We start from the raw sequence: 55,652 nt of genomic DNA, 5'->3' as shown, positions 1-55,652 counted from the left end.
GAGTAACGAAAGGATATCGCCGATGGCGTCGGGTAGCATTCATGTGAAGGTCAGCGGTGCGCTGCAAGCCCACATCCAGCAGCAGATTGGCGACGATGGTCTCTATGAGAACGCCAGCGAATACATTCGCGCGTTGATCCGTCGCGATCTGCAAACCCGTGATGAGGCATGGGAAGCGCTCCAAAAGGAGCTTGCCCCCGCCATGCGGGCGGATGACAGCGAGTTTGTCGCGGTTTCCGCCGAGGACGTTATCCGCCGCAATAAGCGCCGCTGATCATGGTGGCGTATCGCTTTTATCCGCGCGCAGATACGGCGCAGGACAGGATTTGGCGCGACACGTCCGACACCTGGGGCGAAGCCCAGGCGGATACCTATATCCGTGGGCTTCATACGCATCTACAACGGCTTTGCGAAAATCGTCTCGTGTGGCGGCGCCTTCCACAAAAGTTAGCCGTGCCATCCGATATCAAGCAGAAAGCTTTTTTCAGCCGATATGAACACCACTGCGTGTTCTTTCGCGAATTGGAAAACGGTGATCTCGGTATCATGAGTATCCTTCATGAGAAAATGGATTTGCCCGTTCGACTGACGGAAGACCTGCACGCTCTGCTTTCAAAGGATGAGAGCAGCGATCAAAGTTAAGACCGCCGGGGATGGAGATGGCGAACGAGCCCCTTAGTGAGGCTAAACCGCTCCATACCCTTAACGCTCGCGGTAATATCCTGCTTGAGGTCGTGCGGGATCAATTCAAATTGTCCCCGGAGCGGATGTTCCGCGAAATCCAATGGCTTCGACACTCGGTCGAAGAGGCTTTCTCCGGGAAGGGCATCAGCTATGACGATCTGAAAACTGCCCTGGTGCCAGGCCGTAAGCGGAGGGAAATGGCGCTTGTGTTTGATATCCGCGCGCTCGATCGGGGATGGTATGGATTGCCTGTATTTCGACGGCTCATCCCGCTCTTCAGCAAGGACAGCAATCATTCCGTTCTGGCTGGCGACTACATAGGCGGGTACACTGTAGCCTCCGGTGCCGGCGTGCAACGGAGGACTTGCCGTCTTGCTCTCTGGTGGAGGCTTTCCGATTGAGGCCCATGGATGCCGAACGGGCTTTTCATGGTGCATCCCCATAGGCGCCATGCCACCCTATACGTGCAATGTCGTCAAGCGCCGAGCGTATCTGGGGCCAGGGAAACTCGGAGCTGTCTTCCCAGATATTGCCTTCGCGCAACACGGCGTCCAGCTTGGCCGCTACGCCGGCCAATGACGTCGCAGAGGTGGCGGCCATGGCCTCAAGCAGCTCTTCAGCTCGATCACCAGCGTCTCGCTCGGCCTGCGCCGTGGCCGAATAGCCAATTTCTTGGTCGGCCCTATCCCACTGCAACTTATGAGCCGCGAACTCTGCTTTAGCCTTCGCGTAAGCTTCTATCCCCTCTTGGGCTAGATGGAGCACATCGTGGATAGCCCCGAGGGAATATGCAGCGACGCGTTCGCCATCGGATAACTGGATTATTGCACAAGGAAAGCCGATGGTTTCTGCGAGTTGCTGTTCGAGGCCTTGCTGTTGACGGCAAAGGTTTTCCCTCAGACGGTGGGTATCCTGCCATCGATGCCAGAGCGTCATGACCGGGTCGGAGGATGCTTCTCCCACAGTTCTTTTGCCGGCGAAGGCATTGGAACCCCATGCTCCCATTGCGATAGCGGCACTCGCTAACAAGGCTCCAGATTTCCTGCGCGATATCGCCGGGATCAAGCGTGGGGAAGGCAACTTTTCCCGAATATCGCAATGCTCACGCAATTCAGTCTACAGAGATTGCCGCCTTCTGATTGAGCAGGGGCAGATTTTATGCGATTACCGTTTCTATTGGCATGTATCGTGCTGACCAGCGGACAATGTTTTTCAGGGGCGCAGTCAAGTCCCTTGCGGCAGGAACCACCTGCTCTTCCTATTCAATACCGATACGATCCCTGCACGGACGGTCGCGTGAGCGGTGGCCACCCGCGAAGCTGCGCAGAGATTAGGCGCGCGCTGCGGCACGATCGATGGGCTTCCTCGCCGGGCCATGAATATGATGGGCGAAGGAACCCTTCCGTAAACCCGTGCACCGATGGGCGCTTCAGCGATGGAAAGGCCCGAACCTGCCGCGAGTTACTGCAATGGCTGGACGAGCAATGAGGACGATTCTGTCTCTCTCGTCCTGGCCTTTGGTGTTCTTCTCCGGCCTGCTATGCACCTATTTCGCCTTCGCAAGCGAGCGGCCGATGTTTGCCTTTGCGCTTGTCTATGCCGGCGAGGTCCTGCTGCTCTTCCTGCTGGAGCGATATATTCCCTATGAGCGGCGCTGGCTGCTGTCCGACGGCGAAATGGCAAATGATATCGCCCATACGCTTCTGACCAAGGGGCTGGTGCAGCTCATGGCGCTATTGGGTGCCGTCTTTCCGATGTTTACGGCCATCGTCCTGTTACCGCTCACCGGCGCGCAGCTGGACATCTGGCCGACGACCCTGCCCATGCTGCTGCAGGTGGCGATGGGCGTTCTCATCGCGGAATTCGGTCTGTACTGGTCGCATAGGATTGCCCATGAGAGACTTTTCTTCTGGCGATTTCACGCCCTGCATCATAGCGTGACCCGCCTTTGGGTCATCAATACCGGCCGCTTTCATATCGCAGATTCGCTGTTCAAGGTCGCGCTCAGCCAGCTCCCGCTTTTTCTTCTCGGCGCTCCGCTGCCTGTATTCCTGTGGCTTGGCGCCGTCACGGCGTTCATGGGCATCCTCACCCATTGCAACGTCGATATGAGGACCGGCTTTTTCGACTACATCTTCAGTACCCCGCGCCTGCATCGGTGGCATCACTCCAAGGATATTCGCGAGGGTAATACGAACTACGGCGAGAATGTCGTGTTCCTCGATCTGCTGTTTGGCACCTATTTCAATCCTGACCGCCCATCTTCGACCGACATCGGCATTCGCGGCCAGATCGCGAAGAGCTTCCTGGGCCAGCTTGCGCAACCCTTCAGAAAGGACGGCATCCGCCAGATTCTCGGCCGCTCGACAAAAAGCGGCTGATGCCGCAATGCGCAATGCTGCCGTAATCCTGGCAACGTACCCCCTGCCTGTGATCTTCCTCCAGTTGCAAAAGGACGTTCTTGATGTCTGCCACTAGCATGAATCGGCTCCCTGTCGGTGTTGCCGCTCTGACGATACTGCTGATTCTCTCGGCCTGTGCCTCGCAAGTTATGAAAAGCTATATTGGTGCGCCGATCAGCAGTGTCATGGTCGACTACGGCCCGCCTGACAACGTCTATGATCTGCGTCCGGGCGAGCGCGCCTACCAGTGGCGCAAGCAGAAAACGCAGGTGGTGCCCGGCCAATCCAGCGGCGAAATCAAGGAGACGCGCCGCGGCAGCCGTTACCAGGTGACGGAGACGCCGGGCTACGTCGAGCGCACGGAATGCTTCTACACCTTCTATACCCGAGGCTCCGGGTCGGATTGGTACGTGACCAGCTTCCGGCAGCCTTCGCTCGAATGCGAATAGGCTGAACCTTCAATCCCTCCAGCGACAGGATTCTCGGACATGAAGCGAATTTCCATGATCACGGCTGCTATCGCGACCCTTTCCGTCGCGCTGGCCGCTCCGGCGCGAGCCGAGCAGAAAGTAGCAGAGGGTGCCGGCCTCATCCGGGTCGTCGGCGAAGGACAGGTGCTTCGCAGCCCTGACCTAGCTGTCGTGCGCTTGACGGTATTGCGCCAGGCGGCAGAGGCGAGCGAGGCGGTTGCGACGTCTACGGAGGCGACCCGCAACCTCATCGCCTCGCTCGTGTCCTCGGGTATCGCTAGGGACGACATGCAAAGCGCGGATTTTCAGATCTCGCCGCGCTTCGACTTCACGGCGAAGCCTGACGGGACTCCCCCATCTTCGGCCATTACCGGCTATGATGCCCGGAACACGCTGATGGTGCGCGTCCGCAAGGTGTCGGAGGTCGGCAATGTCCTCGATGTCGCCTTGAAAAGCGGCGTCAACGAGGGCGGCTCGGTGGAATTCATGGTCGATGATGTGGCTGGCGCCGTCGACGAGGCGCGCAAGATAGCCGTCACCGCGGCGGGGAAAAGCGCCCGCTCCGTCGCGCAGGCTTCGGGCTTGAGGCTCGGGCCGATCATAGCGATCGAAGACCAGCCCGCTGCGACCGTCTTTCCCTATGCTTCCACCGAGGCCAGGTTGCGTTCCGCGAGTACAAGTGGCGGCGTGCCGATCGAGACCGGCAAGAATGTCATCACCGCGCGTGTCGCCGTGTCCTATCTGGTCGCAAGATGAGTGGATCGGTCGTGAGAAAAATGGGCTTGCTTGCAACTGCCGTTTTCGTTGCGGTTCCGGCTGTTTCGAATGCCGAAACGATCTGCACTATCGCGGAGGATGTCGAAAGCGGCAAGACGCTTGTAAAGCAGGGTGATTGCGACCGCACTCTTTCTCCCGCCTCGACATTCAAGCTCGCGCTTAGCCTCATGGGCTACGATGCTCATATTCTCACGGATGAATCGACGCCCGTCTGGCCCTATGTCAAAGGCTATTCCGATTGGTCGGCGACATGGGAGGACAAGGCGACGCCGCGCCTCTGGATGGAGAAGTCCATCGTCTGGTATTCCCAGCGTCTCACGGAGGCACTGGGCGCTGCGAAATTCCAAGCCTATGTCCGGCAATTCAATTACGGCAATCGCGACGTCTCGGGCAATCCGGGCAAGCATGATGGCCTGACGCATGCCTGGCTCGGCTCGTCGCTGAAGATCTCGCCCGTCGAGCAGCTCGTCTTCCTGCGAAAGCTGGTCCGCCGGGAGCTTGATGTCAGCGAGCAAGCCTATGATATGACGGCGAAGATAGCTGACTATGGAGTGCAGCAGTCAGGCTGGCATATCTTCGGCAAGACCGGCGCGATGCCGGCATCGAAAGCCGGGGCACGCCGGGGTCGCAGCAGGATGTATGGCTGGTTCGTCGGCTGGGCAGTCAAGGGAGATCGCAGGATCGTTTTTGCGCGCCTCGCCGGCGAAGAGCGGAACATACCGGGCTCGGCCGGCCGGAGGACACGCGATGCTCTCTTCAAGGACCTGCTTTCCAAGCTCGATACGCTCTGATCCGTAAGAATGTCCCGGCCCATGCCGGAACGTCAATCCTGCTCCTCGTCGTCGATTTCGCCCCATCGCCACCGCCATGGGGCATCGCTTTTCCACCAGACTACGAAAATCAAAAGCGCTGTCGGGACACCGATCGCGGTTGCATAGGCGAAGGGATGACTGTCCGCATAGGGGGCGACGACGCTGACGGCTGCTGCCAGCACGAGCGCGTAGATCGCAACGGCGACCCAGCCCTGCCAGTGGCAAGGCAGACCGGCTCCGTAGCCATAGGCTTTGACGCGGAACCAGGGTACTTGTTTCCTCATTCGGCTGCGTCCTTTATCTGGTCAGGCGTCGGTCGGTCCTGTTGCTTTCTCAGCATTGTCCGGCAGCTTTCGATCAATGACAAGGCGACCGGCACGAAGACGAGCGTCAGTGCCGTTGAGGAGAGCAGGCCGCCGATCACGGCGTGGGCCATCGATGCGCGTTCCTCTCCGCCTTCACCAAGCCCGAGCGCCAGCGGTATCATGCCGATAATCATGGCCGAGGTGGTCATGACGATCGGGCGGAACCGGACCGTGCCAGCATCGATCAGGCTCTGCCGCATGCTGGTGCCTTCCCGGCGGCGCTTGTTGGCGTGATCCACGAGCAGGATGGCGTTCTTCGTCACCAGGCCCATCAGCATGATGAAGCCGATCACCGAGAAGATGTTGATCGTCGAGCCGGTCAAAAGAAGACCGGCCAGTACGCCGCTGATCGACAGGGGCAGGCTGGTCATGATGGCGACCGGCTGAACGAAGGAGCTGAATTGCGAGGCAAGGATGAGGTAGATGAAGACGATAGCCAGCACCAGAGCCTGCACCGCATAGCCGAAGCTCTCCATCATGTCGTCGGCCTCGCCGCCAATGGCGATACGATAGCCTGCCGGCAAATTCATGGAGCCGATTACCGTCTGGACATCGCGGACGACGACTCCAAGGGGCTGGCCGTTCAGATTGGCGGAAAGACGAACCTCGCGGTCGCCGTCGCGGCGGATGATCGTCTGTGGCGTCATGGTCTCGGTGACGTCCGCCACCTGCGCCAGCGGCACCGTCGCTGCGGGGCCGGTTCCGCCGGCTCGCTCTACAGGAATGGGGATTTGCTTGAGATCGTCGATCGTCTGGCGGCCCGCTTCCGGCAACCGGATTGCGACGTAGCGGGATTCGGCGCCGCCATAAGCCCAGCTCGTCAGCTTTTCCCCTGCGATCAGCGGGCGGAGATTGTTCTCGATCGTCGTGGTCGAAATTCCAAGATCGGCCGCCTCTACGGCGCGAAGCCGGATCATCAGCATGGGACGCTTCTTGTCCGCGGAGGATTCGAGGTCTATGAGCCCGCCGATCGTGCCGAGCCTGGCCTTCATGTCTTGCGACAGGCGCTCAAGGACGTTCAGATCGCCGCCCTGGATCGATATCTGGATCGTTTTAGATTCTGAGCCTGCGCCGTCCCCAGGCTGTCCGACCTCCACCTTGACCCCCGCGACAGGGCTCAACGCTTTGCGCAGCTTCGGCGCGATCGTGACTGAGCTCATCGTTCTCTTGTCCGACGGCACCATGGAGGCGGTAATTCTTGCCTCGTTGGTATTGGCGACGTCGCCGCTGTTGACGGTCGAATACAGGTCCTGGATATCCGGAAACTGCCGCAGGATAGCTTCGGCCTGCCTGATCTTGGTGGCGGTATATTCAACCGCCGCCCCCTCCGGCAGAGTGAGACTGACGGAGACCATGCCCTGATCCGATTTAGGCACGAATTCCGTACCGATGCTCGGGACGAGGCAGAGGCTTCCGGCAAACAGTGCCAGAACGCAGAACGAAGTGACGGCACGATGGGCAAGACACCAGCCGACCAGGCGGCCATAGCGCTGTGCGATCCTTTCGAAGCCATGGTCGAACCGGTCGAGCATTGCCTGAAAGCGCCTTGTTTTTCCCGAGGCCGGTCGATCCGCCCAGACGCTTGAAAGCATCGGGTCGAGCGTGAAGGAAACGAAAAGCGAAATCAGCACGGCGACAGAAACGGTGAGGCCGAACTGAAGGAAGAACCGGCCGATAATGCCGCCCATGAACGCAACGGGAAGGAAGACGGCGACGATGGAAAGCGTCGTGGCCAGCACGGCGAGACCGATCTCCGATGTGCCATCCAAGGCCGCAAGCCTGCGATCCTTGCCCATGGCCGCATGACGGCTGATGTTTTCACGCACCACGATCGCATCATCGATCAGGATGCCGATGCAGATCGACAGCGCCAGCATGGTCATGAGATTGAGGCTGAAGCCCATGACGGCCATGGCGGCAAAGGTGCCGATGACCGCGACCGGCAATGTGAGGGCGGTGATGACGGTCGAGCGCCACGAATTGAGAAACAACAGGACGATGACAATCGTCAGAGCGCCGCCCTCGATGATCGTTCTTTGCACGTCGCCGATCTGCCCGACGATTGTTCGCGAACTATCCTGCGATACGACGATGCCGATGTCCTTTAGAGCATCGTCTTTTCTGAGGCGTGCCAGTTCCCGCTCGATACCCTTTGCGACCTCGACGGTGTTTGCACCTTCCAGCTTGTTGATGTCGAGGCCGAGCGCAGGCTTGCCGTTGAACCAGGCGCGGCTTTTCGGATCGGCGCCCGCCTCCGTCACGTCGGCGACTTCCGAGAGCCGGATGGTGCGGCCGGCACTATCGCGGGCGACGACGATGTCGGCAAAGTCCCTGACCTTGCCCGGCTGTACGCTGACGGTGACGCTGCGCTCGCGCGTCGACGAAATGATGGAGCCGATGGCGCTGTCGCGTGTCGCCCGCTGTATGGCTTCGATCACGGTCGGGATCGAGATGCCGAAGGATTGGAGTTTGGCAGGATCGGGCTGAATTCGCACCTGATCCTCACTGGCGCCGACTAGCGTCACCTGGCCCACGCCCTGCACACGGCGCAGCCGCGGCACGATGGTCGTGTCGGCGATCTTCGTCATCCGGCTGAGCGATGTATCAGCGGAGAAGGCGGCGAGCGACATGATTGGTGCGTCCTGCGGATTGAAGCGCGTGACGATCGGCCGATCCGCGCCGTCTGGAAGCGTGTCCTGCAGTCGCGATATGCGGTCGCGCACCTCGTCAGCCGCTGCTCTCGATGGCGTCTCAAGTGTGAATTCCGCGATGACAAGCGAATTGCCCGTCGACGATCGCGACGTGACTTTCTTGACGCCGGCGATCGCGCCGATGCTTTCCTCAATGGGGCGGCTCACCTGTTGCTCGACGGCAAGCGCCGACGCGCCGTCGAAGTTGGTGGAAACGACCACGGTCGGCAAATCCATCGAGGGAAGCAGGTCCACGGGCAGTCGCGACCAGGCGGTAATGCCCAGCACGACAATGGCGACCATGACCATCGTGGCGAAGACGGGCTGCTGAATGGAAATACGAGCTAGAAGCATGTGTGACCCCCTCAGCGCTCCGCGATTTTCACCGAGGTGCCGTTGGAAACGTTCCTCAGCGGCACGGTTATGACGACATCGCCTTCGCTTAGCCCGTCGCGGATCTCGACGAGATCCTCTCCGACCTTGGAGGTGCCGAGAACGACCGGCTGCCACCGCACGGCGCCATTGACGATCGTTCGGACGAAGCTTTCTCCCGCATCCTTGGCGATCGCGCCGGCGGGAATGGCGAGAATATTCTCGCGCTTCTCGATCTGTAGGGAGCCGTGGCCGAACATGCCGCCGCGAAGATCGGGCACAGGGTGATCGAGCCTGAGATAGACCTGCAGCGAACGCGAATTGTCGAGCGTTGCCGGGCTGATTCTATCGAGCCGGGCCGATAGAGGCTTGTTCGACAATCCCTCGATCTCGACGGAGGCCGTCTGTCCGATGGAGAGCCCGGCGCTCTCCTGCGGCGGAATGAGGGCGACCAGATCCAGCTGCGCGATATCGACGATCTCGAATAGCTCGGTATTGATCGATACGGCTTGGCCCGGATTGACCTTTCGGGAATTGACGACGCCGTCGAAGGGTGCTGTCACGACCGCATCGTCCAGCGCGCGCCGCGCCTCTGCCTCCTCGGCCTGCAGCGCGCGCAATTCGGCTTTCTGCACGGCTACATCGGTTTCGGCCTCGGTCAGCTTCGCCTGCGCAACTCCGCCGGTGGCGGCGAGACTGCGCGTGCGCTCCAGATCCTTCTGCGCCCGCAAAAGCGTTGCCGCCTTGGCTTCGGTGGTTGCCACCAGCTTGTTCAGTGAAAGCGTCAGGGTTTCCGTGTTGAAGCGCGCGATGACATCGCCGGCGCGAACGCTTGTTCCCACATCGGCCTCGACGGCGGCCAGCGTACCGGACAATCTCGCCGTCAGCGTCACGCGTCGGGCAGGCTGAATGAAACCGTTGATGCGAATATCCTGCCTGTAGGTTTGCCGGCGAACTTTCGTCACCTCCATGGCGGCGACCTCAATCGTCTTGGCTGTGGGCGCCTGCTCTGTCTGAACGGTGTCACGGCCGGCGGACGTGATCAAAACGTTCGCAAGTCCCAGCGCAATCAGCGCCGGGACGATCGTTATTTTCGTGACACGGCTCGTCATGGCATCCATCACTATGCTGTTGTCTTGAGAGTGAGAGCGGCGAGAGGGCTGACTCGGGGTTTGATCAGCCATCTGTCGCCGCTCCCCGCCAGGCGCGTTCTTGCTTGAAAGGTGCGCCGACGTTTGCGAAATTCGTCCGGTCAGAAGCGATAGTTCAGGCCGGCCTTGATCACATGGTCATGAACATCGGTCTTTGACTTGCCGCCTGCGGAATACGTCGTCACGTCGTTGGTCGTGACGTAGTTGTATTCGATCTTGGCAGACAGCCCGCCGCCGAAGCCCTGTTCGACACCGGCGCCGAGCAGATAGCCCTGCTTCCAGCCGCTCGGGCCGGAGACGCCCTTTCCGCCTTCGAATTTGGTCATCGTCAGACCCGCCGTGCCGTAAACGAAAGTGCGGTCAAAGGTCAGGCCGGCCTTGGCCTTGGCCGCACCGCGGAAGCGTTCTTCCAGACGGCCGTTCGGCACGCGTACCTCGTTGTTGCCGAGGTAGGAACCTTCGAGCTCCGCACCGACGATGCCCGCGCCGACCTGAAAATTGTAACCGGCCTGGACACCCGCGGCGAAGCCCCTGCCGCTGGCAAACGGGTTCAGCTTCGGCGAGGCGATGCCCCCATGCGCGCCGAAATATGCGCCGCTCCATTGAAAGGCCGCCGGCCGTTCGTAGCTGTTGTCCGGAGCCTGATAGTTCGTGTAGTCGGCGGCGGATGCGGTGGTCGCGGCCGCAAAGGTCAGGGCCGCGAAGAGGATCGATTTTGCGCTGAGCGACATTGGTAAACTCCATACGAAACCCATGCACCATCCCTCGGCGCCCATAAGGTCTCTGTTTGCGTTGGAGAACCGGAAACCGGTTCCTGCTGCTCTCCGGTGCCGTCCGTCTTGGGAGCGGATCGGTCTCAGGAGATGGAGATCATTTTGCCTGCGAGAATTGCGGGTACATTGCAGAATTTGAAAACATTGAAAAATTATCGAGTATTTTTATACAGTTGGTCGTAATTTTTTAACTATTTTTTAAGGATGGGCATCGTTGCGCGACCGAGAGGGGTTCAGTTCGGGAAGCATAGCCGGAAACGGGCACCGCCCTGCGGATTGTCCGAGACAACCACATGGCCGCCATGCCGCTGCATGATCTCCTTTACCAGATTGAGCCCGAGGCCAGCCCCGTGCTCGTGCGGATGAAGGCGGTGGAAGGGCTCGAAAATCCGGTCCCGCTCCGTCGCGGGTATGCCTGGCCCTTCGTCCGTGATCTCGACGATGGCCCGTCGGTCGATCCTGATCGTGATATTTCCCTTGCCGCCGGCATGCTCGATCGCGTTCTGCACGATGTTGAAGATGACACGCTGCAGCGCACCGGCGTCTCCCTGTATGATCACGCGATCGAGGCTGGTCTCCAACGACAGGTCGTAGCCTTGAGCGATCGCCAGGGGAGCCATGTCGGCCGCAACATTGCGGCAAATGTCCACCATATCGACCGAGGAGAAGTTCGCGCCGCTGACATCCAGGCGCTGAAGGTCGAGCAGCTGTTCGGCGAGTGCTGCGATGCGACCGGCATCGGCCAGGAGCCGGTTGCGGATCGGCCCATCTGCGATCCCCTCGACGCGTGTTTGCAGGATGGCTACTGGCGTGCGCAGCTCGTGCGCCGCATCGAGGATGAACCGCTGGTGGCGCTCATGTCCTTCATCAAGGCGCTGAAGGGCGCCGTTGATCGCATTGACGAGCGGCACGACTTCGTTGGGAATTCCCATCTGCGGCAGCCTGTATCCCCGGCGGTCGATATCGATGGCTTCCGCCTCTTTCGCGATCGTGGAAAGGCCGGCAAAGGCCCTGCTTACGATCCAGGGGATGGCAATGATGGTGATGAGAACCAGCAGGACAAGGATTGGCACCATCAGCAGGTTCGAGAGAAGCAGGATGGCGTAGGTCATGCTGAATACGTCGCCCTTGCCGAGCACGATGAAATCGCCGGCGGGACCGGAAACGCGACGGATGACGGCAAGGTAGGAGAAGGGCGCCTGGGTGTCCCTGATATCGGCAAAGGTCAATCGATCCAGATGCTGCGCCATAACCGCATAGACGACTGGGACATTGCCGGTCTGAACGATTTCGCCCCTTTCGCTGCGAGCGACGAACCAGAAGTCCGTGGAACGTTGCCTGAGCTTAGCAAGCTCTTCCGTCTCGTTGAGGACGAGATCGCCATCGGCTTTGCGCTCGATCGCGTGTGCTGCGACATTCGCGAATTCGGGATCGGAGAGAACGATACCCTCACCGGCCTGCAGCAGGTAGGCGACGAAGGCAACGCCGAACAGCAGAAGGATGCCGACCTGGAAGAGCAGAAGCTGTGCGATCAATCGGCGCTTCAGCGATTTCGATGTGGGATGCTTCATGCAACGGGCCTCAATAGATAGCCGACCCCGCGAATACCATGGATCTCGACACCGGCCTGTGCGTCGGCCAGCTTCTTGCGAAGTCTCGATACATGCGAATCGAGCGCATTCGACTGGATCTCGTCGTCGAAGGCATAGACGGCCTCTTCCAGTGCCGCCCTCAGAACGGTTCTGCCCTGACGACGGATCAGCGTTTCGAGAACGAGAAGCTCGCGCCTCGGCAGGTCGAGTATCTTGCCGGCGACCCGGGCCTCCCTGTTGTCGAGGCTGAATTCCAGCCGGCCGAGCTTGGCGACGATCGGTGCGACGGCTGCAGGCCGGCGCATCAGGGCACGGATACGTGCGAGAAGCTCCTCGAGTGCGAAGGGTTTTGAAAGATAGTCGTCAGCGCCGAGATCCAGTCCGCTGACGCGGTCGGCAAGGGAGCCGCGCGCGGTGAGCACGATGACCGGCACCGTCGCCCCGATCGACCGCAAATGCCGGATGAGCGCCAGCCCGTCGCCGTCGGGCAGCTGCCTATCGAGCACGATCATGTCATGGACATGTTCCGCGACGGCGCTTCTGGCAAAATCCAGGGTTGGCGCATGATCGGCGATGATGTCGTATTGATGCAAGGCGGTTGCAAGCGCATCGGCCATTTGCGGCTCATCTTCCACAAGCAAGAGGCGCATTCTTTCCCTCCTTGAAACGAAATGGTGTTGTTCAAGACATAGCGATCAACATTACGGCATCATTGCGCGCAATGGGTGTCTCTCGCATTGTCGGCTGTATGCGGGTCTGTCCCGGCTAATCGTTCTCGATGGCTTCCAGCCATGCCGAGCTGACCGCGGCCGCTAGCGATAGCAGGAACACCAGAAGGGTACAGGTCGTGCGAAATGAGGTGAGGCCGATCGAGGCGCCGGTCAGCATGTATTCGAGCGGCAGAAACAACAGAATGACGGAACAGGAAAGTCCCATGACATAGGGCCGGCTGCCGCGAGACGTTTTGACTTGAAGGACCGCGACGAAGGCGGGCGAAAGCCAGCCATTCGCCAATCCTGCAACAAGACCGGCGAGCATCATGGTCAATGGCGAGACCTCGACCCACATCAGCCCCGTTGCGAGCGCCAGTCCGAGAAAAGCTCTGGCAACAATGGAAGATGGCAGGAGCGCGCTCGGACGGGAGGCCAGATACAGGTTCATCATGATCGTGCCCGTCGCCGATGCTGCGAGAAAAATGCCGAGCCAGGCCACGGATACGCCCTGCAGCCGCAAGGCGGCCGGTACGAGGAAAATCTGCAGCGTCATGAAAAAGCCGAGCGCTGCGCTGGCGCAGAGGGCAAGCGGCAACGAGACGGCCGAACCGCGAAACTGCCTGACCGCAACGATGATATCCTGGAATCGCGGTGCCGGCCGCAGCCGGAATTTCGGCAGGCTGAGGGACAGCAGCGTCATGGCGGCAAAGTTGCAGATCGCGATCCACCAGGCAGCGTCCTTCGAGCCCATGGTGGCAACGATGAAGGCGCTGGCGGCCGAAGCCGTAAGAAGGACAAAACCGTCGATCGTATCGTCGATGGAATTGGCATCCGTGAGCGACAGCCCCGAAAGCCGGGCGATTTCCGGAACTTTCGCCTCGGTGGCAACCGTCGCCGGGCCATCGAGCATTGTGCTCAGAAGGCCAAAAAGGATGAGTATACCCGGGCTGAGGGAATCGGCGGTATAGAGTGCGGCAATGAGCAATGACGTCAGCGCTCCAACTTTGGCGGAGATGAGGGCCGTATAGCGGACACCGAGCAGCTCGGCCACATAGCCGCCGAAGACCATGCCGACCAGAAGCACGATGCCGTTGATGAACACCATCAGCGCCATGAATACCACGCTGCCGGTCAGGTCGTACATGATCCAGGGATAGAGCACCGTCGAGAAGGCATGGCTGAAATTTAGAGCCACGTTGCTGAGCTGCAGCCCGACGAAAGGCCATCGTGCATTGCGTTGAAGTCGTTGAAGCACGGTTCTTTCCCGATGATCGTTTCGTTCATCAGGTTCGGTGCGCTGCCTTGCGGTAACATTACGGACATCGAAATTATCCGGGATAGCCGGAGATTGCAGAAGAGGGCTGGGGATAAGCGGGGCTAGCTGGCCGTCGCCGGCGAAATCGTAAGGCCGGCCGAAGCCAGATTTATGGTCAATCGCGCGCCGCCCGTCCGGCTGGCGCCGGCTTTGACGTTGCCGCCATGCAGCTCAGCGATCTGCCTGACGAGATGAAGTCCCAGGCCCGTTCCGCGCGAGCGTGGCTTCAACCGGTAGAAGGGTTCAAAGATGCGGTCGCGTTCCACCGCCGGAATGCCGGGGCCATCGTCGCACACTTCCATGATGCCGGGGGCGATGTGAACATTGATCGTCCCGCGGCCGCCGCCGTGATCGATGGCGTTCTGGATAAGGCTTGCCAGCGCCCGCCCAAGTGCCGCCTCGTCGCCTTGAACAAGGCTGTCGGGTCCATGATGGATCAGGTCAAGCGCGTAGCCGGCCGGAAAGGCGAGCGGCGCCATGTCGCTCACCACGCGCTTGCCGAGGTCCAGCAGCGAGACAGGTTTGAAATCGGCAATGTCCCGACCAAGCCGCTCGATATCCAGCAATTGCTCGGTCAAGGTCGTCAGCCGCGCCACATCGGTAATCAGTTGCAAGCGCTCAGGTATGGGCGGCAGCGCGGCGATGCGAATGCCGAGAATGGCGATCGGAGTCCTGAGCTCGTGCGCGGCATCCGCGAGGAACTGCTGATGCCGTTCGTAGCCGTCGTCCAGCCGGCTAAGGGCTTCATTGACGGCGCGAATGAGCGATGCGATCTCGGGTGGCGTGCCTGCGGTTTCCAGCCGGACGCCGCGTTGGCCGATATCGATGAGAGCGGCCTGTTCCTCCGCTTTCGCGATGCCGGCCACCGCGCCGCGCACGACGAGGGGTGTCGCGACCAGGATGCCAAGGACAATGACGATCATGATCGGCAGACCGATCTTGAGGAACACGAGCAGAAGCCCGAGCGCCACGATCGTCGGCGGTGCCCTGCCTTCCGTTCCCGTCAGGATCTGCATCTCGCCCGCCGGGGTGTAGACCGTTCGCATGCGCGCCTCCGGCCGGTCCATGGCGGCGCGGTCGACCGTCGATCCGAAGCGGGCCTGGCCGATGCCCGGCAGCACGTCGCTGATGCGGTTGAAGATCGCGGGCACAGGCCCTTCGGAGATCTGCATCCCCTGGGTATCGCGTATGACGAACCAGAGAGCGGGCTCGGCTGATCTCAGCGCCATCAGCTCCGGCGTATCGCGAAGCTGCAATGCACCGGAGGCATCGCGCTGAACGGCATAGCGGAGGGCTTCTATGGTTCGATCCATCGAGCGGAAAGCGAAGAGATCGCCTCTGAAAAACATGATTCCGAGAACGAGAAAGAGGATCAGGCTCTGGAGGATGAGCAATCGCCGGATCAGTTGCCATTTGAGCGAGCGTCCGGTCGCCTTCTTCATATCTGCTCCATCAGCATGTAGCCGACGCCGCGCACGCCGTTGATGGTGACGCCCGCATCCGCATCGGCAAGCTTGCGCCGCAGCCGCGAGATATGGCTGTCGAGCGTGTTGGACTGAACCTCGTCGCTCATGCCAAAGACCGATTCCATCAGGATTTCGCGTGGCACCATCCGGCCGGCGCGCCGCATCAGCGCTTCGAGCACGAGAAGCTCGCGCCTCGGCAGATCGAAGCGCATGTCTTCAACCCTTGCCTCGCGATGATCCAGATCGAGAGAGAGGCGTCCAAGCTTGACGGACATCGGGCTGATATGATCGGGCCGGCGCATTACGGCGCGCAGCCGCGCAAGGAGTTCCTCGAAAGCGAAAGGCTTGGCCAGATAATCGTCGGCTCCGCTGTCAAGGCCGGTGATGCGCTCGGCAAGCCGCCCGCGTGCCGTCAGCACGATCACCGGAATGCTCGCCCTGTGCTGTCTTATTTTCGGGATCAACGACAGCCCGTCGCCGTCCGGAAGGCCGCGGTCGAGGATGATCGCATCATAGGAACCCGCTAGGATCATCTCCGTGGCGATTGCGAGACTGTCGGCATGATCGGTGATCATGTCGTGCCGCCGCAGCGCCGACTGCAGGGCCCCCGCCATTTCCGGCTCGTCTTCCACCACAAGGAGCCGCATCGATCATGTCCCTTCGCCGTATATTCCGGAGCGCTTCCTGCCCGTGCCACATTGCGACAACATGACGTTTCGAAGCAATGCAGGCGTCAGACGATCCGCCCAGACCCTTGTGGGACACAATCAACCGACAAGGGATGAACCGATATTATGAAAGATAGCCTGTTTTTCCTGCGCCAATGGGCCATGGCGCCTCTTCGCACGGCAGCCGTTGCGCCCTCGGGCCGTGCTCTTGCAAGACTGATGACCAGCGAGATTACACCTGCGACCGGACCGGTGATCGAGCTCGGTCCCGGCACCGGCGTGTTCACCAATGCGTTGCGCAATCGCGGCGTGGCGGAACACAATCTGACCCTGGTCGAGCTCAATCCGGACTTTGCCCTGCTGCTGAAGCACCGCTTTCCCTCGGCCCGTGTGCTGCAGATGAACGCCGCCGATCTTTCCGCATCCGCCGACATGCGGGAGGATAGCGCCGGCGCCGTCCTGAGCGGTCTCGGCGTGTTGTCCATGCCGACGGGCGTGGTCGTGAAGATCATGCAAGGCGCATTTCGCTGCCTCGGGCCGACGGGTGCTTTTTATCAGTTCACCTATGGCCCTCGCTGTCCGGTGTCGAAAAGTGTCATGAATTTCCTGGGCCTGCAGTCGGAGAGAATAGGAGGAACCCTCTTCAACCTGCCGCCGGCTTCGGTCTACCGGATAACGCGTGCGCCGAGTTGGCCGAACGAGATGCGCGAACGCCGGATTGCAAACGGCGCATCGCGCCGCCAGTCCGATGCTTTGAGCCGTTGAATGGACGATCATCCTTGAAGCACTGTAGGCTCATTCGCAACGCCGGCCGGTGGCGCGGTCGAAGAGATGCAGCGCATTGGCGTCGAAGCCGAGTTTCAGCGTCTGTCCCTCGGCAATGGCCGTGCGCGGTGGCAGGCAGGCCATCAGCCGCTGCGAACCCGTATGCGCCGTTACGATCAGTTCCGGGCCTGTCAGCTCCGCCACTTCGCAAACGGCCTCAAGCTGGCCCTGCTCGTCGAGGTAAAGCGTTTCCGGCCTGATGCCGACCACCAGCTCCTGCCCTTGCTTGATCTCCGCTTTTGTCGAAGGCAGGGGCAGCGTGATCGAGGTCCCGTCGATGCGAAGCGCGCCCTGATCGGCGGTGGCGTTCAGCAGATTCATCGGCGGTGCGCCGACGAAGGTCGCGACATAAAGCGTTGCCGGATGATTGTAGATCTCGTCCGGCGTGCCGAGCTGCTCGATCCGGCCGTCGCGCATCACGGCGATGCGGGTTGCAAGCGTCATCGCCTCGATCTGGTCGTGGGTCACATAGACGACGGTGGTCTTCAGCATCTGGTGGAGACGTTTCAGCTCGGTGCGCATCTCCATGCGCAGCTTCGCATCGAGGTTCGACAGCGGTTCGTCGAATAGGAAAACCTCCGGCTTGCGCACCAGTGCCCGGCCGATCGCCACGCGCTGGCGCTGGCCGCCGGAAAGCTGGCTTGGCTTGCGCTCCAGCAGCGGTTCGATCTGCAATAACTTTGCCGCCTCGCGCACAGCCTCGTCCCGCTCGGCCTTGGGCACTTTGCGCATCTCGAGGCCGAAGCCGATGTTGCGATGGACCGTGAGGTTTGGATAGAGTGCATAGGACTGGAACACCATGGCGATGTCGCGGTCCTTGGGATGCACGCCGAGCACGGAGCGATCGCCGATGCGGATATCGCCGCTGGTTGCTTCGGCCAGCCCGGCGATGATGTTCAAGAGCGTGGACTTGCCGCAGCCCGACGAGCCGAGCAGCACCAGGAACTCGCCGCTTTCGAGCGAGATGTCGATGCCCTTCAGCGTCTCCACTGCGCTGTAGCTCTTGCGGATGTTCTGGATTTCGAGCGCGCTCATCGAACGGCCTCCTCGGATGCTTTGGCCGGGCCGTAGCTGCGCGGCAGAGTGGAAATGGCCCGGGAAGCGACCGCAGTCCCGGCCGAAAGGCAGTTGGCAAGCGGCTCGCCGCGGGCAAGGGCAGCCAGGAAGCCGGCATTGAAGACATCGCCGGCGCCGATCGTATCGACGACCGTGACGCGTGGCGCTGCGACCGAAACGAGCTTGCCGTCGGCGTCGATGGCGATGGCTCCATCCGGACCGCGCTTGACAACAAAGATGGCACCAGCCGGCATCAGCGCGTGGAGCGCGCGGGCCGCTTCGGCAGGATCGCCCATGCCGGCAAGCGTCGTCGTTTCGACCTCGTTGATGAGCGCGATACCACAGCGGGAAAGCCAGTGCCTGACCGCATCGCAATTCGCCTCAATCCAGCCATCGAGCGGCCAGCCGGTATCGAGAGCAACCGCAATCCGATGCTTGTCGGTCCAGTCGAATAGGGCATCGTAATCCTGCGTGAGATCGTCGGTCAGGAAGGCGCCGCAGAGCAGTGCATAGCCGCCTGCGAGGTTATTGCCGTCAAGCACAGCAAGAACGTCGGCGAAGTTGAACCGCGGCAGGTGGCCGCGCGTGGTGAAGAAGGTGCGCTCGCCATCGGGATGGGTGATACCGACCGAGAGCGTCGTGCCCTCTGGACGCACCGGCCACTTGCTGCTGCGGGCGCCGAATGCCTCGGTGAGCCAGCGTCCGAACTGGTCGCTGCCGACATTGGCGGCGATTTCGTAATCGACTCCGAGGCCTTCCCAGGCAAGCGCGCTATTGCCGGCCTGGCCGCCGACGCGCAGCTCGTCATGATCGACGATGATCTCGGTGCCGGCCTTCGGCCAAGGTGCGGCTGGCCCGAGGATCAGATCGATATTGACGTTGCCGATGACTGCAAGCGGCTTCATTCACTCGCTCCGGGTGATCTTGGTGGTGCGCACCGGCGTACCGGCATTCTCCACCCGCTCGTCGGCAAAAGCGATCATTAGCAACTGCGCCACAGGCAGCATCTGGAAGATGGCGGCAAGACCGGCTTCCGGCTTGAAACGAAGCGTGACGCAGCCGGCAACGGGCGCTTCCTGCGAGCCGTCGAAGATGATCACAGGTGCACCCGTCTCAACGGCTGAAACGGCCATGGCCGTCACGAGGCTGGCTGTCGCGTCATTGCCGCGGAAAAGCACGACGCCGATCGAGGGGCCGAGCATTTCCATCGGCCCATGCCGTAGCTGTCCGCCTTCGAGCGAAAAGCAGGGGCGGCGCGACAGTTCGGTGAGGCCAAGCGCCAGCGCTTCGGCTACGCCCTGCAGGCGACGGCCGGAGGTAACGACGGTGGCAACATCGGCAAGAGCCGAAAGCGCCGGCCCGATGTCTATCGTCTCAGGCGCACGAAGCACGGCCAAGGCACGCGCCGGATCCTGCCCGAGGGCGGCGAAGATCGCCAGATGCAGCGCGAAGCTCACGGTGAGGCTGCGGGTTGCGGCAAAGGCAAGCTCGGTGCCGCCGGCGCCAACCAGCGAAGGAGCCGTCCTGGCGAGGAAGGAGCTGCCTTCCAGCGTCAGGCCGAAGGCCTCGCTGTTGCCGCTGGTCTCGTCGAACCAGCGCAGCACTTCGGCGCTTTCGCCGGACTGCGAGGTTACGAAGATCGTGCGCCCATCCAGCGACAGCGGCTGGCCGAGCTGTTCGGAGAGTGGCAAGGCGATCGCATCGATGCCGGCCGCGCGGTAAAGCGGCTCGACGGCGCGGTTGACGGCGTGGGAGCCGCCCATGCCGATCAACAGCAGCCTGCCGGTGCGCTTCAGCGAAGCGGCGGCCTTGGTGGCCATGTCGGTAGCAGCCTCGAAGGAAGCAATCGCATCGGCATGCTGGCGGGCCATTTCACGGTCGATGGCGGCAAGGCCTTCGGGGCGGGTTTTCTCTGTGGTCATCTTCATCCCTTGACGCCGCCATTGGTCAGCCCGGAGATCAGGGCGCGTTGCATGACAAGGCCGATCAGCACCGGGGGCAGGGCGGCCAGCACGCCGGCAGTCGCGATCAGTCCATAATCCGAGACACGGCCGCCGGCGAGATCCGCAATGGCGACGGTGAGGGTCTTTGCGCGCTGGTCGGAAGTGAAGAGCAGCGCATAGAAGAATTCATCCCAGGCAAGCAGGAAGGCGAAGAGAGCGGAGGTCGCCATGACCGGCATGGCAAGCGGCAGCGTGATGATCTTCAGCGTCTGGAACAGCCCGGCGCCATCGATCATCGCGGCCGCCTCGATCTCCTTCGGGATGGAATCGAAGCCGGATTTCATCAGCCAGGTCGTAAACGGCGCCAGGATCGTCAGATAGACGAGTGCTAGGCCGAAGACGTTGTTGAGCAGGCCGAGATAGGCAAGACCCATATAGAGCGGCACGGCCAGCGCCACCGGCGGCAGCATATAGGTGGCGATCACCATGGAGAGCGACCATCCCACAGACGGCGTGCGCGACACGGCCCAGCCGGCCGGGATGGCGAGGGCGATCGCGGCGATGGTCGCCATGCCCGCCACTTCGATACTGTTGCGCAGCGACGAGGTAAAGGCGGCGCCCTCGCTGTTTTCCAGCGTCGACAGCAGCACCTTGTAGCGCGAGAAGTCGGCCGTCTGCGGCCACCAGCGCAGGGGCTTGGCGGCAAGATCGGCAGCCGGCGAAATGCTCATGATGAAGAGCCAGGCGATCGGCGCCAGGATGATGACGGCGAGCAGGATGGCGCAGACATAGATGAAGCAGGTAAAGAGCAGGCTCTTGCGTTCCATCAGGTTGCACTCCCTGTGGTTTTGCGGACAAGGGCGGCATAGGCGGCGGCAAGCACCGTGACCAAGAGCGTGACGATAAGGGCGAGCGACGCGCCGGATCCCGCTCGCTGGAAGGAGAAGGCCTCCTGATAGACGAGGATGGACAGCGTGCGCGTGCTGTTTGCCGGGCCGCCGCGCGTCATGACCCAGATGATGTCGAAGACCTTGAAGGCCTCGATGGTACGCAACACCAGCGCCACCATCAGCGGTCCCACGAGATAGGGAAGGATCACGAAGCGGAAACGCTTGAAGGGTCCCGCGCCGTCCACGAGCGATGCGGCGGTGATGTCGCGCGGCACGGCCTGGAGCGCGGCAAGCGCGATCAGCGCGACGAGCGGAAAATTCTTCCAGCAATCGGCGACGATGAGCGCCGTCAGCGCCGTTCCCGGTTCGCCGAGCCAGGAGCGGTAGGCGTCGAGCAGGCCGAGCTGGGTGAGGGCTGCGTTGAGAGCACCGTATTCCGGATTGTAGATCAGCCGCCACAATGTGGCATTGACAACTGTTGGTAGCGCCCAAGGCAGGATCATCAGCGCGCGCAACACACCGCGGCCCTTGAACTCCTGGTTCAGCAGCAGTGCGGCAAGCACGCCGAGTATCATTTCGGCGGCAACGGAGACGATCGCGAACCAGGCTGTGGTGATCAGAGTCCGTTGGAAGTTGGAGTTCGTCAGCATCTTTGCGTAATTGTCGATGCCGACGAAATTGCCGCCGGTTCCCACAAGCTTTGCATCCGTGAATGAAAGGCCGACCGTATCGACGAGAGGCCAGCCGATGACGGCGACCATCACCACAAGCAGCGGCAACATCAAAAACCAGGCGCGAGTAGTCATCGAGGTGCCGGACATGGCAGGCCCCTTCTTTCATTCGTCATGGAGGGTAAGAGGCGGGCAGCGATTAGAGCATGATGCCGAAAAGTGTGATCGGTTTTCGGTCGACATCATGCTCTCTTTTTCCGATGCTAGACCGGATTCAGATTCTAGGTCGAATAGATCTAAAATCATCCGCTCTAGCGCCGCCCGGTAAGACTATCAGAGACCGCTGTTTTGGGCAGCCGACTTCAGTGCATCTTCCGGCGAAGACTGGCCGAGCAACGATTCCTGGATCGCCTGCTGAAGTGCTGTCGACAGTTCCTGATATTTCGGCGTCGTCGGACGCGGATACATGGCGGCGAGGCCCACCTTTGCGGCCGCGATCAGTTCTTCCTGGCCCTTTGTCACCGCCGGATCGCCGTAGGACGATGCCCAGATCGGCAGGCTGAGCTTGGCATACTGGTTCTGCGTTGCCTGCGAGGTCATGTAGCTGATGTACTTCCAGGCTTCATCCGGATGCTTGCTGGCAGAGGTGATGCCGAGGCCCATCGAGCCGTTGACGGCCGAAGCCTCGCTCTTGCCGGCGACGCCCGGTGCCGGCACGACGCCGACCTTGCCGGCAACCTTGCTGTCCTTCGGGTCGTTGGCCATGTTGTACATGTAGGTCCAGTTCAGCGCGAAGGCGGCGTCACCGTTTTCGAAGACCTTGCGGACATCCTCCTCGAGGAATTCCTTGGAGTTCGGATTGGTGAGGCCGGACTTGTAGCTGGATACCATGTATTTCAGGGCATCGAGGCCGCCGCCGGTCTGGAAATTCGGTTTGCCGTCCTTGATGAAGTCGCCCTTATAGGCGCTGACGAGTGTGGCATAATCGCAGATCGCGGCTTCGGCCTGCGACCAACTCCAGGCGATCGGGGTCGCGAGAAGGCCCTTGTCCTTGATGGTCTTCGCCTGCTCGTTCAGTTCGTCCCAGGTCTTTGGCGGCGTCTTGATGCCGGCCTTTTCCAGGAGTTCCTTGTTGTAGAACAGGTACTTGGTGTCGAGGATCCACGGCATGCCATAATACTTGCCGTCATACTGGACCGTCGTCCAGGCGCCGGGGAGCACGCTCTTCTTCGTGTCGTCGGAGATGCGCGAGGACACGTCGACAAGAACCTTGTTGGTCGCGTATTCGGCCGGCCAGATCACGTCAAACAGCACCACGTCGTAGCCGCCGCCGGAACCCTGCGCCAGCACGGTCTTGTCGTGAAGGCCCTCATAGGGAACGAATTCGAGATTGACCTTCACGTCCGGATTGGCCTTGGTGAAGGCATCCGTCATCGCGCGGACATCGGCTTCGCTATAGGCAGCCTGCGCCATGAAGAGGGCATTGATCGTCGTTTCGGCGAAGGCATGCGAGGCGAAGGTTACGCCGATCAGCGTTGCCCCGAGCAATGTCTTGTTCAATGATTTCAACATTCCATCCTCCAGTTTTTTGACAGTCACGCGATTTTTCCAACGGCGGCTGGATGTCGCCATCGGGTGTCGAACAGGCAGCCGGCTGGGCCGCCGGCCTTGATCGGAGCGTCTTCGGAGCCCGAAAGCCCCTGCGTTCCCTCATGAAACTCTGTGGTTTCTTTTAAGTCAATTGTCTTGACTAATTTGTTCTTCAATATTCTATTTGTGTCAAGAGGCAAAAACAGATGAACGATATTCGCCCGATCAGGGCCACGAGCGGAACGAACCACGAAGGCACCAGCGCCCATAACCGGCGGGTGATCATCGATGCCCTGCGATTGAATGGTGCACTTTCTCGCGCAGACTTGGCGCGAGCCACACGCCTGACGAAGCAGACGGTTTCCAACATCATGGAGGAGTTGGAAAACGACGGGCTGGTCATCTCAAGGGAAACGGTGCGGCGAGGCAGGGGCCAACCTTCCACGCCCTACGGCCTGGTGCCGGAAGGCGCCTTCGCGATCGGCCTGCAGATCGACCGTCATATCACCCGTGCCATCGCCGTGGATCTCGTCGGTAATGTGCTGATCCGCAAGGAGGCGAACCTGCCGGCCGGCGGGCCTGCTACCGGCACCCCTGTGGTGCTGCAGCTCGTAGAGAGCGTCCGCAGCGAACTCAAACAGCGTACCGCGCAGGCGGAGAAGCGCCTCGTCGGGCTCGGCGTTGCGATGCCGGGCCCATTCGGCATCGAACAGGATACAGACGACAATCCCTGGATGATGGGTCCCTGGCAGCGCTTTCCCCTGCTGGAGACGCTAGCCGCCGGCACTGGCCTCAACGTCACGCTGCAGAACGACGCCGCTGCCTGCGCAACCGCCGAGCGCATGGTTGGCGCTGCCCACGGGCTCGATCACGCGGTCTGTCTCTATGTCGGCTATGGTATTGGCGCCGGGCTGATCCTTGGTGGCGAACTTTATAGCGGCGCCCGTGGCAATGCCGGCGAAATCGGTATGGCGCTGCTCACGGCTGGCGGCAGGCTGACGCAGCTCGAACATCGCGCCTCGCTTGCCTCGCTTTATGAGCATCTGGGTGTCGATCCGATGGCGCCTGACATCTATTCGCTGATCGACAAGCGCGCAGCCGCCGACGATCCGGAGATCGTCGCCTGGATCGAAAAGGCGGCGATCGACCTGCGCTGGGCCGTGCATCTCATCGAAACCGTCTTCGATCCGCAGACTGTGATTCTATGCGGCGGAGCGCCGGCGGCTCTCGCGACGCGGTTGATCGACGCCATGCAGCCATTGTTGCCGTCCAATGCCGATCGCACAGACCGGCCTCTGCCGCGCCTGCAGCTCGGCATGACCGACCCTTGGGCTGTGGCGCGCGGAGCGGCGGTGGAACCGATCGGCCACGCTTTCGATCCGCGTTTCTCGGCGATCCTGAAATCCTGAATGTCAGGGATGACGGGGGCTGGCGCCAAGGCGCGCGAGCACCTTGTTCGGGATGTCATAGCGCTGAATGACGTCGCGCCCGTTGCGCAGGCCGCAGATCTCACGATGGATGAACATCGCCCAGACGGCCTCCGCTGCGGTATCGACCAACCGTTCGTGCTCGACGCCTTTCCTGCCCTTTGCCTCCCCGTCTCGCAGCGCCGCAAGCGCCGCCTCTACCTTCAGGCCGTGATGGCCGAGCGTACTGGCGCGCTCCGACATCATCTCGTATTCGAGAATCCCGAGGCCGGTCTCAGTCACTACCGATGGGTTGAAATCGCGCGGCGGGCGAACTGTCATCTCGGGCTCCGCATGGTGATGATCTGTCCTGTCTCGGTTTTACACAATTCCAGCCGGTTTCCAAAGCGTGAGTATGCCGCATCCGTTCAACGCGAACCGGGGCACACGCATTCGAAACTGCCGGATTTCATCGTCCAATGTCTCTTTTCGGGTGGCTGCAGCCGGGTATTTCGGGTCCTATGCGGTCACAAGCGCTTCACGAAGGCAATCTTGCCCAAGACAGAGAGCGCAATTCAAGGAAAGGATATCGGCATGACCAAAGCTCCGGGATATGACGGAAAGCACTATGTATATCGGATCATGAACTCGCCCGTTGGCACGCTCAAGCTCGTCGGCAGCGATGATGGCCTGGCCGCGATCCTCTGGGACAACGATCGGCCAGGCCGCGTGCCGCTGTCGATCGTCGCCGAAGACGAAAGTCATCCGGTCCTGCTGGAAGCCGAACGACAGCTTCTGGAATATTTCGCCGGCAAACGACAGGCCTTCGATTTGCCGCTCGACTTTGCCGGAACGGAGTTTCAGAAAAAAGTCTGGCGCGCATTGCTGGCCATTCCCTTCGGCGAGACGCGCACCTACAGGCAGATTACGACTGAGATCGGCGCGCTGAAGGCGGTGCGGGCTGTCGGCGCCGCGAATGGCCGTAATCCTATCTCGATCATCGCCCCTTGCCATCGGGTTATCGGATCTACCGGCGAACTGCGCGGATTCGCGGGCGGTCTCGAGCGCAAGGCCTATCTGCTGCGGCTCGAAGGAGCGGAGGCGAAGACCTTCGATTTCGCCGCCTGATCATACCGGGGCAGTTGTCGGCATAGCCATAAAGAAAACGGCCCATCCAGATGCCGGGTGGGCCGTTCCTGTTCATGTGCTCAAGCTCAGCTGCAGGCCGCTTCGCTTCAGCCTTCGAGCCACTTCACCTGTTCGGGCGTCAGCTTGATGTCTAGCGCCGAGAGGCTGTCTTCCAGTTCGGCGACGGTGCGCGGGCCGATCAGCGGGATGACCGGGAACGGCTGGGCGACGACATAGGCAAGCGCTATGTGGATCGGGTTGCGGCCGAGTTTCTGCGCCAGTTCGATCGCCCTGTCGCGGCGGCCGAAATTGCGATCGGAATACCAGACGCGGACCAATTCCTCGTCATCGCGCTTGTCGCGGCCGGCGCGGTCGGTGAAGAAGCCGCGGCCCTGGCTTGACCAGGCGAAGTTGGGGATCTGCTTGGCATTGAGCCAGGCCTTCCATTCATCGTCGGAGGCCGCCACGCATCCGGCCCAGATCGGATCGAGCATTTCCGCCAGTGAGAAGTTGTTGGAAAGTGCTGATGGCGCCGTCTTGCCGTTTTTCTCAGCATATGCGATTGCCTCGTCGAAGCGGGCGCGCGTCCAGTTCGAGCCGCCGAAGATGCCGCGGATGCGGCCGGCCTTCACCTCTGCATCCATGGCATCGACGAATTCGCCGACCGGAACGCCGGTATTGTCGCGATGCATGAAGTAGATATCGACATAGTCGGTCTTCAGGCGGTTAAGCGACTGGTCGAGCTGTTTGGCGATCATGTCAGGGTAGCAAAGCGGCGAATGAGCGCCCTTGCCGATGAGGACGATATCCTCGCGCGGCACGTTGCGGCTGGTGTGCCAATCGCCGAAGATGCTCTCCGTCTTGCCACCGCTATAGACATAGGCCGTGTCGAAGGCATTGCCGCCGGCTTCATAAAAGGCGTCCAGCGTCAGCGAGGCGGCGGCGAAGTTCGGGAAGAACTCGAAGCCGAGGGTGACGAGCGATGCCGGCTTGGTTATACCCGGAATGCTGCGCTTCGGGATGCTGCTGCCCTTGATAACGGTCGCGCCGGCGATGTTCTTCATCCGGTGCGTTGCCTTCTCGACACCATATTCGAGGCCGATCGAGGCTCGCCATTGATCGAGAACCCTGAGATTGCCGATCGAATCCGCCCAGCCGATGCCGGGATAGCCGAATTCCTGGCTGCCAGCCCGGATGGCGTCGCCCGCAGCATCGACTTCGAAGGAATAGAGCCAGCGCTCCTCCTTGACCTCGATGGTCTGGGTTTCGCCACCCTTGATGAGTTCGATCTTGCCGACGCCGCCTTTGTGGCCGGAGGCGAACCAGAAGTCCGCGACTTCGATACGGCCTTCCGAGCCGATGATGCGCAGCGTGTTGTCCTGATTTGCCATGATCGAGCAGGACACTTCGGCGATGATCTCGTTCGGGAATTTCAGGACGGCGGAGGCCCATTCGTCGACGCCGGTCTGGCCGAGATGGCCGACGCCCGACACCTTGTCGGGATCGAGGAACGGCTTGCCGTCGGCGGCGCCCGCGATCAGGCGCGCCATCGAAACCGGATAGCCGCCGACATCGAGAATGCCGCCGCCGGCCATGTCATTGGCAAACAACCGGTGTTCTGCCTTTACCGTACCCATGTTGAAGCCGAAGGAGGAGCGGATGATGCGCAGATCGCCGATTGCGCCGCTCTTGATGAGCTCGATCAGCTTCGCCGTCTGCGGGTGGACGCGATACATGAAGGCTTCGCCGGCGAAAACTCCAGCCTTCTTCGCTTCGTAGTAGATGGCCTCGGCATCGAAGGCAGAAAGCGCGATCGGCTTTTCGACAAGCACATGCTTGCTAGCGCGGATTGCCTTGATCGCCCATTCGGCATGGCCGGTATGCGGTGTAGCGATATAAACAGCGTCGATTTCCTTGTCGGCGAGCAGAGCCTCGTAACCGTTGACGATGCGCGCACCCGGGAAGCCGTCGCCAAGGCCCGGCTTGTCGGGGTTACGGCTGGCGATAGCCACCAGCTTGCCGCTGCGGGAATGAGCGATACCATCGGCAAAAGTCTGCGCGATCCGGCCGGGGCCGATGATGCCCCAGCGGATGGATGTATCGGTAGTCATGATATGGTCCTTTCCTAAATCTGCATGCTGTCTTGGGAGGGATAAGGACAACGCCTACCGCAATCGGTTGCCGGCGCTGTCGAACAGGAATGTCTTGGCCGCTGATAGCGCCACGGTGAGCTTGTCGCTGTTGCCCGTGGTGCGGGACTCTTCGCGTTCGATGACGATCTGCTCGCCGCCGGCGATATTGGCGTAGATGTAGCTGGTATTGCCGAGATGCTCGGCGACATCGACATCGACGGTCAAATCGGCATCGCCTCGTCCGGCTTCGAGGAAATGTTCGGGGCGAATGCCGAGCGTCACATGCTCGCCGATTTCGACCCCGCCTGCCGTGATCGGCAGCGACAGGCCGACGTTACGCTGGTCGCGAAGGACAACTCCGATGCGACCAGCCTGGTTGTCGACGATTTCGGCGCGCAGGAAGTTCATCTTCGGAGAGCCGACGAAGCCGGCGACGAACTGGTTGGCCGGGTCGTCATAGAGATCGAGCGGCGCGCCCACCTGCTCGATATTGCCGCTGCGCAGCACCACGATCTTGTCAGCAAGCGTCATGGCTTCCGTCTGATCGTGCGTGACATAGATCATCGTCGTGCCGAGCTTCTTGTGCAGGCGTGAGATTTCGACACGCATCTGCACGCGCAGTTCGGCATCGAGGTTGGAGAGCGGCTCGTCGAACAGGAAGATCTGCGGCTCGCGCACGATGGCGCGGCCGATGGCAACGCGCTGGCGCTGACCGCCGGAGAGCTGCTTCGGCCGGCGCTGCATCAGCTCCGTGATCTGCAGGATCTCGGCCGCTTGTTTGACGCGGCGGTCGGTATCGGCCTTGGGGTTGCCGTTCATGCGCAGGCCAAAATTGAGGTTCTGCTCGACCGTCAGATGCGGATACAGGGCATAGGACTGGAAGACCATGGCGATGCCGCGGTCGGCCGGTTCCATATCATTGACCACCCGGCCGCCGATCTTGAGTTCGCCGCCGGAGATATCCTCCAGCCCGGCGATCATGCGCAGCAGCGTGGACTTGCCGCATCCCGAGGGGCCGACGAAGACGACGAACTCGCCATCCTTCACGTCGAGATTGGCGCCGTGGACGATTTCCAGTGAACCGTAGCGTTTGACGATATTGGTAAGGGATAGTTCAGCCATACGGATCTCCCGGAATTATTTGACTGCGCCGGCAGCAATGCCGGCGATGAAGTGGCGTTGCAGGAGAACGAAGACGACGAGGATCGGCGCTGTCAGCATCACGGCGCCGGCCATGATGCCGCCCCAGGAGACCCTGGTGAGGCCGATCAGCGTCCCGAGCGCGACGGGTGCCGTCATCATTCCCGGCCGGGAGTTGATGAGCAGTGGCCAGAGATAGTTGTTCCAGGAAGCCAGGAACAGGATGATGGCGAGCGCCGCCATGGTCGGCCTTGCGAGCGGCAGGGCGATGCGCAGGAAGATCTGCCATTCCTTGACGCCCTCCACGCGAGCGGCGTCAAAGAGCTCGCCCGGCATCATCGAGAAGGCCTGGCGCATGAACAGCACGCCGAGTGAGTTGAATAGTGGCGGTACGATCAGGGCGACCCATGAATTGGCCAGCCCGAAATCGCGCGCCACCATGATGAACTGCGGGATGACGACGACGGAGTAGGGTAGCGTGATCGTGCCGAGGATGATGCCGATGACGCCCGAACGGCCGGCGAACTGGTAGCGCGCCAGAGCCCATCCGGCCATTGAGGTCAACAGCACCGACAGGAAGGTATAGACGACGGCAACGACAATGGAGATCGTCATAGCACCGATGAAGTTAGTGTCGGCCTGCAGGTTCCGGACGTTGTCCATGAAACCTGTCGACGGTGTCAGGATGATGCCAGGGCTGAAAATGCCGTAATCGGGCATGGTCGAGAAGACGAACATCATCCAGAGCGGAAACAGCCAGATGATGGCGAGCGGCACCAGCAGGCCGTGCAGCGCGATCGAGCGGATCAGATTGGATTTGGACTTCGATTTCATTTCGGTTCGCGCCCCACCCAGAGATTGAGGAGAGAGATGGCTACCGCGAGCGCCGCCATCGTGTAGGCGACCGCCGAGGCATAGCCGAAGTTGGTCGACTGGAAGGCCTGGCGATAGAGCAGCAGGCCGAGCGTCTCCGTCCCGCCGCCGGGGCCACCTCTGTTTGTGATCAGATATGGTTCGGTGAAGAGCTGCATGGTGCCGATGACGGACAGGACGACGCAGAACAGAATGATCGGCTTCAACAGCGGCAGGGTGATATGGATGAACTGCTGGAAGCGGTTGACGCGGTCGAGGGTGGCAGCCTCGTAAACATCCTCGGGGATCGATTGCAGCCCGGACAGGATGATGATGGCGTTATAACCCGCCCAGCGCCAGGTGACGGCGATGATGATGAGCACCATGGCGGCATGCGATTCCGCGAACCACGACACCGGTGCGAAGCCGACCGTACCGAGCAGTTTGTTGACGATGCCGAAATCGACGTTGAACATCAGGCGGAAGACAGCGGCATACGCCACCTCGCCAACGACGACGGGTGCGAAGAAAGCGAAGCGAAAAATGCCACGGGCCTTCAACAGCGGTGAATTCAGCAGCACCGCCATGACCGTGGCGAGCGTGATCATGACGGGGACCTGGACGATCAGGATGATCAGCGTGTTTTGCAGCGCGTTGTAGAAGGCCGGGTCGCCGAACAGGCGCCCCCAATTGAGCGACAGATTGAAAACCCACGGATTAACCCGGGTGTTCTGGAACGAAATCAGGAACGAATCAATGATCGGCCAGACCCAGAAAGCGGCGAACACCAGAAGATAGGGTGCAAGGAACGCATAAGCGCTCCGGTTTCGCAACCGCATGAAAGCCTCCTCACTTTATGCGCAGTGAAATGATGCGTGACATCGCATCCCCGCCGCCCTGAGGGCGGCGGGGATGCCGAGCGCGGCTTGGGATGCGCGCCCGGCAGTGTCACTCATTTCGCGAGCGGCAGGCCCGTCGCCGAAGCGATCTGCTGGGCCGCGTCGTCAAGCGCTGCCTTGCCGTTCGGATATCCACCGGCGAGGTACTTCGTCTGTACCGCCTTGATGACTTCGTCAGCGTCGCTGAAGTACGGCGTGCCGGGGCTCGGGTGGATTTTCGGCAGGGTGGCGAGGATATCGGCCCAGACCTTTTGCCCACCCCAATAGGGCTGCGGCTGGTTGACGAAGGGATCTTGGACCGCAGTCAGAAGCGACGGCACGAGCCCGAAGGACTTCAGCATGGTCACCTGGCCCTCATTGGTGCCAAGCGTGTATTCGAGGTACTTCCAGGCGGCTTCCTTGTGCTTGGAGCCGCTGGCGATTGCGAGCGACGAACCGCCGAGATTGGCTGCGTGCGGACCGTCGGCCGTCATGCTCGGCATCGGATAGACGCCCCATTTGCCGGCGAGATCCGGCGAGGTGGAGCGGACGGTGCCTTCATACCAGCCGCCATAGAGCTGCGATGCCACCTTGCTTGCAGTGTTCGCCTGGATTTTCTCGTTCCAGTTCGCCGCGGTCATCAGGCCCGCGTCCTTGATCCCCTTCACCTTGTCCAGCGCTTTGACACAGCCGGGCTGGTTGACGGTGATGCTCTGGCTGTCACTCGAAAAATAGCCGCAGCCTTGTTCGTTGGCGAGCATGCGGAACCATTCTGTGTCGCCGTTGAGATCGGCCTGCGTCATGACGACACCGGGATTGGCCGCGGAGATCTTCTTGCCGGCGGCGATGAAATCGTCCCAAGTCTTGATCGTTGCCGGATCGACGCCTGCCTTTTCATAGAGATCGCGGCGATAGAACATGGTGACCGGGCCGGAATCCCATGGCATCGCATAGGCTGCGGCGCCAACTTCGAGTTCCGCGCGCTTGAAGTCCGGGAACTGCTTCTTGAGGCTGTCGTTATAGCCGAGCTTCGTCAGGTCGGTCAGGCAGTCCGGAAAGCGGTTCCAGAAGATCGATGCTTTGTGGTTTTCGATCGACATGACGTCGGGCAGACCGTCGCCGCCGGCAGCGCAAGCGGCCAGCATCTTGTCGAAGACCTGTGGGTTGCCGATGTCCTGCACATCGACCTTGATGTCGGGATATTTCTTATTGAACCCCTCGACCGTGGATTTCAGCGCCGACGCGGCGATGTTCCAGCTCCAGACCGTAATGGTGGTTTGTTCCGCAAAGGCAGAACCGGAAGCGAGTAAGGCGGCAAGCGCCGTCGCTCCAGCAAGTTTTAAACGCATTGAAAATCCTCCCTTTTCAATTGCTGTCCGCAAGCGAACGCGCTTAAACTAGCTGTCGGTACGCTTCTGTCTCCTAAAAAGGGAACATCGACTTGGCGAAAAGTAAGGTGGATGAACGGGCAGTTTATCAGCCAGGCGCAAGCAGCGTCGAAGGGCTCCCGACAATCCTGCAGATGTTCTACTCCCATCCGTTGCCGATGGCGAAGCCTCATTGGCACGCGCAGGTGGAAGTGAACTACATCGTGCGCGGCAGCGTGCATTACCAAATAGGCGATCATGAGCTGCATCTGAGGGCGGGTCAGATCTGCCTCTTCTGGGGCGGCCAGCCGCACCAGCTGGATGAATTGTCCGACGATGCGATCTACGCGGGCGCGCATCTGCCGCTCGTGCATTTCTTCCGGCTGCGGCTGCCGCTCGATATTTCCGGCCGCCTCATTCGCGGGCAGACCCTGATAAGCTCGGCAACAGATGCCGCCGATGACGAGAATTTCGCCCGGTGGCACCGCTATGTCATGTCCGATGACGGAGCCAAGGCCGAGCACGCCGTCGCCGAACTTCTCTTGCGCCTGGAGCGGATCGCCTTCGAGCCCTATCGCATGGTGCCGGAAAAGCAGGGAAGCCTTGCGAACGAACACGCCCATCCGCAATCCTCGCGCAGCCTGGCGAGAATGTGCGATTTCATTGCCGAAAATTTTCTGGACGATATCGATACGGTCGATATCGCCAAGGCGGCGCATCTTCATCCGAAATACGCCATGAACCTCTTCAAGAAATCGACCGGCATGACGCTGGCCAAATATGTGAACCTGCTGCGCCTTTCGCGTGCCCAGGCGATGCTGATGCGGGATGGGGCCAACGTGCTTCAGGTCGCCATGGACAGCGGTTTCGGCTCGATCAGCGCCTTCAACAAATCCTTCCGCCACATTGCCGGCATGACGCCTTCCGATTTCCGCCGCGACATGCGCGTTCTCTCCGCAATGAATGTGGAGGCCCTCGAGTCGTCCATCAGGCGCCCCTCGCAGATTCAGCGTTGAGACCTCTTGCGGTTGCTGCCGATCCCAAGCATTGCTGATGAAAATGCGGGAGGAGATTTCAATGCGTCAGTTTTCGGCTTGTATCGAGTGGTTGTTTGCGCGCGACGGCGACGCTTTCGCACATCGCATTCGGCGGGCGCACGAGGCAGGGCTCGATGCTGTCGAATTCTGGCATTGGAGGAACAAGGATCTCGATGCGATCGCCGCAGCCGTTGCCGAGACCGGCATTGCAGTGTCCGGCTTCGTCGCGGAGCCGATGATCGCGCTGACGAATCCGGCAAACAAAGAGGCTTGGCTGAAGGGTCTGCGCGAGTCCGTCGCCGTGGCGCAGCGCCTTGGAGCGTCGGTCTTGATTGCGCAGGCCGGCGATGATCTGCCGGGGTTTTCGCGTGCCGAGCAGCGGGCCTCCCTCGTGGCCGCCCTTGGCGCCGGCGCCGATATCCTCGAGGGATCCGGCGTTCGGCTCGGCCTCGAACCGCTGAACACCAAAATCGATCATGTCGGCTACTATCTGTCTTCGACGGCGGAAGGCCTGGATATCGTCGATGAAGTCGGCCGCCCGGAAATCGGCATTGTCTATGATCTCTATCATTCGGCCGTCATGGGCGAGAACACGCAGCAGGTCGTCGGCGATAGGGTCGACCGGATCGTGCATCTCCATGCCGCCGATCATCCCGGCCGCGGCGATCCCGGCACAGGTCAGGTGGACCTGCGGGAACGATTGGATTGGCTTTTCGCTCAAGGCTATCGCGGCAGGGTAGGTCTGGAATACAGGCCGGCGACCAGCGATGCCGCTGCCGTCCGCGCGGTGATCAAGTCGCTCGGCGGCTAGGCCTTCGGGTGGCCGGTAACCTATACCGGTTCCATCATGCCGAAGACGGCAACCAGTCCGATCACGACAATGCCGATGACGATTTCGGCAATGCTCCCCAGCCGGAGTGCCTGCAAGGCGCGGCTCGGATTGCGACTGATCCAGGGCACGAAGACATAGCGATTGACGATCGCCAGAAGCGCCATGCCGGCAACCAGCGCGATCTTGATCGCAAGCAGTTTCTGGTAGGACGAAGACCAGTCCGTCGGCAGGCGTTTCAGGATCAGTATCATGTTGGCGATGCCGGAGAGAATGACGAGGGCAACGGTCCAGTGCCCGACTTTCGAGAATCGGCGCAGTGCCAGCCCCGCATCCACCCGGCATTCGGGTCGGCTCAGAAGCCGCAAAATCGGGATCAGCGGCACCAGAGCGCCCAGCCAGCCGCCGCCCGTCAGGACGTGGAAGATATCATTGGCGCGATGGGCCTGGCGCAACCAGCCTTCCAGCATGGAGGCGTGGCCGGTCAGCGAGAGGGCCGCAAGCCCGACGCCGGAGGCCAATGCCAGCCCGAGACGACGTCGGCTTTCCGGCAGCAGGAAAGCACAGATCATCATAGTCGCTGCAACCGCCTGGGCCTGCCAGGCCTGACCGACGGTCGTATCGAACAGGACATCACGCACGGTGCCGAAATCGAGCGCATCGCTCCAGCCATTGCCGATGATGGCCGTTGCCGCCGGAAGGGATATCAGTATCGCCAAGGCGCCGATCACCGCGATCAGGAAAAGCGGCATTGCGGACATGCGCCAGACGATATCCGCAAGTGCCCTGGGCACCAGAAAGGAAAGATAGGCGCAGGCACCCCACAGCAGCATCAGCGATGCGTCATGAAGAAAGCGGCAGAGTTCGAGCGCTGTCGTCGGATCCATCAAGGCTTCACGATAAAGTTACGGCTGTCATAAAGGTGAAGCTCCCCGTTAGGATTTGGTCCGTTCGGGCCTGATGTCCGCGCAGACAGGGCTCAAAGCCGAAACAATAGGAATATAGGCCCGGCTTACGATCCAAACTGATCAAAGATCCTCCCGCCAGCTTGTCAAGCGCGATAGAATTGCGGATACGCCCTGTCAACTTTCTCCATGCATAAAGGCGCCGTTCGGGGCGCTTTGCCGCAAGGCAATCCGGTGCCGCAGGCTTCTGCCGATCGCGACACCAGTCACGAGCGTCGATTCCTGTCGTTCGGCAAAGAATCGTCGCTTTTGAGTCCTTTTACAGAGATCGTTGAGGCGTTTCGGGATGTATGCTCGAAAGGGAATTTTATGTCGGCAGCTAGGATACACGAAAAGATGGCTCATGGTTTCGGCCATCGTCGGCTTCGCGAGCGGCTCGAGCATCTCGATGTGCCCACCTATGTCATCGGCGACGTGCATGGCCGCTACGATCTCCTGAGCGCGCTGGAGCGCAAGATCGTCGCCGATGCCGCCGGGCTTCCTGGGCGCAAACTCATCATCATGCTGGGAGATTACATCGATCGCGGCCCTGCCTCGGCGCAGGTCGTCGGCCGGCTGATGGCATCGCCGCCAAACGGTTTCGATCGCATTTGCCTGACCGGCAATCATGAAATGGAAATGCTCGCCTATATCGATGGGGAGATATCGCTGGATGATTGGGTAGCGCTCGGAGGCGATGCCACTCTTGCTTCTTATGGCGCGGATATCCTGACGCTGCGACAACAATATCCGAGCGAGAAGAAACTCGACACGTTCCTGCGAACCTGGCTACCTGACGATCACATCAATTTCCTGCGCCGCTTGCCGATCATGCTCGATACGCCGCAAGCCTTGTTCGTCCACGCCGGCATCGATCCGGATCGCTCGATCGCCGATCAGCAGGACGGCGACCTTGTCTTCATCCGCTCGCGTTTCTATGACAGTGCGCAACCGCTGCCGAAGCTGATCGTGCACGGCCATACGCCGATCCGGCAGGCCGAAGTCAGCGGTCTGCGGCTCAATCTCGATACCGGCGCTTTCCACACCGGTCGATTGAGCGCGGCCCGGCTATGGCAGGGCCGCGTTCACATCACCTCGACTTGATTTGCCGGCTATAGATTGCCCATGCAGAGATATTTCATTTCCAGATAGTCGTCGGCACCGTGGCGCGAGCCTTCGCGGCCGAGGCCGGATTGCTTGATTCCGCCGAAAGGCGCCGTCTCTGCCGACATTATGCCGGTATTGATGCCGACCATGCCGTATTCAAGCGCCTCGGCTACCCGCCAGACCTTCTTCAGATCGCCGGCAAAGAAGTAGGCGGCAAGGCCGAATTCCGTGTCGTTTGCCTGAGCGATGACATCCTCGACCGTTTCGAACCGGAAGAGCGGCGCGACCGGGCCGAAGGTCTCCTCGCGGGCGACCTTCATCGTCCGGTCGATGCCGGTCAGAATGGTCGGCGCGAAGAAGGTGCCGGCACCTTCGATGCGCTTGCCGCCGAGCAGGATCCGGGCGCCCTTCGACACGGCATCCCGAACATGGTCTTCCGCCTTGGCGACCCCCTGCTCGTCGATCAGCGGCCCGATGGTCACACCCGGCTTGAAGCCGTCTCCGACCGAAAGCGCCGATACCTTGGCCGCGAGCTTGGCGGCGAAGGCATCATAGACGTTGGACTGGACATAGATGCGGTTGGCACAGACGCAGGTCTGGCCGGCATTGCGGTATTTCGAAGCCAATGCTCCTTCGACGGCGGCATCGAGATCGGCATCGTCGAAGACGATGAAGGGTGCATTGCCGCCGAGTTCGAGGCTGACCTTCTTGATCTGGTCGGCGCACTGGCGCATCAGGATACGGCCGACCTCGGTCGAGCCGGTGAAGCTGATCTTGCGTACCTTCGGGTTGCCGCAGAGCTCGCGGCCGATCGCCGGGCCATCGGTGCCGACGATGACGTTGAAGATGCCGGCCGGAATGCCTGCCTCTTCGGCAAGGACGGCAAGCGCGATCGCCGTTAGCGGCGTCTGTTCGGCCGGCTTCGAGACGACGGTGCAGCCGACAGCGAGCGCCGGGGCGATCTTGCGGGTTATCATCGCAGCCGGAAAATTCCAGGGCGTGATCGTGCCGACGACGCCCACCGGTTGCTTGATGACGACCATGCGCTTGTCGTTGGACGGCGCGGGTATGGTTTCGCCATAGATGCGCTTGGCCTCTTCTGCATACCATTCGACATAGGAGGCGGCGTACAGGATTTCGCCTCTCGCTTCCGGCAGCGGCTTGCCCATCTCGGCCGTCAGGATGTTGGCCAGCTCATCGGCATTGGCAACCATCAGGTCGAACCATTTGCGCAGGATGACGGCACGTTCCTTGGCGGGACGACCGGCCCAGGCCGCCTGCGCCGCATAGGCGGCGTCGATCGCAGCCGTCGTTTCGGCGGCTCCCATGTCGGGGAGGCTGGCAAGCACCTCACCCGTGGCGGGGTTGATGACATCGAAGGTCTTGGTCGCGCCGCCTGCCGTCCAGACGCCGTTGATATAGCCGGCATCGCGTAGGAACCGCGAGGAGAAGGGGACATGCTTGGTCATTGCAGTCGTAAAGGACATCGTATGCACTCCGACAGTTTTCGCCCGGCAAGCCGCACGGGCGGATCGAAAGGAAAGAACGAAAGGACCGGCGGCTAGCGGCCGGCGCTCGCCTCGAGTAGCGACGCCTCGAGAATGTCGAGCGCCTCGCTGAACACGCTGTCCTGAATGGTGATCGGCGACAGGAAGCGGATGACATTGCCGTAGACGCCGCAGGTCAGAAGGATGAGCCCCTTGTCGAGCGCGATCAGCCGCACCTTATTCGCGAAGTCGGCGCTCGGCAGCTTCGTCGTGGCATCGTTGAACTCGACGGCATTCATGAAGCCGGGGCCACGGATGTCGGCAATTTCAGGCACCTTGTCGCGCAACGATTCAAGCCGCTGTTTCAGGCGCGAGCCGAGCTGGTTGGCGCGGTCGCACAGGCCCTCGTCGGTGATGACGTCGAGCACCGCATGGGCAGCGGCGACGCCGAGCGGATTGCCGCCATAGGTGCCGCCGAGGCCACCTGGCCCGGGCGCGTCCATGATTTCGGCGCGGCCGGTGACGGCGGCGAGCGGGAAGCCGCCGGCAAGGCTCTTTGCCATGGTGACCAGATCGGCCGCCACCTCATGGTGATCCATCGCAAACATCTTGCCGGTGCGCGCGAAGCCGGTTTGCACCTCATCGGCGATCAGCAGAATGCCGTGCTGGTCGCAGATGTCGCGCAGCGCCTTCATGAAAGCTGCCGGTGCCGGATAGAAGCCTCCTTCGCCTTGGACAGGTTCGAGGATGATTGCGGCGACGCGCTGCGGATCGACATCGGCGGCAAAAAGCTTCTTCAGCGCCGCCAGCGATTGCTCGACGGTAACGCCATGCAGCGGCACGGGGAAGGGCGCATGGAAGACATCGCCCGGCATCGAGCCAAAGCCGATCTTGTAGGGTGCGACCTTGCCGGTCAGCGCCATGCCCATGAAGGTACGGCCGTGGAAGCCACCGCTAAAGGCGATAACGGCGGAGCGGCCAGTCGCAGCACGAGCGATCTTGACGGCATTTTCGACCGCTTCGGCACCCGTCGTCACGAAGATTGTCTTCTTGGCGAAATCGCCGGGAACGATCGCGTTCAATCGCTCAGCAAGATGCACATAGCTTTCATAGGGCACCACCTGGTGGCAGGTGTGGGTGAAGCGATCGAGCTGCTCCTTGACGGCAGCAATGACGCGGGGATGCCGGTGGCCGGTATTCACCACGGCGATGCCGGAGGCGAAATCAATATAGCGATGCCCTTCCTTGTCCCAGATCTCGGCATTTTCAGCGCGATCGGCATAGATCTGCGTCGTCATGCCGACGCCGCGGGAAATGGCGGCATTCTTCCGTTCGGTCAGGGTCATCACTGTACTCCCAGAAGGCAGTTTCGAATTATCTTGCAGAAGTTCTGCAGTTTATTTATAAAACTCCTACATTTTTCCTGCAAGATTTCAAGCGGGATCTTGTGTGGGTGACAAGAATGGGCTGAAGGCTCCCATACAGTGCAGCGTATCTTTCAAGGCGCGCTAAGGATGCTGTGGCGCCTTGAACAGCTGCACAATTCCTTAAATCGATTTAAGGAATTGTGCAGCAAGCGCTTCCATCCGTGCTAAACAGATCAAAAGACTAGAGCATTTCCAGGAAAAGTGCGCAGCGGTTTTCCGTCCGGATGCGTTGGGAAATAAGAAGATGGAGCATTTTCGTGATTCGAAGAAAAGCGGAAATGCTCTAGAGACCAGGGATCATTGGCAAATGAGCAGCATCGAGCCCGAGCGCTACCCAGTGCGCTACAAGGTGGCGGAGGCAGCACGTCTGGCTGGCGTATCGGCGTCCACCTTGCGCCTATGGGAAAGCCAGGGCTTGCTCGTACCCTCTCGCTCCGAGACCGGGCACCGGCAGTACAGCGCCGAGGACGTAGCGCGGCTAAAGCGCATTTCCTGGTTCCGCGCTGAGCGCGGCCTCAATCCAGCGGCGATTCGCGAGGCGCTCGAGACCGAGGAGGGGGGCGCGACCGGCCTCGAAAATGGAGAACAATCCGCATCCTCCGATATCGGTCGCAGGTTTCGGTCGCTGCGCCATGCTGCCGGCAAGACGCTGGAGCAGGTCGCAGCCGAAATGGGTATGACATCCTCGACATTGTCGACCCTGGAGCGCACCTCGCAGGGCGTCAGCTTCAAGACCCTGCATGATCTTGCGGATTACTACGGCACGACCGTCTCACGCCTGTCGGGCGAGGAGCGGGAAGACGTTCCCGCCCTGATCCGATCCGGCGAATGGCGTGCCTGGCCGGCAACGACGCCGGGCGTCACCGTGCAGCTTCTCGCCGAAGGAAGAACGATGATGGATTGCCATCGTTTCGTCCTTGCGCCGGGTGCCGCGAGCGAGGGCGCCTATCGCCACGAGGGTGAGGAGTTCATCCATGTCCTGGCCGGGCGCCTGGAGCTGGTGCTCGACAGCGACCAGTTCTTCGACCTCCTGCCTGGCGATTCCCTTTATTTCGAAAGCCGCCGCTATCATTCCTGGCGCAATCGCCACGACGGCGAGACCATATTGCTCTGGATCAACACGCCGCCGACATTTTAGAGCATTTCCGGGAAAAGTGCGCAGCGGTTTTCCGCTCGGAATGCGCGGAGAAACAGGAAGATGGAGCTTTTCACGATTCGGAGAAAAGCGAAAAGCTCCGGACGCGAAGGTATCGTTATCACCCTGTCTGTTCTATAGAACGGACGAAAAGCGAATTCGTAAAGACAGAGCCGGGAGAATCTCATGGCTGCCACCATCCGTTATCACGAAGGTGATATTTCCGCCGCAGATGCCGCCCGCTATACCGGCGCTATAGCCATCGACACCGAAACCCTCGGCCTCATCCCGCGCCGCGACCGTCTTTGCGTCGTGCAGCTGTCGCCCGGCGATGGCACGGCTGATATCATCCGCATCGCCGCCGGCCAGAAGCAGGCGCCCAATCTCGTTGCCATGCTTGCCGATCCAGCGCGCCAGAAGATCTTTCACTATGGCCGCTTCGACATCGCCGTGCTGTTCCATACCTTCGGCGTTACCACCACGCCGGTCTTCTGTACCAAGATCGCCTCGCGCCTCTGCCGCACCTATACCGACCGCCACGGCCTGAAGGACAATCTCAAGGAGATGCTGGACGTCGATATTTCCAAGGCGCAGCAATCGTCCGATTGGGCAGCCGAACCGCTGTCGCAGGCGCAGCTCGAATATGCGGCCTCCGACGTGCTTTACCTCCATGCGCTGCGCGAGAAGCTGACGCAGCGGCTTCTGCGCGACGGTCGCATGGACTATGCCGACGATTGCTTCGCCTTCCTCCCGACGCGCGCCAAGCTCGATCTTCTCGGCTGGGAAGAGGCGGATATTTTCGCGCATAGCTGATGGCTTCGCTTGCGGGTTGAAATCAACGGGCCGGTGCCGCAAAAGTGGCGTCGGCCTTTTCATTTAGCGATCTGTTAAGGAATAGGCTGCTATTTTGAGGATGATTTCCAGTTCATCGCGTTTGCGTCTCGCCACCTGGGTTATCTGCCGCTAGGAAATCCACCGGCCGCATGAGCGGACCTTGATTGAACCTGCCTCCCGCTTCCATCGTCGCCTTGCCAGACAAAGGAGCATGTCATGTTGCTTCCCGCCGTTGGTGCCGTGTCCGCTGTAAGCGTACCTGTTGAGAAACCTGTCGTCGCAACCGCGGAGACCTCAGGACTCCAGACCGCCGCAACACCGCTGGCGGTCTTGTCGAGTGCAGTCAATGCCGGCGTCGAGGGCAAGCTGAACATGCTGCTGGTGGCAGCTCGCGAGCGGATGCTCGACAGCCTGTTGTCCGCAATCGACGTTGCTGCGCGGACGTTGAATGTTTCGCGCGAACCGGGCGAGAGCAATGCCGCCTATGCGCAGCGCGTTGCCGACGCAATCAACAACCTGATGCCGCCGCAGCTTGTCGCTGCGCAACAGCGAGTGGACACGCAAATGAGCACGCCCGTGCCATTGCCCTTGCTCGCCGCCGTCCTGGCGGATCCCGAAAGCCCGCAAGCGGTTCAGCTGGCCCTCAGCCTGGAACAGGCAGCGGCTGCCGAACCCGATGCCGTCCTGAAGGCGGTCGTCAATTCATACGGCCAGAATGCTGGAGAAACGAAGCCGGCGGCAGCTCAGCTGTCAGCGTCGGCGCCACTGCAGAAGGCGGCCGATATCGCCGCCCAGGTGGCAAACTCGGTGTCGCCTCCAAAGGAGCCCGCTGCCGCCGCGATCGCCCAGCCTGGAGCACAACCACCGGCCGTGCCACCGGGAGCACCTCAATCCGGTATTGCACCGCAACCAGTTCCCGCGCCCGTGAGTGCCGCCGCAGCGGCGCCCACGCAAGCGCTGACCCAAAACGGAGCAGTTCCAACGCCGCAAGCTGCGCCTGCCAGCTCCGGCCTGGGTACAGCCTCGCCATTGCAGCTCGTCGCATCCCTCGCAGATGATCCGACTGCCGGGCCGTTGCTGGCGGCGATTGCCACGGAGGCCAAGCTCCCGATCGAAATCGAATTGATCAGGTCGCCGCTGACGCCCCCACCGGTGCCGCGTGACATCCAGCAAATCCAGGCCGTCATCAAGGAGGGGTTGCAGGTTGTCATCAAACCGCCCGTCATGGCCGTCAATTCCGATCTTCAGCAGATCATCAACAATCCGACGGCCTCCGTCGAGAAGATCATAGCGCAGGCGTTGACGGCCAATACGGCCGGGCAAGTGCCGCCGCAGCCGGCTGTCGACGAGAGCAGCAGGAGCCGCCTCATCTCGGCCGCTTCGACGCCTGCGTCACTGGCGGATGAGCCGGAAACGGCCGTTTCCGCCGCCGCATCTTCCGGCAAGCCGCAGGTTCTGGCCGCTTCCACAGCCGCCATGACCATCTACGACACTGCGGAGCAGGCAGGAATGCCGGTTTCCGTGCCGCTTGGTGTCCCCTTCGTGGTCGCCAATTATCTGCCGGCTACCTCGCTCGCCAAAGCAAGCGAGCAGAAGCGGGTCGATCGCGTCGATCCTGTCGGCGATGAGGAAGGCGAACGCCCCGAGGACGAAGAAACGGCGCAGCACCAGGACCAGGACGAATCGCAGGCAGAAGAGCCGCCGTCGCAGATGGCCGAGGAAGCCGTCGACGATATGGAAACGGAGCTTGCCTCACCTCTAATCGAGACTGCTCCGTCGGAGCTGGCTGCCTTGCCGCGGCCTTCGTTAAGTGATCGCCAGCAAGACCATGCCTTTGATTTCTATCGGCGCATGGTGGCCTGGGAGTAGACCGCCCGAGAATGGAATGGCCGACCCAAGTTCGGCACAACGGACAAAGAAAAACCCGCCGGATCGCTCCGGCGGGTCTTTTGCTTCCAGGCTTCTACCGAAGATTATTCGGCGTTGCGGTTCTTCAGAGCCGCACCCAGGATGTCGCCGAGCGAAGCGCCCGAGTCGGAAGAACCGAACTGAGCGACGGCTTCCTTCTCTTCTGCGATTTCCAGAGCCTTGATGGACAGCATGATCTTGCGGTCCTTCTTGGAGAAGTTGGTGACGCGAGCGTCGACAACCTGACCAACCGAGAAACGCTCCGGACGCTGTTCGTCACGGTCACGCGACAGATCGGCGCGGCGGATGAACGAGGTGATGTCTTCGTGGTTGACGAGCTTCACTTCGATGCCGCCTTCGTTGACTGCGATGACTTCGCAGGAAACGACTGCATTCTTGCGCAGGTCGCCGGAAGCTGCTGCCTCGCCGACTGCATCCTTGCCGAGCTGCTTGATGCCGAGCGAGATGCGTTCCTTCTCGACGTCGACGTCGAGAACGACAGCCTTGACGACGTCACCCTTGTTGAACTCCTCGATGACCTGTTCGCCCGGACGGTTCCAGTCGAGGTCGGAGAGGTGCACCATGCCGTCCACATCGCCGTCGAGGCCGATGAACAGGCCGAATTCGGTCTTGTTCTTGACTTCGCCTTCGACTTCGGTGCCAGCCGGATGGTTGCGGGCGAATGCTGCCCACGGGTTTTCGAGCGTCTGCTTCAGGCCGAGCGAGATACGACGCTTGGTCGGATCGACTTCGAGAACGACGACTTCGACTTCCTGGCTCGTGGACAGGATCTTGCCGGGGTGAACGTTCTTCTTGGTCCAGGACATTTCCGAGATGTGGATCAGGCCTTCGATGCCCGGCTCCAGCTCGACGAACGCACCGTAGTCGGTGATGTTCGTGACGGTACCGGAAATCTTCTTGCCTTCCGGATACTTGGCCTGGATGCCATCCCACGGATCGCTCTCGAGCTGCTTCATGCCGAGCGAGATACGGTGGGTTTCCTGGTTGATGCGGATGATCTGTACCTTGACCTGCTGGCCGATGGACAGGATTTCCGACGGATGGTTGACACGGCGCCATGCCATGTCGGTGACGTGCAGCAGGCCGTCGATGCCGCCGAGGTCAACGAACGCACCGTAATCGGTGATGTTCTTGACGACGCCGTCAACAACCTGGCCTTCTTCGAGGTTCTGAACGATTTCAGAACGCTGCTCGGCACGGGACTCTTCCAGAACCGTACGGCGCGAAACGACGATGTTGCCGCGGCGCTTGTCCATCTTGAGGATTTCGAAGGGCTGCGGGTTGTGCATCAGCGGGGTCACGTCGCGGATCGGACGGATGTCGACCTGCGAACGCGGCAGGAAGGCGATAGCGCCGTCGAGATCGACGGTGAAGCCGCCCTTGACCTGGTTGAAGATGACGCCTTCAACGCGCTCGCCAGCTTCGAACTTGGCTTCGAGCTTGATCCAGCTTTCTTCGCGGCGAGCCTTTTCGCGCGAGAGAACGGCTTCGCCAAGCGCGTTTTCGATACGCTCGACGTAGACTTCGACTTCATCGCCAACCTTGAGCGTGCCGTCCTTGGCGCGCGCACCGAATTCCTTCAGCGCGATGCGGCCTTCGACCTTGAGGCCGACGTCAACAACGGCGACATCCTTTTCGATGGCGGTGATGATGCCCTTAGTGACATAGCCCTCAGCCAGGTCGTTCTTGGCAAAGGATTCTTCGAGAAGGGCTGCGAAATCTTCGCGAGAGGGGGAAGTTACAGACATAAAATCTCCTGGCGTGTCCTTATTATGCAACTTGGATTGTGCAATTTGGACACTGGTGCGCCGGTGGTTCGCGTTAAACGGGCCTGACCCCAGTCCGCCTTCCTTTGATGGAAAGCTATCCGGCGCTTGGACGGAATGTCAGGCTATTTCGAAATCGACGGTTTCCGGCGCGAGGCGCGCGAAAGCCGCTCATATTTTCAGGCATTTCGGCTCAGAGCGGTATCGACGATCGATTTAGCCTTCTGAAACGCCGCTTCTATACTCATTTCTGAGGTATCTAGCAAGTACGCGTCTTCAGCCGGTTTCAAGGGGCTGTCGGTGCGGCCCATGTCGCGTTCGTCGCGCCGCTTCACATCCTCGAAGATAGCATCGTAATCGGCGTTGCCGCCGGCTTCGACAATCTCCTCGTAGCGCCGCTTTGCCCGGACTGCGGCCGACGCCGTCACATAGAACTTCACTGGCGCTTCCGGGCAGACGACGGTGCCGATGTCGCGGCCGTCGAGCACAGCGCCCGGCTTCTTCCCGGCAAAGCGGCGCTGCGCTTCGACAAGCGCCCGGCGCACGGCTGGCATGACGGCGATCTTCGATGCGGCCTCACCAATCTCGTGCCGGGACAGCACGGCCCGGTCGAGCCCGGCCAGATCGACCTTGCGCGCCATGCCTTCGGCAACGGCTTCGTCGTCGAGCGGCAGCCCGGCATCGAGGAGGGCCTTGGCGGTGGCGCGATAAGTGAGGCCGGTGTCGAGGTGATGATAACCATAAGTCTCGGCGATCCGGCGCGCCAGGGTTCCCTTGCCGGCAGCCGCAGGCCCGTCGATAGCGATGATCATGTCTTGTCCGTCCCTACATCGTATCTCGTTATTTGCTGTAGCGACGCACCAGATCGGCCATCTCGGCGGCTTCTGTTCGATCGATTGCCCCGAGGCCCTCGGCCACGCCCTGTCGGTCAGCCAGCGGCCGGTTCTGGCTCACCTTCCATTTGCCGTCAATCGTCTCGATGTCGATTTCGATGCCGATGATGCCTTTCATCTGGGCGGCGATGAATTCCGGCGGCGCATCCTCCACCGCCCAGGGCTGCTGACGGTCGCTCTCGTTCTCGCCTGTCAGCGCGCCGATCTGCGCGCGCAGCCAGGCGGGGTCCTCGATCGTCCGCGCGCTTCCGCGAACCTGCACGATCGCATAGTTCCAGGTCGGCACCACCTTGCCGGTCTCCCGCTTGGTCGCATACCAGGACGGCGTGATGTAGGTATCGGCGCCCTGGAAAACGACGAGAACGGGTGCGCCCGCCGCAATCTCCTTCCACTGGCCGTTTGCCCTGGCAATATGGGCTTGCAGCGTCCCCTTGGACGAAAGCTCCGTATTCAGATGAAACGGCACGGCATTGGCGATCAGTCCGCCGCCGCCCGCCGTGATCAGCAATCCCAGCGGATGGGCGCGGATCAGTTGGTGCTGCGTGCCGAGATCGTCTTCGCGATGATGTGGAGGCTGATACATGGCTTCGGTCCGTTTGGTGCGCCATTCCCAGGAAAGTCTGCAAGGCAAGGCTTCGAATGGCCAATGGCGCGGTCTATCAGCCCTTAGCTTCAATCGTCGCGCCCAATCTTGTCATCATAGCAAAAAATCGGGAAAACATCGTGGCTATGTCGTTCAGGCCGGGGTCTGTCGCGGCCGGCTGCAATGCTCTTGCGCCGGAGGTTCGAGGGTTCGCACCGGCTCGCTGGTACAGGCCCGCTAACCCCTCATCGCGCAATGTACGAAAACCGCGTGCAAAGCGGCATGAAGTTTAGCTTTGACAGAAACGGCCGCAACGATTAAGGGGACCGGCTGATATTTCCCTTAAAACGCCGGCTTCCCCGGCATTGCCGAATTTTCCTTCGGCCATTCATGAGGCTTTGACAGTGGCGAAAGCGGAACTTGGAACAAAACGTACCGACCCGGATACCGGCAAGAAGTTCTATGACCTGAACCGGGATCCGGTGATCTCGCCCTATACCGGCAAGTCCTGGCCCTTGTCCTTCTTCGAGGAAACTTCCGCAGCGAAGGAAGTTCCGGAAGAAGAGGAAGTGGCCGAAGTCGATACCGAAAACACGGAAGTCGAACTGGTATCGCTCGAGGACGCCGATGAGGCTGCAGCCGGCGACGATATTCCGGATATCGGCGATGACGATGTCGAAATCGGCGACGATGACGACGACACCTTCCTCGAAGCCGACGAAGATGAAGATGACGACGACATGAGCGACATCATCGGCGTCACCGGCGACGACGACGACGTTTGATCAGACGACAATCGGCCCGGTAACTAAGAAAAAGTTCCCGGGCCGAATTTTTCGGCTTGCTATCTGCAAAAACCAGAAGTAATAAGCCGCCACCCCGACGGGCAAAGCGCTCGGAAGGGACCCAGGGCCGGTCAAACGGCACCACCTTGATGGGGCTATAGCTCAGCTGGGAGAGCGCTTGCATGGCATGCAAGAGGTCAGCGGTTCGATCCCGCTTAGCTCCACCAGCCTTCGCTCTGCGAGCTTCGGCTCGGCAAGCCGGCAGGCTTGATGAACCGAAGGCGAGAAGACGGCGAAGGCTGTCGCGCTGAAGTTACGAAGTAACGAAAGTGGACTTTCTCCAGATCTCTCAGCAGTTTGATTTGAAAACTCGGTTTGGGTCGTTGGCAATAGCGCATTGGTTGTGCTCCTGCTGCTGATACACTATCATGCTGTGCATGAAGTACGTCTACATCCTTCAAAGCCGCGATTTTCCTGATCGTCACTATGTCGGCGTAACCGGAGATCTGAAAGCTCGTCTGGCAAAGTACAACGCCAGAGAGGTGTACCATACTTCGAAATACACGCCGTGGTCGATCAAAACCTACATCGCCTTCTCAGATGAGACGCAGGCGTTCGAATTCGAAAAATACCTTAAATCCGGATCAGGACGTGCCTTTGCGAAGAAGAGATTGTAATTGCGCCGTGCCTCTCGGCGGGTTGCTTCGAATCGACTCCACAACATTCCGCATCCCCCCAACTTCATGCTAGCTTCCGATCTTCCGTAACTCACCCCGATTCGCGCCATGACCAGACAGCGCCGCCGTCGCCTCATTAAGACCCGCCGCACGGTGACGGGGTTGGTGCTTGTTGCCTCGATCGCATTTCTGGCCGGCATGACCGATGCTGTCGGCCTGATGCTGACGGGTAATTTCGTGTCCTTCATGACAGGCAATACGACGCGGGCGGCGATTGCGGTCGGAACGGGGGATTTCGGTCATGCGCTGGTGCTGTTTTCCGCCATTCTGACATTCATAGCCGGCAATGCGCTTGGCATCGTCATCGCGCATGCGGCCGATCGGCGGGCTTTCGTCGTGCTTGCCTGCGTCAGCATCCTTCTGGCCTCGGCCGCCGGCTTTGCAGAGCCGGCGCTGGTTCTGGTGCAGTTCTTTCTCGTGGTGCTCGCCATGGGCTTGGTCAATGCCACGGTCGAACATATTGAAGGCCTGCCGATCGGGCTGACCTATGTCACGGGTGCGCTCTCGCGATTCGGCCGCGGCATCGGCCGCTTCCTGCTGGGCGAGCGGAATTTTGCCTGGACGGTGCAGATCGTGCCCTGGAGCGGCATGATATCAGGCGCCGTCATCGGCGCGCTTCTCGCTCGCACCTTTGGGGCACATGCGCTCTGGCTGGTTTCGATGGTCGCGCTTGTCCTGGCGCTATCGACGCTTTTCATCCCCCGCCCGCTGCAACGCCGCTTCAATCAGCGTTTCGTGGCAGCCGCCCCGCTGGAGCGACGGCCGAAATAGCCACATTGCAGCGCACAAAATCTGCTAGGGAGAAGACGAATCGTTTTCTACCGACAAGCGTAAGGATGTGCCGTGTTCGTTTTTTCGAAACTTGTCTGGATTTTCGGTCAGCCGCTGTCGCTGGCATTCCTGCTTGGCCTGCTGGCCTTCATCGCCGGAGTATTGCGCCGGCGTGCTTCCATGCTTACCGCATCGCTTCTTTCCATCGTCGTCCTGTTCGTCACGCTCTATACGACGGCCGGCGCCTATGTCGTCCAGGGGCTGGAAGATCGTTTTCCGCGGCCTGCAGCCGACCCGGCGGATCTCAAATGCATGATCGTCCTCGGCGGCGCCACCCAGAACGAGGTGACGACGGTGCGCGGCGGCTACGAGCTCGATTCGGCCGGTGATCGCCTCATCGAGGCGCTGCGGCTGGCGCAGAAATATCCGCAGGCGCGTATCGTCATTTCGGGCGGCGACGGCTCGATCGGCGGCACCTATGAGGGCGATGCCGTCATCTCAGAGCGTTTCTTCACGGCGCTCGGCATCTCGACAAGCCGCATGGTCGAGGACAAGACCTCGCGCACCACCTTCGAGAATGCCGTCAATACGAAGGAGCTGCTGGCGCAGAACGGGCTTTCGAATTGCCTGCTCATCACCTCGGGCTTCCATATGCCGCGCTCGATGGGCATTTTCCGCAAGCAGGGCATCGATGTCGTGCCCTGGCCGGTCGATTATCGCAGCACCGGCAGGGAAAAGCTCGGCTTCGACTTCACCCAGCCCTCGCGCAATGCGCAGCTCTTGGCGACCGGCCTGCGCGAATGGGTCGGCCTGGTGGGCTACTACGCCGTCGGGCGCACCTCGGCGTTTTATCCCGGACCGTAACCACGTGTCCGGACCGAAATAACTGCGTGTCCGCGCCGTATGGCCTATTTCTGGGATATGGTGACGAATTTGGTGCCGCGCACCCTGACGGTGATTTCGCAAAAGGCCTCGCCATCCTTGCGGTCGCAGAAGCGCGGATGCATCTTCATGACCAGCACCATGTTGCCGAAGCGTAGGATAAAATCGTAGCCATAGATCTTCGCGGTGGCGACGAGCAAATATCCGCCCTCTGCGACCTGGACATAGAAGTTGTAGGGGCAGCCTTCGTCCGTGCAATAAGCCTGCTTTTCGCCCTTGCAGGTGATCTCGCCCTCGTTGATGACGATATCCATCAGCTTGTCGTTGTTGATGTCCTGCTGGGTCGCGAACTTGTCGCCGAAACTCACCTGCCCGTCGCAGCTCTTGGTGAAGTGATCCTTCTCGAAAGCCACAGGATCCTGCAGGATCGATTGCTGCGCCTCGGCCACGGCGGGCATGATCACGAATGCGACGAGGTTGAGGATGACGATCAGCACGGATTTCACGGGGGCTTCCTTTTCCAAGCGCCGTCGCGGCCTTGTGGGTCGCCGCAACCGCTACGACATCTTTACGCGCGCCTGCTTGCGCGGCCCTTGCGGTCATGATTCACTTCATGAAAATCGCCGCCTGCGTCCCGTTGGAGTTCTCGATGTCGCTTCTCTCGTTTCTGGATTATGCTGGCGTCGCCCTCTTCGCCGCCACGGGCGCGCTTTCGGCCTCGCGCAAGCAGCTCGATCTGATCGGCTTTCTGTTTTTTGCTGCAGTCACCGGCATCGGCGGCGGCACGCTCCGCGATATCATTCTCGGCCGGGTGCCGGTTTTCTGGGTGCTGAACCCGACCTATATCATCATCTGCGCCTTCGTCGGGGTGCTGTTCTTCTTCACCGCCCATCTGTTCGAATCGCGCTATCGCCTGCTGATCTGGCTCGATGCGGTGGGATTGTCAGCCTATTGCGTGATGGGCGCGGCCAAAGGCATGGCCGCGACAGGCTCGCCGACCGTCGCCATCGTTACCGGCGCGCTGACGGCGACGTTCGGCGGCATCCTGCGCGATCTCCTGGCGAATGAACCTTCGGTGCTGCTGCGTCCGGAAATCTATGTAACGGCAGCCATCGTCGGTGCCGGCGTCTTCACGGCCGCCAATGCGACGACGCTGCCGCTCTATATATCGGCAGGGCTGGGCGTGGCGGCGGCCTTCGCGGTGCGCGGCGGCGCGCTCTGGTTCGGCTGGACCTTTCCGACCTATCACCACAAGCCGGGCCGGCATCCTGATGATGTGATGTAACGGGAAATTTTTCGCCGAAGGATCGTCTGGGCGAGGGGCTGCCTCAACGCGGCTTGCGACGCAGGCGGATGACGACGTCGACATGGGCGATTTCCATGCCTTGAGGCGGTTCCGGCAGGTTGCCGATCGTCAGATTGCTGACCGGGATATCCAGCACCTGGTTGTGGCCTTCCACGAAAAAGTGATGGTGGTCGGAAACGTTGGTGTCGAAATAGGTCTTCGTGCTTTCGACCGCGAGCACGCGGATCAACCCGGCCTCGGTGAACTGATGCAGCGTGTTGTAGACGGTTGCGAGCGAAACCGGAACGCCGGCGGCAACGGCCTCTTCGTGAAGTTCTTCCACGGTCAGATGGCGGTCGCCCTTGGCGAAGAGGAGGTCTCCCAGTGCGATCCGCTGTCGGGTCGGTCTCAGGCCGACATTGCGCAGCCTGGTTTCGATCGCGATTTCGGCATATTCCGCCATTCAGGGACTCCGGATTCCTGATCTCTATAATTCTTTACTAAGCCATATAACTTTTGCCTTGATTGCTTTCAATAGTTTCAATGAGGTGGGAAGGTGCTCAAAAGCCGCAAAAAACCGGCGTTTGACGCATTTGGCTCTGGTAGCGGCTCTGGCGTTCCTGTATGCGACCACCACATAATGGCTAGTGCCTTTGATCGAACAGATGAATGAGAGTCCAATGCTTGTGCTTCATTTTCTGTCCATCTTGCACTAAAGCTTCACATCCATCGGCATTCATGCGGGGGAAACGGAATTTTATGACGACGAGACAATCCAGCTTCAATTACGAGGAAATCCTGGCTTGCGGCCGCGGCGAATTGTTCGGCCCGGGCAATGCGCAGCTTCCCCTGCCGCCGATGCTGATGGTCCATCGCATTACTGAAATTTCGGAGACCGGTGGCGCCTTCGACAAGGGCTTTATCCGTGCTGAATACGATGTGCGCCCTGACGACTGGTACTTCCCCTGTCATTTTGCCGGCAATCCCATCATGCCGGGCTGCCTCGGCCTGGACGGCATGTGGCAGCTGACCGGCTTCTTCCTCGGCTGGCTCGGCGAGCCCGGCCGCGGCATGGCGCTTTCCACCGGCGAAGTGAAGTTCAAGGGCATGGTTCGCCCGGACACGAAGCTTCTGGAATACGGTATCGACTTCAAGCGTGTCATGCGCGGCCGCCTGGTCCTCGGCACGGCCGATGGCTGGTTGAAGGCCGACGGTGAAACCATCTATCAGGCGGCGGACCTGCGTGTGGGCCTGTCGAAGGACAAGGTCGCCTGAACCGCGGCGCCGCCGCCTCCAAAAAGACAGACGTTTTAGAAAAGGTCATCGATATGAGACGGGTAGTTGTAACGGGTCTGGGTATTGTCTCTTCGATTGGAAATGATGCTCAGGAAGTGACCGCCTCGCTGCGCGAAGCCAAGTCCGGCATTTCTTTCTCTCCCGATTTCGCCGAGCACGGCTTCAAGTGCCAGGTCTGGGGTTCGCCGAAGATCGATACGACCGAGCTGGTGGATCGCCGTGCCATGCGCTTCCTGTCGCAGGGTGGCGCCTGGAACCATGTCGCCATGAAGCAGGCGCTCGCCGATAGCGGCCTCGAGGAAGGTGATATCACCAACGAGCGCACCGGCATCATCATGGGCTCCGGCGGCCCGTCGACCCGCACGCTGATCGAGGCGGCCGACATCACCCGCAAGAACAACAGCCCGAAGCGCATCGGCCCCTTCGCCGTTCCGAAGTCGATGTCGTCGACCGCGTCGGCAACGCTTGCGACCTGGTTCAAGATCCACGGCGTCAACTACTCCATCTCCTCCGCCTGCTCGACTTCGGCGCACTGCATCGGCAATGCCGCCGAAATGATCCAGTGGGGCAAGCAGGACGTCATGTTCGCCGGCGGCCATGAAGATCTCGACTGGACCATGTCGAACCTCTTCGATGCCATGGGCGCCATGTCGTCCGACTTCAACGAAAACCACCCGGAAAGCGCCTCGCGTGCCTATGACGCCAAGCGCGACGGCTTTGTCATCGCCGGCGGCGCCGGTGTGCTGGTTCTGGAAGAACTGGAACACGCCAAGGCCCGCGGCGCCAAGATCTATGCCGAAATCGTCGGCTACGGCGCCACCTCTGATGGCTACGACATGGTAGCACCTTCGGGCGAGGGTGCCGTGCGCTGCATGCGCCAGGCGCTCGCCACCGTGAAGGGCGATATCGACTACATCAACACCCACGGCACTTCGACGCCGGTGGGCGACAGCAAGGAAATCGGCGCCATTCGCGAAGTCTTTGGCGACAAGATCCCGCCGATCCAGTCGACCAAGTCGCTGACGGGCCATTCGCTCGGCGCAGCCGGCGTGCAGGAATCGATCTATTCGATCCTGATGATGCAGGAGCGCTTCATCGGAGAAAGCGCCCATATCGCCGAACTCGACCCGGAATTCGATGGCGTGCCGATCGTGCGCAAGCGTATCGACAACGCCAAGTTCGATATCGCTCTGTCGAATTCCTTCGGCTTCGGCGGCACCAACGCTACGCTCGTATTCCAGCGCTACAACGGATAAGGCAATGACGGGAATTATGCAGGGTAAGCGCGGGCTCATCATGGGCGTCGCAAACAATCACTCGATTGCCTGGGGTATCTCAAAGGCGCTCGCCGCCGAAGGCGCGGAGCTGGCTTTCACGTTTCAGGGCGAGGCGCTCGGCAAGCGTGTCAAGCCGCTCGCAGCCGAAGTCGGCTCGGATTTCCTTCTGCCGTGCGACGTCGAGGATCTGGCTTCCGTCGATGCCGTCTTCGACGCGATCAAGGAGCGCTGGGGCAAGCTGGACTTCATCGTCCATGCCATCGGCTTCTCCGACAAGAATGAGCTCAAGGGGCTCTATGCCAACACCACGCGGGACAACTTCACCCGCACGATGGTGATTTCCTGCTTCTCCTTCACCGAGATTGCCAAGCGCGCCGCCGAGCTGATGACCGAAGGCGGCAGTATGCTGACGCTGACCTATAACGGCTCGACGCGCGTGATCCCGAACTACAACGTCATGGGCGTCGCCAAGGCGGCGCTAGAGGCGTCTGTCCGCTATCTCGCCGCCGATTACGGCCCGCGCGGCATTCGCGTCAACGCGATTTCCGCCGGCCCGATCCGTACGCTGGCCGGCGCCGGCATTTCCGACGCCCGTGCCATCCTGTCGTGGAACCAGCGCAACGCACCGCTGCGCAAGACCGTGACCATCGATCAGGTCGGCTCCTCTTCGCTCTACCTGCTGTCGGAACTGGCGGCGGGCGTCACCGGCGAAGTTCACTTTGTCGATGCCGGCTACAACATCACCTCGATGCCGACGCTGGATGCGCTGACGACCGCTGACGCGGAGTAAGCATTCTGATCTCAATCGTCCTCTCGGCCTTTGGCCGGGAGGACTGCATCTCCGGACATCCTTCCAGAGGATTCCCGATGACGTCCAACGACGCAAAACCACTCGCATCTACCGAACGCCTTATCCTGCGCAAATTTGTTGCGGGAGATTTCGAAGCCTACAGCGCTTATCGCTCCCTGCCGGAGATCTATCGCTTCCTGTATCGCGATCCACCGTCGCCAGAGGTGATGAGGGAGCGTTTCGATGCTCGTTTGAATTCCCTGTTTGCGGAAGATGACGATACGCTTCTATGCGCCGCCATTCGGCACGAGGACGGAGCTTTGGTGGGCGATGTCAGCCTGACTTTCACCAACAAGGCCGCCCTGCAGGCCGAGGTCGGCTATATCTTCAATCCCGCCTATGCCGGCAAGGGCTACGCGACCGAGGCAACCGAGGCCATCATCACCCTCGGCTTCGAAAAATTCGGCTTTCATCGGATTTTCGCGCGGCTGGATTCGAAAAATGCCGGGTCGGTCGGCGTTGTCGAGCGGCTGGGCCTGCGTCGCGAGGCACTCCTAATCGAAAGTGATCGCTTCAACGGCATTTGGGGCAATGAATGCGTCTATGCCGTTCTGCGTCGAGAGTGGTCCGAGAAAAGATCTGGTTAAATCGCGATAGTTGCTCGCTGACCGGTTCCGCCGGTGTCGTATCAATATCACGCTACCCCCGGTGACGCGCTCGGATCAGACGGGTGCAGGCGCGAATCGATAGTGCCCTGTCCGCTGGTAGGCAAACAGGGTGTCGTCCTCGCTTGTCCCGGCGCCAATGTTCTGGATGACCAGCGGCCGCCCCGGCGCTTCCGTCGATGTTTTCGATGAGACGATGACGATATGGGTGAGATTGCCCGGAAGCATCTGTGTGACGAGGTCGCCGGGGCGATAGCTCGCGAAATCGTCTTGGAGTGACAAGGCCGCTTTCCGCCGGGTGAAATAGGCGGCAAGATTCGGGACGCGGCGGTGGTCGATATTGGGATCGGGCGCCTTCATGCCCCATGCTTTGGGGTAGGCGGTAAAATTGGCCTTCATGTCTTCGTGCAACAGCTTTTGCAGATCGAACCCGAAGGCACGGCGATAGGCACGGATGACGACGTCGGTGCAAACGCCGCGATCTGGAGGCACATCGCCGCCCGGATAAGCTATTCTGACATAGGTGGGGTCATAGCGCGTGGTAACGCCAATCTGCGCTCTCGCTGCCTGTACCAGAGATGACGGCCATGTTGGAGCAGCCGGGTTGGCTTGGCTCACAGCCGGTAATGCCGAGGTGAAGGCCAAAAGGCCGGTTCGCAGCACCGCACGGCGCGTGACATCCATCATCGGCTCCCCTTCTCGCGATAGCCACGGCACGAACGCTTCTGTTCGAGAGACGAACTTTCCCTCGAATCGAGGCGAATCTATGGGTGATTCTCATGTCCGTTTTCAAGAGTTTGGGCATAGGTTTTTCTTGTCGCCTTTTTCAGCGTCGACGAGGGACAAATATGCTGCCTATTGCAGGACGCGGCGGCATTGAGACGACGGTTGATCAGACTCTGATGCGCGGGTTGAATACCGCAGGACCGTGGTTCGTCTCGGGCCTTCCTCTGTCTCACATGGCGCGTGTTGCCGTTTCAGGCTCGCAGAATCACAACGAGGGTTGCCCTGACCGGCCGCCACGCCCAACAATAAGCAGCGTGATGGAATTAAACCTTTCTCCTT

The 55,652-nt window shown here is 60.8% G+C and carries 57 protein-coding genes and 1 tRNA gene; 27 read left to right on the top strand and 31 right to left on the bottom strand.

From position 1 onward, the window contains the following. Positions 1–22: 22 nt before the first annotated feature. From QD409_RS24405 to QD409_RS24395, 3 genes are read left to right on the top strand one after another with little or no spacing between them, the layout of a single operon-like run. Positions 23–274, top strand: coding sequence for a ribbon-helix-helix domain-containing protein (locus tag QD409_RS24405; RefSeq protein WP_092854290.1), 252 nt, complete (start codon positions 23–25; stop codon positions 272–274). Positions 275–276: 2 nt separating this feature from the next. Beyond that, positions 277–642, top strand: a complete 366-nt coding sequence (locus QD409_RS24400) for a type II toxin-antitoxin system RelE/ParE family toxin (protein WP_430763905.1) — start codon at positions 277–279, stop codon at positions 640–642. A gap of 11 nt (positions 643–653) precedes the next feature. After that, the gene (locus QD409_RS24395) at positions 654–1,085 is read left to right on the top strand and encodes a hypothetical protein (protein ID WP_430763904.1); all 432 of its coding nucleotides are present in this window, start codon (positions 654–656) and stop codon (positions 1,083–1,085) included. A gap of 25 nt (positions 1,086–1,110) precedes the next feature. Here the strand turns inward: QD409_RS24395 and QD409_RS24390 are convergent, their stop codons facing one another. Next, positions 1,111–1,713, bottom strand: coding sequence for a hypothetical protein (locus tag QD409_RS24390; protein WP_430763903.1), 603 nt, complete (start codon positions 1,711–1,713; stop codon positions 1,111–1,113). A gap of 455 nt (positions 1,714–2,168) precedes the next feature. Between QD409_RS24390 and QD409_RS24385 the strand changes: the two genes are divergently transcribed. The 4 genes from QD409_RS24385 to blaOXA all read left to right on the top strand — a co-directional run bounded on the left by QD409_RS24385 (position 2,169) and on the right by blaOXA (position 5,124). Further along, positions 2,169–3,065 (top strand): sterol desaturase family protein, encoded by an 897-nt coding sequence (locus QD409_RS24385; RefSeq protein ID WP_430763902.1) that lies wholly within the window; start codon positions 2,169–2,171, stop codon positions 3,063–3,065. 98 nt (positions 3,066–3,163) lie between these two features. Continuing rightward, positions 3,164–3,535 (top strand): hypothetical protein, encoded by a 372-nt coding sequence (locus tag QD409_RS24380; RefSeq protein WP_425348565.1) that lies wholly within the window; start codon positions 3,164–3,166, stop codon positions 3,533–3,535. A gap of 39 nt (positions 3,536–3,574) precedes the next feature. Further along, the gene (locus QD409_RS24375) at positions 3,575–4,312 is read left to right on the top strand and encodes an SIMPL domain-containing protein (RefSeq protein ID WP_430763901.1); all 738 of its coding nucleotides are present in this window, start codon (positions 3,575–3,577) and stop codon (positions 4,310–4,312) included. A 26-nt stretch (positions 4,313–4,338) separates the two neighbouring features. Beyond that, positions 4,339–5,124: a class D beta-lactamase gene (gene blaOXA, locus QD409_RS24370; RefSeq protein WP_430763900.1), complete on the top strand. Its 786-nt coding sequence runs from the start codon at positions 4,339–4,341 to the stop codon at positions 5,122–5,124. Between the two features lie 32 nt (positions 5,125–5,156). Here blaOXA and QD409_RS24365 read toward each other — a convergent pair whose 3' ends face one another. The 9 genes from QD409_RS24365 to QD409_RS24325 form a co-directional block, all read right to left on the bottom strand. Then, the gene (locus QD409_RS24365; RefSeq protein WP_430763899.1) at positions 5,157–5,429 is read right to left on the bottom strand and encodes a hypothetical protein; all 273 of its coding nucleotides are present in this window, start codon (positions 5,427–5,429) and stop codon (positions 5,157–5,159) included. After that, positions 5,426–8,554, bottom strand: coding sequence for an efflux RND transporter permease subunit (locus QD409_RS24360; RefSeq protein WP_430763898.1), 3,129 nt, complete (start codon positions 8,552–8,554; stop codon positions 5,426–5,428). Before QD409_RS24360 ends, QD409_RS24365 begins: the two co-directional genes overlap by 4 nt. Before the next feature lie 11 nt (positions 8,555–8,565). Next, a complete protein-coding gene (locus tag QD409_RS24355; protein WP_430763897.1) occupies positions 8,566–9,684 on the bottom strand; it encodes an efflux RND transporter periplasmic adaptor subunit in 1,119 nt (372 codons plus the stop codon). Between the two features lie 140 nt (positions 9,685–9,824). Next, positions 9,825–10,454 carry an outer membrane protein gene (locus tag QD409_RS24350; protein ID WP_430763896.1) on the bottom strand — a complete coding sequence of 210 codons (630 nt, stop codon included), beginning with the start codon at positions 10,452–10,454 and terminating at the stop codon, positions 9,825–9,827. A 275-nt stretch (positions 10,455–10,729) separates the two neighbouring features. Next, positions 10,730–12,067, bottom strand: a complete 1,338-nt coding sequence (locus tag QD409_RS24345) for a sensor histidine kinase (protein WP_092854270.1) — start codon at positions 12,065–12,067, stop codon at positions 10,730–10,732. Further along, positions 12,064–12,738 (bottom strand): response regulator transcription factor, encoded by a 675-nt coding sequence (locus QD409_RS24340; RefSeq protein ID WP_092854268.1) that lies wholly within the window; start codon positions 12,736–12,738, stop codon positions 12,064–12,066. Before QD409_RS24340 ends, QD409_RS24345 begins: the two co-directional genes overlap by 4 nt. Positions 12,739–12,853: 115 nt before the next feature. Further along, the gene (locus QD409_RS24335) at positions 12,854–14,056 is read right to left on the bottom strand and encodes a hypothetical protein (RefSeq protein ID WP_430763895.1); all 1,203 of its coding nucleotides are present in this window, start codon (positions 14,054–14,056) and stop codon (positions 12,854–12,856) included. 122 nt (positions 14,057–14,178) lie between these two features. After that, positions 14,179–15,558: a sensor histidine kinase gene (locus QD409_RS24330; RefSeq protein ID WP_430763894.1), complete on the bottom strand. Its 1,380-nt coding sequence runs from the start codon at positions 15,556–15,558 to the stop codon at positions 14,179–14,181. Further along, on the bottom strand, positions 15,555–16,229 hold the full coding sequence (locus QD409_RS24325; RefSeq protein ID WP_430763893.1) for a response regulator transcription factor: 675 nt from the start codon (positions 16,227–16,229) through the stop codon (positions 15,555–15,557). The genes QD409_RS24330 and QD409_RS24325 overlap by 4 nt, the downstream gene beginning before the upstream one ends. Before the next feature lie 147 nt (positions 16,230–16,376). Here QD409_RS24325 and QD409_RS24320 point away from each other — a divergent pair, with 147 nt between their 5' ends. After that, entirely contained in the window at positions 16,377–17,015 is a 639-nt protein-coding gene (locus QD409_RS24320) for a class I SAM-dependent methyltransferase (protein ID WP_430763892.1), read from the top strand. Positions 17,016–17,045: 30 nt separating this feature from the next. Here QD409_RS24320 and QD409_RS24315 read toward each other — a convergent pair whose 3' ends face one another. The 6 genes from QD409_RS24315 to QD409_RS24290 all read right to left on the bottom strand — a co-directional run bounded on the left by QD409_RS24315 (position 17,046) and on the right by QD409_RS24290 (position 23,207). After that, positions 17,046–18,110, bottom strand: coding sequence for an ABC transporter ATP-binding protein (locus tag QD409_RS24315; RefSeq protein WP_430763891.1), 1,065 nt, complete (start codon positions 18,108–18,110; stop codon positions 17,046–17,048). Further along, the gene (locus tag QD409_RS24310; protein ID WP_430763890.1) at positions 18,107–19,036 is read right to left on the bottom strand and encodes a PfkB family carbohydrate kinase; all 930 of its coding nucleotides are present in this window, start codon (positions 19,034–19,036) and stop codon (positions 18,107–18,109) included. The genes QD409_RS24315 and QD409_RS24310 overlap by 4 nt, the downstream gene beginning before the upstream one ends. Further along, positions 19,037–20,059: an SIS domain-containing protein gene (locus QD409_RS24305; protein ID WP_430763889.1), complete on the bottom strand. Its 1,023-nt coding sequence runs from the start codon at positions 20,057–20,059 to the stop codon at positions 19,037–19,039. Then, positions 20,056–20,901 carry a carbohydrate ABC transporter permease gene (locus QD409_RS24300; protein WP_092854253.1) on the bottom strand — a complete coding sequence of 282 codons (846 nt, stop codon included), beginning with the start codon at positions 20,899–20,901 and terminating at the stop codon, positions 20,056–20,058. Before QD409_RS24300 ends, QD409_RS24305 begins: the two co-directional genes overlap by 4 nt. Further along, positions 20,901–21,785 (bottom strand): carbohydrate ABC transporter permease, encoded by an 885-nt coding sequence (locus QD409_RS24295; RefSeq protein ID WP_092854251.1) that lies wholly within the window; start codon positions 21,783–21,785, stop codon positions 20,901–20,903. Before QD409_RS24295 ends, QD409_RS24300 begins: the two co-directional genes overlap by 1 nt. Positions 21,786–21,968: 183 nt before the next feature. Beyond that, a complete protein-coding gene (locus QD409_RS24290) occupies positions 21,969–23,207 on the bottom strand; it encodes an extracellular solute-binding protein (protein ID WP_092854249.1) in 1,239 nt (412 codons plus the stop codon). A 224-nt stretch (positions 23,208–23,431) separates the two neighbouring features. Here QD409_RS24290 and QD409_RS24285 point away from each other — a divergent pair, with 224 nt between their 5' ends. Continuing rightward, positions 23,432–24,634, top strand: coding sequence for an ROK family transcriptional regulator (locus QD409_RS24285; RefSeq protein ID WP_430763888.1), 1,203 nt, complete (start codon positions 23,432–23,434; stop codon positions 24,632–24,634). A gap of 3 nt (positions 24,635–24,637) precedes the next feature. On the opposite strand, the gene QD409_RS24280 is transcribed toward QD409_RS24285, so the two are convergent. After that, the gene (locus QD409_RS24280) at positions 24,638–24,973 is read right to left on the bottom strand and encodes a DUF6665 family protein (protein ID WP_430763887.1); all 336 of its coding nucleotides are present in this window, start codon (positions 24,971–24,973) and stop codon (positions 24,638–24,640) included. A gap of 252 nt (positions 24,974–25,225) precedes the next feature. On the opposite strand from QD409_RS24280, the gene QD409_RS24275 reads away from it, so the two are divergent. After that, positions 25,226–25,759 (top strand): methylated-DNA--[protein]-cysteine S-methyltransferase, encoded by a 534-nt coding sequence (locus QD409_RS24275; protein ID WP_430763886.1) that lies wholly within the window; start codon positions 25,226–25,228, stop codon positions 25,757–25,759. Between the two features lie 107 nt (positions 25,760–25,866). Here QD409_RS24275 and QD409_RS24270 read toward each other — a convergent pair whose 3' ends face one another. The 5 genes from QD409_RS24270 to QD409_RS24250 all read right to left on the bottom strand — a co-directional run bounded on the left by QD409_RS24270 (position 25,867) and on the right by QD409_RS24250 (position 32,110). Beyond that, complete coding sequence (locus QD409_RS24270; RefSeq protein WP_430763885.1) at positions 25,867–27,870, bottom strand: aldo/keto reductase; 2,004 nt, start codon at positions 27,868–27,870, stop codon at positions 25,867–25,869. A 54-nt stretch (positions 27,871–27,924) separates the two neighbouring features. Beyond that, a complete protein-coding gene (locus tag QD409_RS24265) occupies positions 27,925–29,013 on the bottom strand; it encodes an ABC transporter ATP-binding protein (protein WP_092854241.1) in 1,089 nt (362 codons plus the stop codon). Positions 29,014–29,028: 15 nt separating this feature from the next. After that, positions 29,029–29,865 (bottom strand): carbohydrate ABC transporter permease, encoded by an 837-nt coding sequence (locus tag QD409_RS24260; RefSeq protein ID WP_092854239.1) that lies wholly within the window; start codon positions 29,863–29,865, stop codon positions 29,029–29,031. After that, positions 29,862–30,722, bottom strand: coding sequence for a carbohydrate ABC transporter permease (locus QD409_RS24255; protein WP_092854237.1), 861 nt, complete (start codon positions 30,720–30,722; stop codon positions 29,862–29,864). The genes QD409_RS24260 and QD409_RS24255 overlap by 4 nt, the downstream gene beginning before the upstream one ends. A gap of 113 nt (positions 30,723–30,835) precedes the next feature. Next, the gene (locus QD409_RS24250; RefSeq protein ID WP_092854235.1) at positions 30,836–32,110 is read right to left on the bottom strand and encodes an ABC transporter substrate-binding protein; all 1,275 of its coding nucleotides are present in this window, start codon (positions 32,108–32,110) and stop codon (positions 30,836–30,838) included. Between the two features lie 86 nt (positions 32,111–32,196). On the opposite strand from QD409_RS24250, the gene QD409_RS24245 reads away from it, so the two are divergent. Next, a complete protein-coding gene (locus QD409_RS24245) occupies positions 32,197–33,144 on the top strand; it encodes a helix-turn-helix domain-containing protein (protein WP_430763914.1) in 948 nt (315 codons plus the stop codon). Between the two features lie 61 nt (positions 33,145–33,205). Beyond that, positions 33,206–33,976 carry a TIM barrel protein gene (locus tag QD409_RS24240; RefSeq protein WP_430763884.1) on the top strand — a complete coding sequence of 257 codons (771 nt, stop codon included), beginning with the start codon at positions 33,206–33,208 and terminating at the stop codon, positions 33,974–33,976. Positions 33,977–33,996: 20 nt separating this feature from the next. On the opposite strand, the gene copD is transcribed toward QD409_RS24240, so the two are convergent. Next, on the bottom strand, positions 33,997–34,881 hold the full coding sequence (copD, locus tag QD409_RS24235; RefSeq protein WP_430763883.1) for a copper homeostasis membrane protein CopD: 885 nt from the start codon (positions 34,879–34,881) through the stop codon (positions 33,997–33,999). A gap of 414 nt (positions 34,882–35,295) precedes the next feature. Here copD and QD409_RS24230 point away from each other — a divergent pair, with 414 nt between their 5' ends. After that, complete coding sequence (locus QD409_RS24230) at positions 35,296–36,042, top strand: metallophosphoesterase (protein WP_430763882.1); 747 nt, start codon at positions 35,296–35,298, stop codon at positions 36,040–36,042. Positions 36,043–36,050: 8 nt separating this feature from the next. Here QD409_RS24230 and QD409_RS24225 read toward each other — a convergent pair whose 3' ends face one another. Together QD409_RS24225 and QD409_RS24220 are read right to left on the bottom strand one after the other, a co-directional pair. Beyond that, positions 36,051–37,532, bottom strand: a complete 1,482-nt coding sequence (locus QD409_RS24225; protein ID WP_092854227.1) for an NAD-dependent succinate-semialdehyde dehydrogenase — start codon at positions 37,530–37,532, stop codon at positions 36,051–36,053. A 74-nt stretch (positions 37,533–37,606) separates the two neighbouring features. After that, a complete protein-coding gene (locus QD409_RS24220) occupies positions 37,607–38,878 on the bottom strand; it encodes a 4-aminobutyrate--2-oxoglutarate transaminase (RefSeq protein ID WP_092854225.1) in 1,272 nt (423 codons plus the stop codon). Positions 38,879–39,266: 388 nt separating this feature from the next. Between QD409_RS24220 and QD409_RS24215 the strand changes: the two genes are divergently transcribed. The 3 genes from QD409_RS24215 (at position 39,267) to QD409_RS24205 (ending at position 42,797) form a co-directional block, all read left to right on the top strand. Further along, complete coding sequence (locus tag QD409_RS24215; protein ID WP_430763881.1) at positions 39,267–40,097, top strand: MerR family transcriptional regulator; 831 nt, start codon at positions 39,267–39,269, stop codon at positions 40,095–40,097. Between the two features lie 183 nt (positions 40,098–40,280). Next, the gene (locus QD409_RS24210) at positions 40,281–40,907 is read left to right on the top strand and encodes a ribonuclease D (RefSeq protein ID WP_037155229.1); all 627 of its coding nucleotides are present in this window, start codon (positions 40,281–40,283) and stop codon (positions 40,905–40,907) included. A 237-nt stretch (positions 40,908–41,144) separates the two neighbouring features. Then, on the top strand, positions 41,145–42,797 hold the full coding sequence (locus tag QD409_RS24205) for a hypothetical protein (protein ID WP_430763880.1): 1,653 nt from the start codon (positions 41,145–41,147) through the stop codon (positions 42,795–42,797). A gap of 104 nt (positions 42,798–42,901) precedes the next feature. Here QD409_RS24205 and rpsA read toward each other — a convergent pair whose 3' ends face one another. The 3 genes from rpsA to QD409_RS24190 form a co-directional block, all read right to left on the bottom strand. After that, a complete protein-coding gene (rpsA, locus tag QD409_RS24200) occupies positions 42,902–44,605 on the bottom strand; it encodes a 30S ribosomal protein S1 (RefSeq protein ID WP_092854221.1) in 1,704 nt (567 codons plus the stop codon). Positions 44,606–44,802: 197 nt separating this feature from the next. Further along, positions 44,803–45,435 (bottom strand): (d)CMP kinase, encoded by a 633-nt coding sequence (cmk, locus tag QD409_RS24195; RefSeq protein WP_430763879.1) that lies wholly within the window; start codon positions 45,433–45,435, stop codon positions 44,803–44,805. A gap of 28 nt (positions 45,436–45,463) precedes the next feature. Beyond that, positions 45,464–46,099: an FMN-binding negative transcriptional regulator gene (locus QD409_RS24190; protein WP_430763878.1), complete on the bottom strand. Its 636-nt coding sequence runs from the start codon at positions 46,097–46,099 to the stop codon at positions 45,464–45,466. Positions 46,100–46,503: 404 nt separating this feature from the next. Here QD409_RS24190 and QD409_RS24185 point away from each other — a divergent pair, with 404 nt between their 5' ends. From QD409_RS24185 to QD409_RS24165, 5 genes are all read left to right on the top strand, one after another. Next, entirely contained in the window at positions 46,504–46,884 is a 381-nt protein-coding gene (locus QD409_RS24185; RefSeq protein WP_004127699.1) for a TIGR02300 family protein, read from the top strand. 151 nt (positions 46,885–47,035) lie between these two features. Beyond that, positions 47,036–47,111, top strand: a tRNA-Ala gene (locus tag QD409_RS24180). Positions 47,112–47,321: 210 nt separating this feature from the next. Beyond that, positions 47,322–47,561, top strand: a complete 240-nt coding sequence (locus tag QD409_RS24175) for a GIY-YIG nuclease family protein (RefSeq protein ID WP_430763877.1) — start codon at positions 47,322–47,324, stop codon at positions 47,559–47,561. Between the two features lie 108 nt (positions 47,562–47,669). Then, complete coding sequence (locus QD409_RS24170) at positions 47,670–48,392, top strand: YoaK family protein (protein WP_092854215.1); 723 nt, start codon at positions 47,670–47,672, stop codon at positions 48,390–48,392. A gap of 72 nt (positions 48,393–48,464) precedes the next feature. Further along, positions 48,465–49,256, top strand: coding sequence for a YdcF family protein (locus QD409_RS24165; protein ID WP_430763876.1), 792 nt, complete (start codon positions 48,465–48,467; stop codon positions 49,254–49,256). 44 nt (positions 49,257–49,300) lie between these two features. On the opposite strand, the gene QD409_RS24160 is transcribed toward QD409_RS24165, so the two are convergent. Next, complete coding sequence (locus QD409_RS24160; protein WP_430763875.1) at positions 49,301–49,780, bottom strand: hypothetical protein; 480 nt, start codon at positions 49,778–49,780, stop codon at positions 49,301–49,303. Between the two features lie 143 nt (positions 49,781–49,923). Here QD409_RS24160 and QD409_RS24155 point away from each other — a divergent pair, with 143 nt between their 5' ends. Further along, entirely contained in the window at positions 49,924–50,559 is a 636-nt protein-coding gene (locus tag QD409_RS24155; protein ID WP_430763874.1) for a trimeric intracellular cation channel family protein, read from the top strand. Positions 50,560–50,602: 43 nt separating this feature from the next. On the opposite strand, the gene irrA is transcribed toward QD409_RS24155, so the two are convergent. Next, complete coding sequence (gene irrA / locus QD409_RS24150; protein ID WP_092854208.1) at positions 50,603–51,022, bottom strand: iron response transcriptional regulator IrrA; 420 nt, start codon at positions 51,020–51,022, stop codon at positions 50,603–50,605. 296 nt (positions 51,023–51,318) lie between these two features. On the opposite strand from irrA, the gene fabA reads away from it, so the two are divergent. The 4 genes from fabA to QD409_RS24130 all read left to right on the top strand — a co-directional run bounded on the left by fabA (position 51,319) and on the right by QD409_RS24130 (position 54,569). Next, positions 51,319–51,834, top strand: a complete 516-nt coding sequence (gene fabA, locus QD409_RS24145; protein ID WP_092854206.1) for a 3-hydroxyacyl-[acyl-carrier-protein] dehydratase FabA — start codon at positions 51,319–51,321, stop codon at positions 51,832–51,834. Between the two features lie 53 nt (positions 51,835–51,887). Further along, entirely contained in the window at positions 51,888–53,111 is a 1,224-nt protein-coding gene (fabB, locus tag QD409_RS24140) for a beta-ketoacyl-ACP synthase I (protein ID WP_430763873.1), read from the top strand. A 4-nt stretch (positions 53,112–53,115) separates the two neighbouring features. Then, a complete protein-coding gene (gene fabI / locus QD409_RS24135) occupies positions 53,116–53,922 on the top strand; it encodes an enoyl-ACP reductase FabI (protein ID WP_430763872.1) in 807 nt (268 codons plus the stop codon). 77 nt (positions 53,923–53,999) lie between these two features. Continuing rightward, entirely contained in the window at positions 54,000–54,569 is a 570-nt protein-coding gene (locus QD409_RS24130; protein ID WP_430763871.1) for a GNAT family N-acetyltransferase, read from the top strand. 75 nt (positions 54,570–54,644) lie between these two features. On the opposite strand, the gene QD409_RS24125 is transcribed toward QD409_RS24130, so the two are convergent. Beyond that, entirely contained in the window at positions 54,645–55,271 is a 627-nt protein-coding gene (locus QD409_RS24125) for a DUF1287 domain-containing protein (protein ID WP_430763870.1), read from the bottom strand. Positions 55,272–55,366: 95 nt separating this feature from the next. Between QD409_RS24125 and QD409_RS24120 the strand changes: the two genes are divergently transcribed. Further along, positions 55,367–55,652, top strand: a 286-nt coding sequence (locus QD409_RS24120) for a hypothetical protein (RefSeq protein WP_430763869.1), incomplete at its 3' end; no start/stop codon positions are given.

Source organism: Rhizobium sp. BR 315 (assembly GCF_050577975.1).
In the GTDB taxonomy this organism is placed as follows: domain Bacteria; phylum Pseudomonadota; class Alphaproteobacteria; order Rhizobiales; family Rhizobiaceae; genus Rhizobium; species Rhizobium miluonense.
The sequence above is the reverse complement of the archived record's forward strand: the minus strand, read 5'-3'. Positions and strand labels throughout refer to the sequence as shown.

Bases quoted from the DNA above. Each gene is read 5' to 3' on its own strand.
- QD409_RS24405 (WP_092854290.1), top strand. From the start codon at position 23: ATGGCGTCGGGTAGCATTCATGTGAAGGTCAGCGGTGCGCTGCAAGCC.
- QD409_RS24400 (WP_430763905.1), top strand. From the start codon at position 277: ATGGTGGCGTATCGCTTTTATCCGCGCGCAGATACGGCGCAGGACAGG.
- QD409_RS24395 (WP_430763904.1), top strand. From the start codon at position 654: ATGGAGATGGCGAACGAGCCCCTTAGTGAGGCTAAACCGCTCCATACC.
- QD409_RS24385 (WP_430763902.1), top strand. From the start codon at position 2,169: ATGAGGACGATTCTGTCTCTCTCGTCCTGGCCTTTGGTGTTCTTCTCC.
- QD409_RS24380 (WP_425348565.1), top strand. From the start codon at position 3,164: ATGAATCGGCTCCCTGTCGGTGTTGCCGCTCTGACGATACTGCTGATT.
- QD409_RS24375 (WP_430763901.1), top strand. From the start codon at position 3,575: ATGAAGCGAATTTCCATGATCACGGCTGCTATCGCGACCCTTTCCGTC.
- QD409_RS24365 (WP_430763899.1), bottom strand. From the start codon at position 5,429: ATGAGGAAACAAGTACCCTGGTTCCGCGTCAAAGCCTATGGCTACGGA.
- QD409_RS24360 (WP_430763898.1), bottom strand. From the start codon at position 8,554: ATGCTTCTAGCTCGTATTTCCATTCAGCAGCCCGTCTTCGCCACGATG.
- QD409_RS24355 (WP_430763897.1), bottom strand. From the start codon at position 9,684: ATGACGAGCCGTGTCACGAAAATAACGATCGTCCCGGCGCTGATTGCG.
- QD409_RS24350 (WP_430763896.1), bottom strand. From the start codon at position 10,454: ATGTCGCTCAGCGCAAAATCGATCCTCTTCGCGGCCCTGACCTTTGCG.
- QD409_RS24345 (WP_092854270.1), bottom strand. From the start codon at position 12,067: ATGAAGCATCCCACATCGAAATCGCTGAAGCGCCGATTGATCGCACAG.
- QD409_RS24340 (WP_092854268.1), bottom strand. From the start codon at position 12,738: ATGCGCCTCTTGCTTGTGGAAGATGAGCCGCAAATGGCCGATGCGCTT.
- QD409_RS24330 (WP_430763894.1), bottom strand. From the start codon at position 15,558: ATGAAGAAGGCGACCGGACGCTCGCTCAAATGGCAACTGATCCGGCGA.
- QD409_RS24325 (WP_430763893.1), bottom strand. From the start codon at position 16,229: ATGCGGCTCCTTGTGGTGGAAGACGAGCCGGAAATGGCGGGGGCCCTG.
- QD409_RS24320 (WP_430763892.1), top strand. From the start codon at position 16,377: ATGAAAGATAGCCTGTTTTTCCTGCGCCAATGGGCCATGGCGCCTCTT.
- QD409_RS24315 (WP_430763891.1), bottom strand. From the start codon at position 18,110: ATGAGCGCGCTCGAAATCCAGAACATCCGCAAGAGCTACAGCGCAGTG.
- QD409_RS24310 (WP_430763890.1), bottom strand. From the start codon at position 19,036: ATGAAGCCGCTTGCAGTCATCGGCAACGTCAATATCGATCTGATCCTC.
- QD409_RS24305 (WP_430763889.1), bottom strand. From the start codon at position 20,059: ATGAAGATGACCACAGAGAAAACCCGCCCCGAAGGCCTTGCCGCCATC.
- QD409_RS24300 (WP_092854253.1), bottom strand. From the start codon at position 20,901: ATGGAACGCAAGAGCCTGCTCTTTACCTGCTTCATCTATGTCTGCGCC.
- QD409_RS24295 (WP_092854251.1), bottom strand. From the start codon at position 21,785: ATGTCCGGCACCTCGATGACTACTCGCGCCTGGTTTTTGATGTTGCCG.
- QD409_RS24290 (WP_092854249.1), bottom strand. From the start codon at position 23,207: ATGTTGAAATCATTGAACAAGACATTGCTCGGGGCAACGCTGATCGGC.
- QD409_RS24285 (WP_430763888.1), top strand. From the start codon at position 23,432: ATGAACGATATTCGCCCGATCAGGGCCACGAGCGGAACGAACCACGAA.
- QD409_RS24280 (WP_430763887.1), bottom strand. From the start codon at position 24,973: ATGACAGTTCGCCCGCCGCGCGATTTCAACCCATCGGTAGTGACTGAG.
- QD409_RS24275 (WP_430763886.1), top strand. From the start codon at position 25,226: ATGACCAAAGCTCCGGGATATGACGGAAAGCACTATGTATATCGGATC.
- QD409_RS24270 (WP_430763885.1), bottom strand. From the start codon at position 27,870: ATGACTACCGATACATCCATCCGCTGGGGCATCATCGGCCCCGGCCGG.
- QD409_RS24265 (WP_092854241.1), bottom strand. From the start codon at position 29,013: ATGGCTGAACTATCCCTTACCAATATCGTCAAACGCTACGGTTCACTG.
- QD409_RS24260 (WP_092854239.1), bottom strand. From the start codon at position 29,865: ATGAAATCGAAGTCCAAATCCAATCTGATCCGCTCGATCGCGCTGCAC.
- QD409_RS24255 (WP_092854237.1), bottom strand. From the start codon at position 30,722: ATGCGGTTGCGAAACCGGAGCGCTTATGCGTTCCTTGCACCCTATCTT.
- QD409_RS24250 (WP_092854235.1), bottom strand. From the start codon at position 32,110: ATGCGTTTAAAACTTGCTGGAGCGACGGCGCTTGCCGCCTTACTCGCT.
- QD409_RS24240 (WP_430763884.1), top strand. From the start codon at position 33,206: ATGCGTCAGTTTTCGGCTTGTATCGAGTGGTTGTTTGCGCGCGACGGC.
- copD (WP_430763883.1), bottom strand. From the start codon at position 34,881: ATGGATCCGACGACAGCGCTCGAACTCTGCCGCTTTCTTCATGACGCA.
- QD409_RS24230 (WP_430763882.1), top strand. From the start codon at position 35,296: ATGGCTCATGGTTTCGGCCATCGTCGGCTTCGCGAGCGGCTCGAGCAT.
- QD409_RS24225 (WP_092854227.1), bottom strand. From the start codon at position 37,532: ATGTCCTTTACGACTGCAATGACCAAGCATGTCCCCTTCTCCTCGCGG.
- QD409_RS24220 (WP_092854225.1), bottom strand. From the start codon at position 38,878: ATGACCCTGACCGAACGGAAGAATGCCGCCATTTCCCGCGGCGTCGGC.
- QD409_RS24215 (WP_430763881.1), top strand. From the start codon at position 39,267: ATGAGCAGCATCGAGCCCGAGCGCTACCCAGTGCGCTACAAGGTGGCG.
- QD409_RS24210 (WP_037155229.1), top strand. From the start codon at position 40,281: ATGGCTGCCACCATCCGTTATCACGAAGGTGATATTTCCGCCGCAGAT.
- QD409_RS24205 (WP_430763880.1), top strand. From the start codon at position 41,145: ATGTTGCTTCCCGCCGTTGGTGCCGTGTCCGCTGTAAGCGTACCTGTT.
- rpsA (WP_092854221.1), bottom strand. From the start codon at position 44,605: ATGTCTGTAACTTCCCCCTCTCGCGAAGATTTCGCAGCCCTTCTCGAA.
- cmk (WP_430763879.1), bottom strand. From the start codon at position 45,435: ATGATCATCGCTATCGACGGGCCTGCGGCTGCCGGCAAGGGAACCCTG.
- QD409_RS24190 (WP_430763878.1), bottom strand. From the start codon at position 46,099: ATGTATCAGCCTCCACATCATCGCGAAGACGATCTCGGCACGCAGCAC.
- QD409_RS24175 (WP_430763877.1), top strand. From the start codon at position 47,322: ATGAAGTACGTCTACATCCTTCAAAGCCGCGATTTTCCTGATCGTCAC.
- QD409_RS24170 (WP_092854215.1), top strand. From the start codon at position 47,670: ATGACCAGACAGCGCCGCCGTCGCCTCATTAAGACCCGCCGCACGGTG.
- QD409_RS24155 (WP_430763874.1), top strand. From the start codon at position 49,924: ATGTCGCTTCTCTCGTTTCTGGATTATGCTGGCGTCGCCCTCTTCGCC.
- irrA (WP_092854208.1), bottom strand. From the start codon at position 51,022: ATGGCGGAATATGCCGAAATCGCGATCGAAACCAGGCTGCGCAATGTC.
- fabA (WP_092854206.1), top strand. From the start codon at position 51,319: ATGACGACGAGACAATCCAGCTTCAATTACGAGGAAATCCTGGCTTGC.
- fabB (WP_430763873.1), top strand. From the start codon at position 51,888: ATGAGACGGGTAGTTGTAACGGGTCTGGGTATTGTCTCTTCGATTGGA.
- fabI (WP_430763872.1), top strand. From the start codon at position 53,116: ATGACGGGAATTATGCAGGGTAAGCGCGGGCTCATCATGGGCGTCGCA.
- QD409_RS24130 (WP_430763871.1), top strand. From the start codon at position 54,000: ATGACGTCCAACGACGCAAAACCACTCGCATCTACCGAACGCCTTATC.
- QD409_RS24125 (WP_430763870.1), bottom strand. From the start codon at position 55,271: ATGGATGTCACGCGCCGTGCGGTGCTGCGAACCGGCCTTTTGGCCTTC.